This is a genomic window from Acidovorax sp. GW821-FHT10A04 (genome assembly GCF_059415825.1).
This window is the reverse complement of sequence record NZ_JBWKNZ010000001.1, coordinates 847246-900909: the sequence shown is the minus strand read 5'-3', so window position 1 is coordinate 900909 and position 53664 is coordinate 847246. Positions and strand designations below refer to the sequence as shown.

The 53664-nt window shown below is 69.4% G+C and carries 57 protein-coding genes and 1 pseudogene (2 of these 58 cut by a window edge); 38 read left to right on the top strand and 20 right to left on the bottom strand.

What is annotated here, in order from left to right:
- Positions 1-242, bottom strand: partial view of a ChaN family lipoprotein gene (locus tag AC07PF_RS04150; protein WP_494610972.1) — the 5' portion only. Its footprint begins 610 nt before the window's first position; the window shows 242 of its 852 coding nt (coding positions 1-242); its start codon is at positions 240-242; the stop codon falls past the left edge of the window.
- A gap of 164 nt (positions 243-406) precedes the next feature.
- Here AC07PF_RS04150 and AC07PF_RS04145 point away from each other — a divergent pair, with 164 nt between their 5' ends.
- Genes AC07PF_RS04145 through AC07PF_RS04135 form a run of 3 tightly spaced genes read left to right on the top strand, consistent with a single transcriptional unit; the run spans position 407 to position 5293 of the window.
- Complete coding sequence (locus AC07PF_RS04145; protein ID WP_494610971.1) at positions 407-3979, top strand: ribonucleotide reductase barrel domain-containing protein; 3573 nt, start codon at positions 407-409, stop codon at positions 3977-3979.
- 43 nt (positions 3980-4022) lie between these two features.
- Positions 4023-4706 (top strand): nitroreductase family protein, encoded by a 684-nt coding sequence (locus tag AC07PF_RS04140; RefSeq protein ID WP_007856014.1) that lies wholly within the window; start codon positions 4023-4025, stop codon positions 4704-4706.
- A gap of 53 nt (positions 4707-4759) precedes the next feature.
- Positions 4760-5293, top strand: coding sequence for a hemerythrin domain-containing protein (locus AC07PF_RS04135; RefSeq protein WP_494611003.1), 534 nt, complete (start codon positions 4760-4762; stop codon positions 5291-5293).
- Here AC07PF_RS04135 and AC07PF_RS04130 read toward each other — a convergent pair.
- A pseudogene (locus AC07PF_RS04130) lies at positions 5280-5981 on the bottom strand (GNAT family N-acetyltransferase); the annotation flags it as partial. The gene AC07PF_RS04135 and the pseudogene AC07PF_RS04130 overlap by 14 nt on opposite strands.
- A 112-nt stretch (positions 5982-6093) precedes the next feature.
- Between AC07PF_RS04130 and pdxR the strand changes: the two are divergent.
- A complete protein-coding gene (gene pdxR / locus AC07PF_RS04125) occupies positions 6094-7584 on the top strand; it encodes a MocR-like pyridoxine biosynthesis transcription factor PdxR (RefSeq protein WP_494610970.1) in 1491 nt (496 codons plus the stop codon).
- 112 nt (positions 7585-7696) lie between these two features.
- Positions 7697-8764: an AbrB family transcriptional regulator gene (locus AC07PF_RS04120; RefSeq protein ID WP_494610969.1), complete on the top strand. Its 1068-nt coding sequence runs from the start codon at positions 7697-7699 to the stop codon at positions 8762-8764.
- Positions 8765-8781: 17 nt separating this feature from the next.
- Here AC07PF_RS04120 and AC07PF_RS04115 read toward each other — a convergent pair whose 3' ends face one another.
- The 3 genes from AC07PF_RS04115 to AC07PF_RS04105 all read right to left on the bottom strand — a co-directional run bounded on the left by AC07PF_RS04115 (position 8782) and on the right by AC07PF_RS04105 (position 11260).
- On the bottom strand, positions 8782-9078 hold the full coding sequence (locus tag AC07PF_RS04115; RefSeq protein ID WP_494610968.1) for a BTH_I0359 family protein: 297 nt from the start codon (positions 9076-9078) through the stop codon (positions 8782-8784).
- A gap of 225 nt (positions 9079-9303) precedes the next feature.
- Positions 9304-10458, bottom strand: coding sequence for a DUF3108 domain-containing protein (locus tag AC07PF_RS04110; RefSeq protein ID WP_494610967.1), 1155 nt, complete (start codon positions 10456-10458; stop codon positions 9304-9306).
- A gap of 19 nt (positions 10459-10477) precedes the next feature.
- Entirely contained in the window at positions 10478-11260 is a 783-nt protein-coding gene (locus AC07PF_RS04105; RefSeq protein WP_007848775.1) for an IclR family transcriptional regulator, read from the bottom strand.
- 118 nt (positions 11261-11378) lie between these two features.
- Here AC07PF_RS04105 and AC07PF_RS04100 point away from each other — a divergent pair, with 118 nt between their 5' ends.
- The 8 genes from AC07PF_RS04100 to AC07PF_RS04065 all read left to right on the top strand — a co-directional run bounded on the left by AC07PF_RS04100 (position 11379) and on the right by AC07PF_RS04065 (position 17082).
- Entirely contained in the window at positions 11379-12386 is a 1008-nt protein-coding gene (locus tag AC07PF_RS04100; RefSeq protein WP_494610966.1) for a fumarylacetoacetate hydrolase family protein, read from the top strand.
- Positions 12386-13417 carry a TraB/GumN family protein gene (locus AC07PF_RS04095; RefSeq protein WP_494610965.1) on the top strand — a complete coding sequence of 344 codons (1032 nt, stop codon included), beginning with the start codon at positions 12386-12388 and terminating at the stop codon, positions 13415-13417. The genes AC07PF_RS04100 and AC07PF_RS04095 overlap by 1 nt, the downstream gene beginning before the upstream one ends.
- A 57-nt stretch (positions 13418-13474) precedes the next feature.
- A complete protein-coding gene (locus AC07PF_RS04090) occupies positions 13475-14452 on the top strand; it encodes a Bug family tripartite tricarboxylate transporter substrate binding protein (protein WP_494611002.1) in 978 nt (325 codons plus the stop codon).
- 103 nt (positions 14453-14555) lie between these two features.
- Entirely contained in the window at positions 14556-14894 is a 339-nt protein-coding gene (locus AC07PF_RS04085) for a DUF6176 family protein (RefSeq protein ID WP_007848781.1), read from the top strand.
- A gap of 95 nt (positions 14895-14989) precedes the next feature.
- Positions 14990-15448, top strand: a complete 459-nt coding sequence (locus AC07PF_RS04080) for an SRPBCC family protein (RefSeq protein ID WP_145694900.1) — start codon at positions 14990-14992, stop codon at positions 15446-15448.
- Between the two features lie 98 nt (positions 15449-15546).
- The gene (locus tag AC07PF_RS04075; protein WP_007848784.1) at positions 15547-16173 is read left to right on the top strand and encodes a LysE family translocator; all 627 of its coding nucleotides are present in this window, start codon (positions 15547-15549) and stop codon (positions 16171-16173) included.
- Positions 16174-16187: 14 nt separating this feature from the next.
- A complete protein-coding gene (locus AC07PF_RS04070; protein WP_494610964.1) occupies positions 16188-16700 on the top strand; it encodes a GNAT family N-acetyltransferase in 513 nt (170 codons plus the stop codon).
- 10 nt (positions 16701-16710) lie between these two features.
- Positions 16711-17082 carry a hypothetical protein gene (locus AC07PF_RS04065; RefSeq protein WP_494610963.1) on the top strand — a complete coding sequence of 124 codons (372 nt, stop codon included), beginning with the start codon at positions 16711-16713 and terminating at the stop codon, positions 17080-17082.
- A 26-nt stretch (positions 17083-17108) separates the two neighbouring features.
- On the opposite strand, the gene AC07PF_RS04060 is transcribed toward AC07PF_RS04065, so the two are convergent.
- A complete protein-coding gene (locus AC07PF_RS04060) occupies positions 17109-18155 on the bottom strand; it encodes a zinc-dependent alcohol dehydrogenase family protein (RefSeq protein ID WP_494609183.1) in 1047 nt (348 codons plus the stop codon).
- Positions 18156-18221: 66 nt separating this feature from the next.
- Here AC07PF_RS04060 and AC07PF_RS04055 point away from each other — a divergent pair, with 66 nt between their 5' ends.
- The 4 genes from AC07PF_RS04055 to AC07PF_RS04040 all read left to right on the top strand — a co-directional run bounded on the left by AC07PF_RS04055 (position 18222) and on the right by AC07PF_RS04040 (position 21937).
- The gene (locus tag AC07PF_RS04055) at positions 18222-19148 is read left to right on the top strand and encodes a LysR family transcriptional regulator (RefSeq protein ID WP_494610962.1); all 927 of its coding nucleotides are present in this window, start codon (positions 18222-18224) and stop codon (positions 19146-19148) included.
- 69 nt (positions 19149-19217) lie between these two features.
- A complete protein-coding gene (locus tag AC07PF_RS04050) occupies positions 19218-19946 on the top strand; it encodes a TetR/AcrR family transcriptional regulator (RefSeq protein WP_494610961.1) in 729 nt (242 codons plus the stop codon).
- Positions 19947-20048: 102 nt separating this feature from the next.
- Entirely contained in the window at positions 20049-21212 is a 1164-nt protein-coding gene (locus AC07PF_RS04045) for an iron-containing alcohol dehydrogenase (protein ID WP_494610960.1), read from the top strand.
- Positions 21213-21253: 41 nt separating this feature from the next.
- Positions 21254-21937, top strand: a complete 684-nt coding sequence (locus AC07PF_RS04040; protein ID WP_494610959.1) for a type 1 glutamine amidotransferase domain-containing protein — start codon at positions 21254-21256, stop codon at positions 21935-21937.
- Positions 21938-21970: 33 nt separating this feature from the next.
- Here AC07PF_RS04040 and AC07PF_RS04035 read toward each other — a convergent pair whose 3' ends face one another.
- Entirely contained in the window at positions 21971-22873 is a 903-nt protein-coding gene (locus tag AC07PF_RS04035) for a LysR family transcriptional regulator (protein WP_494609188.1), read from the bottom strand.
- Between the two features lie 184 nt (positions 22874-23057).
- Here AC07PF_RS04035 and AC07PF_RS04030 point away from each other — a divergent pair, with 184 nt between their 5' ends.
- The 5 genes from AC07PF_RS04030 to AC07PF_RS04010 all read left to right on the top strand — a co-directional run bounded on the left by AC07PF_RS04030 (position 23058) and on the right by AC07PF_RS04010 (position 28599).
- Complete coding sequence (locus AC07PF_RS04030) at positions 23058-23783, top strand: pirin family protein (protein WP_494609189.1); 726 nt, start codon at positions 23058-23060, stop codon at positions 23781-23783.
- Positions 23784-23829: 46 nt separating this feature from the next.
- Positions 23830-24483 carry a hydrolase gene (locus AC07PF_RS04025; protein ID WP_007848820.1) on the top strand — a complete coding sequence of 218 codons (654 nt, stop codon included), beginning with the start codon at positions 23830-23832 and terminating at the stop codon, positions 24481-24483.
- A gap of 186 nt (positions 24484-24669) precedes the next feature.
- Entirely contained in the window at positions 24670-26559 is a 1890-nt protein-coding gene (locus AC07PF_RS04020; RefSeq protein ID WP_494610958.1) for an amidohydrolase, read from the top strand.
- Positions 26559-26987, top strand: a complete 429-nt coding sequence (locus AC07PF_RS04015; protein WP_494610957.1) for a DoxX family protein — start codon at positions 26559-26561, stop codon at positions 26985-26987. The genes AC07PF_RS04020 and AC07PF_RS04015 overlap by 1 nt, the downstream gene beginning before the upstream one ends.
- Positions 26977-28599: an MFS transporter gene (locus AC07PF_RS04010; RefSeq protein ID WP_494610956.1), complete on the top strand. Its 1623-nt coding sequence runs from the start codon at positions 26977-26979 to the stop codon at positions 28597-28599. The genes AC07PF_RS04015 and AC07PF_RS04010 overlap by 11 nt, the downstream gene beginning before the upstream one ends.
- 4 nt (positions 28600-28603) lie before the next feature.
- Here the strand turns inward: AC07PF_RS04010 and AC07PF_RS04005 are convergent, their stop codons facing one another.
- Complete coding sequence (locus AC07PF_RS04005; RefSeq protein ID WP_494610955.1) at positions 28604-30685, bottom strand: molybdopterin-containing oxidoreductase family protein; 2082 nt, start codon at positions 30683-30685, stop codon at positions 28604-28606.
- A gap of 117 nt (positions 30686-30802) precedes the next feature.
- Between AC07PF_RS04005 and AC07PF_RS04000 the strand changes: the two genes are divergently transcribed.
- Positions 30803-31945, top strand: coding sequence for an ABC transporter substrate-binding protein (locus AC07PF_RS04000; protein WP_494610954.1), 1143 nt, complete (start codon positions 30803-30805; stop codon positions 31943-31945).
- A gap of 13 nt (positions 31946-31958) precedes the next feature.
- Here AC07PF_RS04000 and argE read toward each other — a convergent pair whose 3' ends face one another.
- The gene (gene argE, locus AC07PF_RS03995) at positions 31959-33116 is read right to left on the bottom strand and encodes an acetylornithine deacetylase (protein ID WP_494610953.1); all 1158 of its coding nucleotides are present in this window, start codon (positions 33114-33116) and stop codon (positions 31959-31961) included.
- A 351-nt stretch (positions 33117-33467) separates the two neighbouring features.
- Between argE and AC07PF_RS03990 the strand changes: the two genes are divergently transcribed.
- Together AC07PF_RS03990 and AC07PF_RS03985 are read left to right on the top strand one after the other, a co-directional pair.
- Positions 33468-34676 carry a M20 aminoacylase family protein gene (locus AC07PF_RS03990; RefSeq protein ID WP_007848842.1) on the top strand — a complete coding sequence of 403 codons (1209 nt, stop codon included), beginning with the start codon at positions 33468-33470 and terminating at the stop codon, positions 34674-34676.
- A 98-nt stretch (positions 34677-34774) separates the two neighbouring features.
- Positions 34775-35872 (top strand): M14 family metallopeptidase, encoded by a 1098-nt coding sequence (locus AC07PF_RS03985; RefSeq protein WP_007848844.1) that lies wholly within the window; start codon positions 34775-34777, stop codon positions 35870-35872.
- 1 nt (position 35873) lies between these two features.
- On the opposite strand, the gene AC07PF_RS03980 is transcribed toward AC07PF_RS03985, so the two are convergent.
- On the bottom strand, positions 35874-36341 hold the full coding sequence (locus AC07PF_RS03980) for a nuclear transport factor 2 family protein (protein WP_007848846.1): 468 nt from the start codon (positions 36339-36341) through the stop codon (positions 35874-35876).
- Positions 36342-36440: 99 nt separating this feature from the next.
- Here AC07PF_RS03980 and AC07PF_RS03975 point away from each other — a divergent pair, with 99 nt between their 5' ends.
- Positions 36441-37019: a TetR/AcrR family transcriptional regulator gene (locus AC07PF_RS03975; RefSeq protein WP_007848847.1), complete on the top strand. Its 579-nt coding sequence runs from the start codon at positions 36441-36443 to the stop codon at positions 37017-37019.
- Between the two features lies 1 nt (position 37020).
- On the opposite strand, the gene AC07PF_RS03970 is transcribed toward AC07PF_RS03975, so the two are convergent.
- Both AC07PF_RS03970 and AC07PF_RS03965 read right to left on the bottom strand, forming a co-directional pair.
- Positions 37021-37587 carry a DUF922 domain-containing Zn-dependent protease gene (locus tag AC07PF_RS03970; protein WP_494609198.1) on the bottom strand — a complete coding sequence of 189 codons (567 nt, stop codon included), beginning with the start codon at positions 37585-37587 and terminating at the stop codon, positions 37021-37023.
- Between the two features lie 4 nt (positions 37588-37591).
- A complete protein-coding gene (locus AC07PF_RS03965; protein WP_494609199.1) occupies positions 37592-39247 on the bottom strand; it encodes a wax ester/triacylglycerol synthase family O-acyltransferase in 1656 nt (551 codons plus the stop codon).
- A gap of 419 nt (positions 39248-39666) precedes the next feature.
- Between AC07PF_RS03965 and AC07PF_RS03960 the strand changes: the two genes are divergently transcribed.
- Positions 39667-39921, top strand: coding sequence for an acyl-CoA-binding protein (locus tag AC07PF_RS03960; RefSeq protein ID WP_007860945.1), 255 nt, complete (start codon positions 39667-39669; stop codon positions 39919-39921).
- Positions 39922-40032: 111 nt separating this feature from the next.
- The gene (locus AC07PF_RS03955; protein ID WP_494609200.1) at positions 40033-40764 is read left to right on the top strand and encodes an IclR family transcriptional regulator; all 732 of its coding nucleotides are present in this window, start codon (positions 40033-40035) and stop codon (positions 40762-40764) included.
- Positions 40765-40774: 10 nt separating this feature from the next.
- Here AC07PF_RS03955 and AC07PF_RS03950 read toward each other — a convergent pair whose 3' ends face one another.
- A complete protein-coding gene (locus AC07PF_RS03950; RefSeq protein ID WP_007860943.1) occupies positions 40775-41194 on the bottom strand; it encodes an Lrp/AsnC family transcriptional regulator in 420 nt (139 codons plus the stop codon).
- A gap of 129 nt (positions 41195-41323) precedes the next feature.
- Between AC07PF_RS03950 and ocd the strand changes: the two genes are divergently transcribed.
- On the top strand, positions 41324-42412 hold the full coding sequence (gene ocd, locus AC07PF_RS03945) for an ornithine cyclodeaminase (protein WP_007860942.1): 1089 nt from the start codon (positions 41324-41326) through the stop codon (positions 42410-42412).
- 3 nt (positions 42413-42415) lie between these two features.
- Here ocd and AC07PF_RS03940 read toward each other — a convergent pair whose 3' ends face one another.
- Genes AC07PF_RS03940 through AC07PF_RS03925 form a run of 4 tightly spaced genes read right to left on the bottom strand, consistent with a single transcriptional unit; the run spans position 42416 to position 44820 of the window.
- On the bottom strand, positions 42416-42694 hold the full coding sequence (locus AC07PF_RS03940; protein ID WP_494609201.1) for a hypothetical protein: 279 nt from the start codon (positions 42692-42694) through the stop codon (positions 42416-42418).
- Positions 42682-43359, bottom strand: coding sequence for a nitroreductase (locus AC07PF_RS03935; RefSeq protein WP_007860940.1), 678 nt, complete (start codon positions 43357-43359; stop codon positions 42682-42684). Before AC07PF_RS03935 ends, AC07PF_RS03940 begins: the two co-directional genes overlap by 13 nt.
- An 8-nt stretch (positions 43360-43367) precedes the next feature.
- Entirely contained in the window at positions 43368-43760 is a 393-nt protein-coding gene (locus tag AC07PF_RS03930) for a polyhydroxyalkanoic acid system family protein (protein ID WP_494610952.1), read from the bottom strand.
- Positions 43753-44820, bottom strand: a complete 1068-nt coding sequence (locus AC07PF_RS03925; RefSeq protein ID WP_007860936.1) for an aminopeptidase — start codon at positions 44818-44820, stop codon at positions 43753-43755. Before AC07PF_RS03925 ends, AC07PF_RS03930 begins: the two co-directional genes overlap by 8 nt.
- A gap of 125 nt (positions 44821-44945) precedes the next feature.
- Here AC07PF_RS03925 and AC07PF_RS03920 point away from each other — a divergent pair, with 125 nt between their 5' ends.
- On the top strand, positions 44946-45605 hold the full coding sequence (locus AC07PF_RS03920; protein ID WP_494610951.1) for a DNA-3-methyladenine glycosylase I: 660 nt from the start codon (positions 44946-44948) through the stop codon (positions 45603-45605).
- A gap of 6 nt (positions 45606-45611) precedes the next feature.
- Here AC07PF_RS03920 and phnN read toward each other — a convergent pair whose 3' ends face one another.
- The 3 genes from phnN to phnF are packed head-to-tail and all read right to left on the bottom strand — an operon-like array spanning position 45612 to position 47672.
- The gene (phnN, locus tag AC07PF_RS03915; protein ID WP_007860933.1) at positions 45612-46184 is read right to left on the bottom strand and encodes a phosphonate metabolism protein/1,5-bisphosphokinase (PRPP-forming) PhnN; all 573 of its coding nucleotides are present in this window, start codon (positions 46182-46184) and stop codon (positions 45612-45614) included.
- Positions 46181-46915, bottom strand: a complete 735-nt coding sequence (locus AC07PF_RS03910) for a DUF1045 domain-containing protein (protein WP_494610950.1) — start codon at positions 46913-46915, stop codon at positions 46181-46183. Before AC07PF_RS03910 ends, phnN begins: the two co-directional genes overlap by 4 nt.
- Positions 46902-47672 carry a phosphonate metabolism transcriptional regulator PhnF gene (gene phnF, locus AC07PF_RS03905; protein WP_494610949.1) on the bottom strand — a complete coding sequence of 257 codons (771 nt, stop codon included), beginning with the start codon at positions 47670-47672 and terminating at the stop codon, positions 46902-46904. Before phnF ends, AC07PF_RS03910 begins: the two co-directional genes overlap by 14 nt.
- Before the next feature lie 75 nt (positions 47673-47747).
- On the opposite strand from phnF, the gene phnG reads away from it, so the two are divergent.
- The 8 genes in view from phnG to AC07PF_RS03865 are tightly spaced (at most 5 nt apart) and all read left to right on the top strand, a layout consistent with a single transcriptional unit that may run on beyond the window.
- Complete coding sequence (gene phnG, locus AC07PF_RS03900; RefSeq protein ID WP_494610948.1) at positions 47748-48275, top strand: phosphonate C-P lyase system protein PhnG; 528 nt, start codon at positions 47748-47750, stop codon at positions 48273-48275.
- Positions 48272-48913, top strand: a complete 642-nt coding sequence (gene phnH, locus AC07PF_RS03895) for a phosphonate C-P lyase system protein PhnH (protein WP_494610947.1) — start codon at positions 48272-48274, stop codon at positions 48911-48913. The genes phnG and phnH overlap by 4 nt, the downstream gene beginning before the upstream one ends.
- A gap of 5 nt (positions 48914-48918) precedes the next feature.
- Positions 48919-50034 carry a carbon-phosphorus lyase complex subunit gene (locus tag AC07PF_RS03890; protein ID WP_494610946.1) on the top strand — a complete coding sequence of 372 codons (1116 nt, stop codon included), beginning with the start codon at positions 48919-48921 and terminating at the stop codon, positions 50032-50034.
- On the top strand, positions 50031-50945 hold the full coding sequence (locus AC07PF_RS03885) for an alpha-D-ribose 1-methylphosphonate 5-phosphate C-P-lyase PhnJ (RefSeq protein ID WP_007862058.1): 915 nt from the start codon (positions 50031-50033) through the stop codon (positions 50943-50945). The genes AC07PF_RS03890 and AC07PF_RS03885 overlap by 4 nt, the downstream gene beginning before the upstream one ends.
- Positions 50942-51400: a GNAT family N-acetyltransferase gene (locus AC07PF_RS03880; RefSeq protein ID WP_007862057.1), complete on the top strand. Its 459-nt coding sequence runs from the start codon at positions 50942-50944 to the stop codon at positions 51398-51400. The genes AC07PF_RS03885 and AC07PF_RS03880 overlap by 4 nt, the downstream gene beginning before the upstream one ends.
- Positions 51401-51405: 5 nt before the next feature.
- Entirely contained in the window at positions 51406-52197 is a 792-nt protein-coding gene (gene phnK / locus AC07PF_RS03875) for a phosphonate C-P lyase system protein PhnK (RefSeq protein ID WP_145694866.1), read from the top strand.
- Positions 52194-52925, top strand: coding sequence for a phosphonate C-P lyase system protein PhnL (phnL, locus tag AC07PF_RS03870; protein ID WP_494610945.1), 732 nt, complete (start codon positions 52194-52196; stop codon positions 52923-52925). The genes phnK and phnL overlap by 4 nt, the downstream gene beginning before the upstream one ends.
- Positions 52922-53664, top strand: partial view of an alpha-D-ribose 1-methylphosphonate 5-triphosphate diphosphatase gene (locus AC07PF_RS03865; protein WP_145694864.1) — the 5' portion only. 415 nt of this gene lie beyond the right edge of the window; only the first 743 of its 1158 coding nucleotides appear in the window; it begins with the start codon at positions 52922-52924; its stop codon lies off the right edge, out of view. Before phnL ends, AC07PF_RS03865 begins: the two co-directional genes overlap by 4 nt.

Sequence of the window (53664 nt, the reverse complement as noted above, 5' to 3'; positions counted from 1 at the left end):
GCCGCGAGCGTGCCGCGCGCGGCCAGCCACTGCGCGGCCTCGCGCTGCAGGCCCTGGTGCTCGGTGGCATCGTGCTGCTCGCCCAGCAGCAGCACGTCGGCGGGCAGCACCTGCTGCAGGCGGGCGGGCCAGACAGGGGGCGTCGGGGCGGGCGGGTGCGCGCAACCGGCCAGCGCCAGCGCCGCCAGCAGGGGCAGGGCCCGGCGGGCCATGGGAGGGGTGGAGGGCGTAATGATTCGCATGCCGCCATGCTAACGGCCCGCCGTGTGCCACCCCCGACGGGGCTGAGGCCACGGTGGCAGTGTGGCTATACGGCCGATGTATGGTGCTGGCTTCGCCTCCCCGGCCGGGTTGCAGTGAGCGGGGAATCCCTGTCTTGTTTGATGGAGCGCAAGGACCTTCAGCCATGAAACGCGAAACATCCAGTGCTTTGACCGGCGCCACCTCCATGCAACCCATCAGCCTCGACGTCCTGCGCGAGAAGTACCTCAAGAACGGCGAAACCAGCGCCGACGACCTGTACCGGCGCGTGGCCCGCGCCCTGGCCTCGGTCGAGGCGCCCGCCCTGCGCGACAAGTACGAGGCGCTGTTCCTCGGCAACCTGCAGGCCGGCGCCATCGGTGCCGGGCGCATCATGAGCGCGGCGGGCACCGACATCCAGGCCACGCTGATCAACTGCTTCGTGCAGCCCGTGGGCGACTGCATCCAGGGGGTGGACGAGGGCGGCTACCCCGGTATCTACGAGGCCTTGCGCGAAGCGGCCGAGACCATGCGCCGCGGCGGCGGCGTGGGCTACGACTTCTCGCGCATCCGCCCCAAGGGCGCGCGCGTGGTGGGCACGGCGTCCACGGCCTCGGGGCCGTGCAGCTACATGAACGTGTTCGACCAGTCCTGCTCCACGGTGGAGAGCGCGGGCGCGCGGCGCGGCGCGCAGATGGGCGTGCTGCGCATCGACCACCCCGACGTGCAGGAGTTCATCACCGCCAAGCGCACGCCCGGGCGCTGGAACAACTTCAACGTCTCTGTCGGCGTGCCCGATGCCTTCATCCATGCCGTGGAGAACGATGCCCCGTGGGAGCTGGTGCACAAGGCCCGCCCCGGCGAGCCGCTGATCGCCCAGGGCGCGCACCAGCGCGCCGACGGCCAGTGGGTCTACGCCACGGTGCCGGCGCGTACGCTGTGGGACAGCATCATGCAATCGGCCTACGACTTCGCCGAGCCGGGCATCCTGTTTCTCGACCACATCAACGAGGACAACAACCTGCACTACTGCGAGGACATCGCCGCCACCAACCCCTGCGTGACGGCCGATACCTGGGTGCTCACCACCGACGGGCCGCGTCAGGTGGCCGAGTTGGTCGGCCGGCGCTTTGGCGCCGTGGTCGACGGGCGCGCCTACCGCGTGGAAAGCCAGGGCTTCTTCCAGACGGGCACACGTGCCGTGCTGCGCCTGCAGACGCGCGAGGGCCATGCACTGCGCCTTACAGCCGACCACCGCGTGCGCCGCGTGGCGCGCAAGACGCGCTATTGCCTGGAGGTCGAGTGGACCGAGGCGGCGCAACTGTCGCCCGGCGACGAGATCGTGCTGCATGACCACCGCGCTCTGCAGGGCTGGGCCGGTGCGGGCAGCGAGGCCGAGGGCTACCTGCTCGGCCTGCTTGTCGGCGATGGCACGCTCAAGGCCGACAAGGCGGTGCTCTCGGTCTGGGCACCCGAACTCAAGGTCGTGGGGCAGGGCGCGGTGGCCTATGCCGCCACCGGTGCCGCGGGCATCGTGCAGGCCGCCGAGGCCGCGGCCGCCACGCTGGAGCACCGCGCCGATTTCGGCGGCTTCCAGCGCCCGGTGGCCGGGCGCGGCGAGGCGCGCATGGCCAGCGGCGCCTTGCGCAATCTGGCCCTCGGGCTGGGCATGGCCCCGGGCCACAAGACCATCACCCCGGCCATGGAGCGCCAATCGTCGGACTTCGCGCGCGGCCTGCTGCGCGGCCTGTTCGATGCCGATGGCTCTGTGCAGGGCACGCAGGACAAGGGCGTCAGCGTGCGCCTTTCGCAAAGCGACGAGCACCTGCTGCAGACCGCGCAGCGCATGCTGCTGCGCCTGGGCATCGCCTCCACCCTCTACCGCGACCGGCGCCCTGCGGCCGAGCGTGCCCTGCCCGATGGCCACGGCGGCCAGCGCCTGTACGGCACGCGGGCCCAGCACGAACTGGTGGTCAGCGGCGACAACATCGCGGTGTTCGCCGAAGGCATCGGCTTTGCGGACACGGACAAGGCCGAACGCCTCGCCAGGGCCCTTGCCGGCTACCGCCGCGCACTGCACCGCGAGCGCTTCACGGCCACCGTGCAGGCGCTGGTGGACGATGGCGTGGAGGACGTCTACGACGTGACCGTGGCCGACGTGCATGCCTTCGATGCCAACGGCATCGTGGCGCACAACTGCGGTGAACAGCCACTTCCTTCCTATGGCTGCTGCGACCTGGGCCCCATCATCCTGACGCGTTTCGTGCGCAACCCCTTCGGCTTCGGCGGAGTGGCCTCGTTCGACTTCGAGGCTTTTGCGCAGACCGTGGCGCTGCAAGTGCGAGCGCTTGACAACGTGCTCGACGTGACCTTCTGGCCGCTGCCGCAGCAGCGCGACGAGGCCATGGCCAAGCGGCGCATCGGCGTGGGCTTCACGGGCATGGGCAATACGCTGGCCATGCTGTGCCTGCGCTACGACCTGCCCGAGGGCCGCGAGATGGCGGTGCGCATCGCCCAGGCCATGCGCGATGCCGCCTACCTGGCCTCGGTGGACCTGGCGCGCGAGAAGGGCGCCTTCCCGAAGTTCGAGGCCGGGCCCTACCTGTCGCAGGGCACCTTCGCGAGCCGGCTGCCCGAACCGATCCAGGACGCCATCCGCACGCATGGCATCCGCAACAGCCACCTGCTGTCCATCGCGCCCACGGGCACGGTGAGCCTGGCCTTTGCCGACAACGCCTCCAACGGCATCGAGCCGCCGTTCTCCTGGACCTACAAGCGCAAAAAGCGCGAGGCCGACGGCAGCACCAGCGAGTACGCAGTGGAAGACCATGCCTGGCGCCTGTACCGCGAGCTCGGCGGCAACGTGCTGCAGCTGCCCGAGTTCTTCGTCTCGGCCCTGGCCATGCCGGCCGAAGGCCACATCGCGATGATGGAGGCCGTGCAGCCGTTTGTGGACACGGCGATCTCCAAGACCGTGAACATCCCGGCCGACTACCCGTACGAGGGCTTCAAGGACCTGTACCTGCACGCCTGGCGCGCACGCCTGAAGGGGCTGGCGACCTACCGGCCCAACAGCATCCTGGGATCGGTGCTCGAAACGCACAGCGCACCGGTGACGGCGGCCCCGGCACCGGCCGCGCCGCCGGTGGACCCGATGCGCACCGTGATCGAGAGCCGGCCCAAGGGCGGCCTGTCGGCCGTGGCCGAGAAGGTCGAGTACTGGACGCAGGAGGGCCGCAAAACCCTGTACCTGCTGGTCTCCTTCCTGCCCGTGCCCACGGGCGTGGGCAACACCACGGTGGACCGGGCCATCGAATTCTTCATGCCCGTGGGGCAGAGCGGCGAGTCCCAGCAATGGATCACCTCCAGCATGCGCATGCTGTCGCTGGCGGCGCGCGGCGGCTTCCTGGAGCGCGCGCTCAGCGACATGCGCAAGGTGGCCTGGGACCGGGGACCCGTGCGCCTGGGCACGCACCGCAAGGAAGACGGCACGCAGGTGCCCATGTGGCACGACTCCGAGGTGGCGGCCATGGCCTATGCCATCCAGAACATCCTGGCGCGCCGCGTGGCCGATCCGGTGCAGCAGCAGCTGCCGCTGGAAGAGCCTGCGGCACCGCCCGTGGCCGTGCCCCAGGCCATGGCGGGCAAGAAGTGCGTCGAATGCGGTGCGCATGCCGTGATCCGCAAGGATGGCTGCGACTACTGCACGCAGTGCGGGCACACGGGGGCCTGCGGCTGATGCGCGGCCTCTGCCTGCCTGTTTCCGGCCCGGAAAGCCTCGCATGGCGGTGATCCCCTGGCCGCTGCGGCCCGTACCCCATGGCGCGCCGCCGGCGGTGGACGCCACGGCGGCCGGCGCCTGGGCGCTCATGCGCACCCGCCGCACGGTACTGCCCAAGCGGCTGGTGGCGCCCGGCCCCAGCGCCGCCGAGCTCTCGGCGATCCTGGACGCGGCGGCCCATGCGCCCGACCACGGGCAGTTGCTGCCCTGGCGCTTCGTGCTGGTGCCCGAGGCCGCGCGCGTGGCCCTGGCCGAGGTGTTTGCCCAGGCGCTGGCCGAGCGCGACGCTGCCGCCACGCCGGAGCAACTGGCGCTGGCGCGCGAGAAGGCCTACCGCGCGCCGGTGCTGCTGCTGGCCGTGGTGGACGCTGGCCGGGGCGACCCGCGCATCGACCTGCCCGAACGCCTGGTGTCCGCCGGCTGCGCGCTGCAGAACATGCTGCTCATGGCCACGGCGCAGGGCTACGGCTCGGCGCTGACCAGTGGCCGGGCCCTGAAGTCGGCGGGCCTGCGCGCCCTCTTCGGGCTGGGCCCGGACGAACTGGCCCTGTGCTTCCTAAGCATGGGCAGCGTGCAGTCGCGCAAGGCCGCGGCGCGCACACGGCCAGGGGTGGGCTCCTATGTGAGCACCCTGGGCGCCGATGGCGTGGTGCTGCCTTTCGATCCGGCCGAGGGACGCGGTTGAAGCACCTGCCTGGATTCAACACCCCGGCCGTGGGTTTCGAGGAGCCTTTCGCGATGCTCGAGGCCTGCCACGAGCGGGTGCAGCGCACGCTGGCGCTGCTGGACCGGCTGCGCGCACATCTAGGGCAGCAAGGCAGCGACGAATCCGCCCGGCAGGCCGCGCGCGACGTGCTGCGCTACTTCGACATCGCGGCGCCTCTGCACCACCAAGACGAAGAACTGCATGTGTTCCCGCCGCTGCTGGCCCAGGGGACTTCCGCGGTGGTGGCTTTGGTACAGCGCCTGCTGCAGGACCACCAGCACATGGTGGCCGACTGGGCCGCAGCGCGGCGGCCCCTGCAGGCCGTGGCGGATGGGCAGGCCAGCGCCTTCAGCGCGGCGGACGAGGCCGTGCTGGAGCGCTTTGCACTGCGCTATGCGCGCCACATCGAGGACGAGGAAGGCGTGGCCTACCCGGCCGTGCAGGGGTTGTGGGCGCCCGAAGCCCTGACCCCGATGGGGCGCGAGATGGCTGCCAGGCGGCATTCCCCGCGTGCCGAGGCGGTCAGGCCAGCACAGCCTCCGGCCAAGTCGCGCGCAGCGCCGTGAGCGAGGCGCGCTGCACGCCCTGGGCATCGAAATTGGCGGCGGCCAGCCAGCGCTCGAAGCCGGCCTTGATGGTGGGCCATTCGCTGTCGACGATGGAGAACCAGGCCGTGTCGCGGTTGCGGCCCTTGTAGACGATGGCCTGGCGGAAGATGCCCTCGAAGGTGAAGCCCAGGCGCGCAGCGGCCTGGCGCGAGGGGCCGTTCAGGCTGTCGCACTTCCATTCATAGCGCCGGTAGCCCAGGTCGGCGAACACGTACTTCATCAGCAGGTACTGCGCCTCGGTGGAGATCGGCGTGCGCTGGAGCAGCGGCGAGAACGTCACATGCCCGACCTCGACCACGCCGTTGGCCGGGTCGATGCGCATCAGTGCCAGCGTGCCCACGGCCTTGTCGGTGCGCTGGTCGATCACGGTGTAGTGCAGCGGGTCGGTGCTGGCGGCCGCCTGCTCGCAGTGGGCGCGGTAGCCGGCCTCGTCGGCAAACGGGCCCACGGTCATGTAGGTCCAGTTGCGGCCATCGGAGTCCTTCACATAGGCGGCATGCAGCTGCGCGGCATGGCGTGCGGCGTCCAGGGGTTCGAGGCGGCAGTAGCGGCCTTCGATCGTGTCGCGTGCGGGGCGCGGGCGGGCGCTCCAGCCGGGCAGGGCGGAGCCGACGGGTTGCTGGAAGGCGTTCAGGGTGGAAGCCATGCGGGGTGTCCTCGGTTGCAAGAGAAAAGGAAAGAAGAAAGCAGGCTCCCACGGTAAACTCGCCGTGGCATTGTGAAAAGTGCCAGAAGACGATGACTTTCAGGTGCCACGCATGACCGACGCTCTCGCCGAACCCCTGGTTCCCCAGACCCTGCTGGAGCAGGCGCTGGACCACAGCCCGGGCGCCGAGCCCCTGCGGCGCCAGCTGTTCCAGCGGCTGCGGCAGGCCATCCTGGACGGGCGGCTGGCCGCGGGCAGCCCGCTGCCCGGTTCGCGTGCATTGGCCGAGGCCCTGGCCCTCTCGCGCAACACGGTGACGGCCGCCTACGAGCACCTGTTGGCCGAAGGCTATGTGCTGTCGGACCGGCAGGGCACGCGGGTCGCCGCCTTGGCGCCCTCGGCCGCCGCAGCGGCGTGTGGCCAAGGGGTGGCAGCACCGGACCCCCGTACGGCGGCGCGCCTGGCGCGCATCCAGCCCAAGGCGCCGCGCCCGGGGGCGGCCCACTGGCTGAGCCCGGGCATGCCCGCCCTGTCGCAGTTTCCGCTGGCCGCCTGGCGCCGTGCGCTCGACCGGGCGTTGCGCGATGGCGGCCCTGCGGCCCTGGGCTATGGCGACCCGCTGGGCGAGAGGGCACTGCGCACCGCCATTGCGCGCCACCTGGCGCTGGCCCGGGGCGTGCGCTGCAGCGCAGAGCAGGTGGTGATCACCGAAGGCGCGCAGGAGGCCCTGGTGCTGTGCGTGCGCCTGCTCACCAACCCCGGCGACACGGCCTGGGTGGAAGACCCCGGCTACCGGGGCGCCCAATCGGCCCTGCATGGTGGCGATCTGCACACGCTGCCGCTGCGCGTGGATGCGCAGGGCCTGGTGGCCGGCGAAGCCGACTGGCGCGAGCGCACGCCGCGCCTGGTCTACACCTCGCCCTCGCACCAGTACCCGGGCGGGGCGGTGCTTTCGGTGGCACGGCGCCTGGCGCTGATGGAGCAGGCGCGCCGCCATGGCGCCTGGATCATCGAGGACGACTACGACAGCGAATTCCGCCACACGGGCGAGCCCATCGCCGCGATGCAGGGGCTGGCCGATGGGGCGCCGGTGCTCTACGTGGGCACCTTCAGCAAGACCATGTTCCCCGCGCTGCGCATCGGCTTTCTGGTGCTGCCCGAAGCCTTGCTGGCTGCCGTGCGCCAGCCGTTGGCCGAAATGCTGCGCGGCGGCCAGCGGCATGCCCAGCTGGCGCTGGCGGACTTCATCGACAGCGGCCAGTTCAGCCGCCACCTGGGCCGCATGCGCCGCCTGTACCGCGAGCGCCAGCAGCAGCTGCGTGCCGCGCTGGCGCAGCATTTCGTGGTGCCGCATGGCATCGAGGGCGGGCACTGCGGCATGCACCTGCTGGTGCGCCTGCCGCCCGCTTACCCGGACCAGGCCATCGCCACCGCCGCGCGCGGGCACGGCATGGCGCCCGCGCCGCTGTCGGCCTTCGCCCTGCAGCCCCGGCCCGAGGACAACGGGCTGGTGCTGGGTTATGGCCACACGCCCGTGGAATTGTTCGCGCCGCTGGTGCAGCGGCTGTCGCTGCTGGCGAAGGCAGCCCAGCGGGATGGTTGAGGCGGCCGCCCCGCCCGCGTGGCTGGCGATGCCTGCCATGCCCTACGGGCAGTGCAGGGCTTTCGGGCACCTCTGTGGGCGCAAGCGATACTCGCGGGTCCCCGCCTTTCGTATGCGTACTTATTTCCAATTCGCCACCCGCGTGGTGCTGACCCTTGCCGTGGCATGGGCGGCAGCCGCTGCCTGCGTGGCCCTCAAGACCCCGCTGCCCTGGATGATAGGGCCGCTGCTGGCCACCTCGCTGCTGTCCATCGCCGGCGCGCCCACCGAGAGCTGGGGCCCGCTGCGCAATGGGGGGCAGTGGACCATCGGCGCGGCCCTGGGCCTGTATTTCACGCCCCAGGTCATGGGCCTGGTGGCGGGGCTGTGGTGGGCGATCGCGCTGGGCATCGTCTGGGCGCTGGTGCTCGGCTGGCTGTTCGGTGCCTGGCTGTACCGGGTGCATGCGCCGCGCATGCACGGCGTACCGGCCAGCATGATGCGTGCGACCAGCTATTTCTCGGGCGCCATCGGCGCCGCGTCGGAGATGACCCTGCTGGCCGAGCGTGAGAACGCGCGCACCGACCTTGTGGCCGCCAGCCACAGCCTGCGCCTGCTGATCGTCACCGTGACCATTCCCTTCGCCCTGCAGTGGAGCGGGCTGCATGGCATCGACATCCTGCCGCCCGCCACGCGCCTGGTGGATTGGCCCGGCCTCGCCCTCATGGCGTTGCTCACCGGCGCGGGGGCCTTGGCCATGGACCGGCTGGGCCGCGCCAACCCCTGGTTCATGGGCGCGCTGGTGGTGTCCATGGGCTTTGCCATGGCGGGCATCACCTTCTCGGCCGTACCGCAGTGGCTGGTGAATGCCGCGCAGCTGGTGATCGGGGTCAGCCTGGGGGTGCGCTTTCGGGCGGATTTTCTGCGCACTGCGCCGCGCTGGCTGGCCAGCGTGGCCGTGGGAACCCTGGGGCTCATGGGCATCTGTGCGCTGTTCGCCGCCGTGCTGGCATGGGGCACGGGCCTGCCCTGGGTGACGCTGCTGCTGGGCACGTCGCCGGGTGGCATCACCGAGATGGCCATCACGGCCAAGGTGCTGCAGCTGGGCGTGCCGGTGGTCACGGCCTTCCAGGTGTGCCGGCTGATTGCGGTGTTGATCCTGGTGGAGCCGCTGTTCCGGCGGATCTACCCGGTGGAGTGAGCGCTGGCGTAGAGCGCTCAGTGCACCACGACGGGGTTCTGCGCCAGACCCGCATAGCGGTCCAGGGCATCTTCCACTTCTTCCTGCGTCGGGGTGTCGCGCTGCCAGGCCAGGATCTGCTGCTGGAACATCTCTGCCCACGACCCGTCCAGATAGACCTCCTTGCCGGAGCGCTTGTCCACGATCTCGAAGCCATGGCGCGCCAGCTGGGGCTTGGGCGGTGCCGTGTCATTGAGCGCCTGGCCAACGGACTCCCGGGCGTCGGGCAGCATGTGGACCACCACAAAGGATTCGGAGTCGTAGAGCATGCGCATCGTGTTCCCTTTGTCGATATGAATGTCAGATGACAGCGGGTCGGCAGAGTTCAAGGCTTGTGGGCTGGCCCTGCGTGGTAACAGTATTTCACGAATTGTGCGAAGCAGTGGCGTCGCAGGGGTATTTCGCCGGGGGTGGGGGAGAACACAACACCTGTCGGGCCACTCTCCTACAACGCATCCGGCGATCAAGCGGTGCACGGCCGCGCCCGTGCTTACGGAGGCTCAGGGTTTGTCGCTACCGCGCAGCAGCAGGTCGGCGAAGTCGCCGTTGGACTGGGTGAGCTTGATGCGCGCCGGCAGGTAGCCCAGGCCCGGCGCCAGCCACAGCTCGGCCTTCTGGTCGTAGTCGCGCCGCGGCAGGCGCAGCAGCTTCAAGGTGGGGGTGGCGCCCACGGGCAGGTGCAGGGTTTCGGGGGCCTCGATGCTGAAGGTCCAGCGGTCGGCATTGCGCGCGCTCACGGTGGTCAACGTGATCTGCGTGCCCGGCGTGTAGCGGGCCGGGTCGGCCGCCACCATGGCTGCGAGCTGGATGAACATGCTCAGCCGGTCCTGCGCGCCGGGGCCGATGGCAGCCTGCGGCGTGTTGGCGCTGAAGGTCACGCGGCCTTGCGCATAGTCGAAATGTGCGGCCTGCTCGCTGCGTGAGCGGTCCCCGAAACGCTCGGGCTGCAGTCCCTGGGCGCTCACCAGGCCGGTGCTGCGCTGGGTGCGCGAGCCAACGAGGAAGGCGCTCACTTCCTGGCGCGCCTCGTAGCGGCTGCCGTCGTGCTGCCACAGCAGCTCGGCCCGGGCCGTGTAGTCGAATTTCTTGGCCTGGCCCTTGACCTCGTAGGTCAGGCGCACGGGGGCCGGAATCTGCACCGGCGGCGCTGCGGCGCTGGCGTTCTGGCCCGTGCCGCTGCCGGGCGGAGCGATGTCGATGCCGGCCGCCGTGGGGTTCACCTCCGCAGGGGGGGGCGCGGGTGCGGCCGGTGCAGATGCGGCAGCCACGGCGGCAGAGGCTGCGGGCTCGGGCGGGGCAGGGGGTTCGGCCGTTGCGGGCGCTGCCGCCACCTCCATGGCCGGTTCGGAGGAGGTCACGGCTTCTGGCGTCGTCGCGGGCGGCTCGGCGGGGGCCGCCTCGACCGGGGTGGGGCGTGGCGGTCGCTTGCGTGGTGCGGGTGCCGGTGCGGCGGGCGGCGGGGCCGGGGCGGCCGACGGTGCGGGTGCGGGTGCCGGTGCCGCCATGGGCGCAGGCGCCGCCGCGATGGTGCGCGTGCTGAACACCTGGCCCGAGGGTGCCGCCGGGCTGTCCCACACCAGGGGCACGCCCCTGAGCAGCAGCCAGTGCAGCGCCAGCACCAGCGCGGTGAGGGCAATCAGCGTGCGCCGTGGCATCAGCGCGGCAGCCCCGGCATCAGACCGCGCCCGCGCCCAGGTCGCGCGAAAGCTGGGCCGCCGCCGCGCGCAGCGGGGCGTCGATGGCGCCGCCCCACTCGGGGTCGAAGGTGGCGACCGAGCCCAGCGTGGTGATGCCCAGCTCCAGGTGGCCGTCGGCATCGAACACCGGGGCGCAGAAGCCCACGATGCCGGGCAGCAGGGTGTCCACCACGCGCGCCGCGCCGCGCTCGCGCACCTCGGCCAGCACGGCCTGCACCTCGGCCATGGTGGTGGGCAGGTCGGTGCGGCGCATCTTGCTGGCGCGGGCGAGTTCTTCCTTGAGCAGGGGGGCGGCGACCTCCGGCGGCAGGTGGGCGGCGAAGCAGCGGCCAGTGGCTGAGGCCAGCAAGGGCATCACGTCGCCCAGCCGCAGGTTGGCGGTGACGGCCTGGGCCGACTCCTCCCAGTGCACGATGGTGGGGCCATGGTTGCCCCAGACGGCCAGGGCCAGCGTGTGGTTGATGCTCTCCATCAGCGCGGGCATGCGCTCGCGCGCCAGGCGCACCGCGTCCAGGCGTGCCAGCGACGCCAGGCCGAGCTTGAGCGCCGCGGGCCCCAGGTCGTAGCGCGCGGTGCGGCTGTCCTGGGTCACCAGGCCCAGGCGCTGAAAGCTCACGAGGTAGCGGTGGGCCTTGGCGGCGCTCATGCCGGCAGACGCGGCCAGGTCCTTGAGCATGAGCGGCCCGCGGGCGCGCGTGAGGCCCTCCAGCAGCGCAAAACCGACCTCCACGGACTGGATACCTGCACGTTCTTTGTCCATGTGCACTAAAATTCTCTGGTTTTGTTTAGTTAAATCAATTTACCCAAGCGTAATTCATGCCCGGCGTGTACTGTGCCGTCGGCACCACCGCTGTTCCAGAGACAAGAGGCCTTCACCCATGAAACTTGCTACCTACAAAGACGGCTCGCGCGACGGCCAACTGGTCGTCGTCTCGCGCGACCTGGGCACGGCCCATTATGCGACCGGCATCGCCAGCAAGCTGCAGCAGGTGCTGGACGACTGGGGCTTCCTTTCGCCCCAGCTGCAGGACCTGTACGACCAGCTCAACGCCGGCCGTGCGCGCCATGCCTTCCCGTTCGACCCGGCCCAGTGCATGGCCCCGCTGCCGCGCGCCTACCAATGGGCCGACGGCTCGGCCTACATCAACCACGTGGAGCTGGTGCGCAAGGCGCGCAACGCCGAGGTGCCCGAGAGCTTCTACACCGACCCGCTGATGTACCAGGGCGGCAGCGACGACTTCATCGGCCCCTGCGATGACGTGGTGGTGCCCAGCGAAGCCATGGGCATCGACTTCGAGGCCGAGATCGCCGTCATCACCGGCGACGTGAAGATGGGCACCACGCCCGAGCAGGCCCTGGACGGCATCCGCCTGGTGATGGTCGCCAACGACGTGAGCCTGCGCAACCTGATCCCGGCCGAACTGGCCAAGGGCTTCGGCTTCTTCCAGAGCAAGCCGGCCACCGCCTTCGGCCCCGTGGCGGTGACGCTCGACGAGCTGGGCGACGCCTGGAACCAGGGCCGCCTGGACCTGGTGGTGCAGTCCACCTGGAACGGCCGCAAGGTCGGCATGTGCGATGCCGGCCCCGAGATGACCTTCCACTTCGGCCAGTTGATCGCCCACGTGGCCAAGACGCGCAACGTGCGCGCCGGCTCCATCATCGGCAGCGGCACCGTGAGCAACAAGGGCGTGGAGCAGAACGGCCGCACCGAGTGGCCCAAGGGCTACAGCTGCATCGCCGAAAAGCGCTGCATCGAGACCATCCAGGACGGCAAGCCCAGCACCGAGTTCATGAAGTTCGGCGACACCATCCGCATCGAGGTCAAGGGCAAGGACGGCGCCAGCATTTTCGGCGCCATCGACCAGGCGATCACGGAGCCGGTCTGATGCCTGAGGCCACCTGGCGAGCCCTTGCGCGGCAGCTGCGTGCAGGCACGGCGTGCGTGGCCCTGGCCATTCCGGCGCTGGCTGCGCAGGCACAGGGCAAGGCCGATCCGGCCCCCGCCTGCCCACCCGCCGCCACCCCCATCGGCCCTGCCGATGCCGAGGCCGCCCGACGCGACGACCGCGACCGCGGCCTGCTCTGGCGCATCGAGAAGGATGGCCGCACCAGTTGGCTCTACGGCACGATCCATGCCGCCGAGCGCGGCTGGGTGCTGCCCGGCCCTGCGGTGCGCGAGGCCTTGCGCCGCGCCGACCGCATTGCGCTGGAGGTGGACTTGATGGACCCGGCGATCGCCGGTGGGCTGGCCGCCGCCGTCATGCCTGGCCCCAACACGCCCCCCTTGCCCGAACCCCTGGCCAGGCGCTTGCGCGTGCAGAGCGAAGCGCTGTGCGCCGATGCCTCCCTGGCGCGCCTGCGGCCCGAGATCCAGCTCGTGTCGCTGGTCGGCCTGGCCGCGCGCACCACGGGCATCGACCCGGCCTATGGCATCGATCTGTTCCTCGCGGGTTTGGCGCGCGCCATGGACAAGAAGGTCGTCTCGCTGGAGTCGGCCGAGGCGCAGATCGCGCTGCTGGTTTCGGACGATCCGGCCAAGGTGGCCCGCACGCTGGACGAGGGCCTCCGGCAACTCGAAGGCGGGCAGGCCCGCAAGATCATCGCCACGCTTACGCGCGCCTGGGCCGAGGGCCGACTCGAGACCCTGCGCGACTATGGCGACTGGTGCGATTGCCTGAAGACGGCCGAGGACCGCGCCGACTTCGCGCGCATCGTGGACGGGCGCAACCCCGCCCTGGCCAGCGGTATCGCCGCCCAGCATGCGGCGGGCCATTCGGTGTTCGCGGCCGTGGGCGTGCTGCACATGGTGGGCGTCCAGGGCCTGCCCGCACTGATGGAGTCCAGGGGCTTTCGCGTGACGCGCGTACCCCATGCCCTGCCCGGGGCCAGGGCCGACAGGCCATCGACGGCGCGCTAGCGAGCCGCCGCGTTCCCCTCTTTCTTTTTTCTATCCATCATGGAGACAAGCATGACCCTGCAACGCCGCACCGTTCTTTCCGCCCTGGCTGCCGCCGGAGCGTCCGCCGCAGCCCCTTGGGCCCAGGCCCAGGCCGCCTGGCCCGACCAGCCGCTGCGCTGGGTCGTGCCCTACCCGGCCGGCGGCGGCACCGACGTGCTGGCGCGCACCGTGGCCGAGGCCATGCGCCAGACCCTGGGCCAGCAGATCGTGGTGGACAACCGCCCCGGCGCGGCCACCAACATCGGCGCGCAGATGGTGGCCACGGCCAAGCCGGACGGCAACACCTTCATGTCGGCCGACAACGCCGTGCTGGCCTTCAACGAGCACCTGTTCACCAAGCTGCCGTTCAACCCCGAGAAGGACTTCACCTACGTGGGCGGCATCAGCCGCTTTCCGCTGGCGCTGGTGGTGCACCCGTCCTTCGAGGCCAAGACGCTCAAGGAATTCCTGGCCTACGCGCGGGCCAATCCCGGCAAGCTCAACTACGCATCGCCCGGCAACGGCTCGCCGCACCACCTGGCGATGGAGATGTTCAAGAACCGCACCAAGACCTTCCTCACGCACATCCCCTACCGCGGCGCAGCCCCCGCGCTGCAGGACGTGATGGGCGGCCAGGTGCCGTGCATGTTCCTGGACCTGGCCGCCGGCCTGCCCGTGATCACCTCGGGCAAGGTGCGCGCCCTGGCCATCGGCTCGGCCAAGCGCGTCTCGGCACTGCCCGACGTGCCCACCTTGGCGGAAGCCGGCGTGCCCAACACCGAGGTCTATGCCTTCCAGGGCATCCTCGGCCCAGCGGCCCTGCCGGCCGCGATCACCGCGCGCCTGAACGGCGACCTCAACAAGGCGCTGGCCAACCCCGCCGTGCTCAAGCGCATGACCGACTTCGGCATGGAGCCGCTGCCCGGCACGCCCGAGCAGTTCCGCGCCATGGCCCGCGCCGAATCCAAGCGCTGGGGCGAGATCATCAAGGCCGCGGGCGTGAAACTCGACTGAGTGGTCTTCACCGGGGCTCTCTGCCCCTGTGCCAAAGGGTTGCCATCGCCGGGTGCACCGGCGATAGTGGCCCTTTTTTCATGGCGCCAGCCGCCCAACACCCATGACCCCGACCGAAGACGTCGTCTGTGCCCGCATCCAGCTCCAGCCGGATTCCCTGCCCAGGGTGCGCGCGTGGGCGGAGCACCTGCGCACCCACCGGGACGAGGCCTTGCAGACCCTGGCGGCCGAGGGCGTGACGGTGGAGTCGGTGTTCCTCGACTCGGGGGGCGAGGGCGACTTCCTCGTCTACTACATGCGCTCGGGCTCGCAGCAGCGGGCGCAGGAGGTGGCCGCGCGCTCCGTGGCGGCCATCGATGCCTACCACCGCGCCTTCAAGCGGGACACCTGGGCACAGGTGCGGCGGCTGGATTTGCTGCTGGACCTCGCACGCACACCATGACCTCGGGTTTCCCCTGGTCTGAGCCGTGTCGATATCCGCCATGGTCGAACGTCGTAGGTTCTAGAGGGCCGTCCTCTGCTTCATAGGCACCAACCATGACCACCACCACCGGCACCGTTCGTCTCCACCGCGTCATCCGTTCCACGCCCGACCGCATCTACCGCGCCTTCCTCACGCCGCAGGCCCTGGTCAAGTGGCTGCCGCCGCACGGCTTCACGGCCGAGGTGCACGCGCTCGACGCCCGCGTGGGTGGTGCATATCGCATGTCGTTCACCAACCACGGGGCGGGCGGCAGCCATTCGTTCGGTGGCACCTACCTGGAGCTGGTGCCGGGCGAGCGCCTGCGCTACAACGCCCGCTTCGACGATGCCAACCTGCCCGGCGAGATGACCACCACGGTCACGCTGACGCCGGTGTCCTGCGGCACCGAGATGAGCGTGGTGCAGGAAGGCATTCCCGCCGTGATCCCCGCAGAGTCGTGCTACCTGGGCTGGCAGGAGTCGCTGACCCTGCTGCTCCAGCTGGTGGAGCCCGATATCCCGGCTGGGTACTGAGCGGCCGCTTGCTGCCGTCCAGGCGGGCGGCAGGCTTTTTGACATACTTGCGCTTTGCGTGGCCCGTGATGGGGCATGCGTCCCAAGGAGCCAACCCCATGTCCCTCGAAGTCTGGTTCGCCTTCGTCGCCGCCTGTGCGGTGATGCTCATCATTCCCGGTCCCACCATCCTCACGGTGATCAGCTATTCCATGGCCCACGGGCGCCGTGCCAATGTGCCGCTGGTCGCGGCCGTGGCGCTCGGTGACTCGACGGCGCTCGCCGTGTCGCTGCTGGGCCTGGGCACGCTGTTGGCCACCTCGGCCTTCTGGTTCACGGTCATCAAGTGGGCCGGCGGCCTGTACCTGCTGTACCTGGCCTTCAAGATGCTGCGCGCCGGCGTGGGCGTGGCCGAACTGGCCGCGCCCAAGGCCCCAGGCTCGCGCTGGAAACTGTTCGCCAACACCTACCTGGTCACGGCGCTCAACCCCAAGGGCATTGTGTTCTTCGTGGCGTTCTTGCCGCAGTTCATCCGCCCCGGTGCACCCATCGCCCAGCAGCTGTGGATTCTGGCCGCGACCTTCGTCACGCTGGCGGCGCTCAATGCCACGGCCTACGCCGTGTTCGCCGGTTCGGCCAGCCGGCTGCTGGCCTCGCCGCGTGCGCAGCGCCGTTTCAACCTCGCCGGGGGCTCTCTGCTGGGGGCTGCGGGCCTGTGGGCACTGATGGCGCGCCGCCCGGCCTGAGCGCGGGGAGTGCAGTGACCGGCTTTCGCTTTGACCTGCTGCGCGCGCAGGACCTGCCTCTGCTGCATGGCTGGCTGCTGCAGCCCCATGTCGCGCAGTGGTGGGAGCCGCCCGATAGCATCGATGAGCTGCACGAAGACCTGGTGGCGGAGCAGGGCGCCCCTGGCGCCACGCTGGCCTATATTGCTTCGCTCGACGGAGCCCCCATCGGCTTCATCCAGTCCTATGTCGCCATGGGCTCGGGCGATGGCTGGTGGGAGGACGTCACCGACCCCGGCGTGCGCGGCATCGACCAGTTCCTCGCGCATGCCGATCAGTTGAACCGAGGCATCGGCCGCGCGATGGTACGGGCCTTCGTCCAGCAACTGCTGGCCGACCCGACGGTGACCCTGGTGCAGACCGACCCACGCCCGGACAATGCGCGCGCCATCCGCTGCTACACCCATGCGGGCTTTTGGCCGGTGGGGGAGGTCGTCACCCCGGATGGTGCAGCGTTGCTGATGCATTGCAATGCGCTATCGCTGTAAGGCTGTGCGAATGCCGCCTGATACGCATTGCCCCGAACCTCCTCCTTCCTCCTCTTCGGCGCCCAAGGCGTCAGGAGGCACTGCGCTGCTGTTCTTGCGAACTATCGCCTTTTTCGCTGGCATCGTGGGCTTGATGATTGCCTTGATGTACTACTCCGCAGTATGTCTGTATCCAAGTGATCAGAGATTTGATGTCTGGCGCTTTGTGGCGATGTGGCTTCGAGAGCTTTTGATCGTTGGTTTCGCTGGGGCGGCGCTCATCGCGTGTGTAGTTGTCAGCATCATTTCCGGGGTGCGCAGGTTGCGGAAGACAGATTCCGATCTCAAGAGCGCGCAGGAAGCCGGCCTAGCAGCGCAACCCGAAAGCCCGCCAAGCAACTGACCTCGGATTGACTGCTTCTGTGTGCGTCAGAACCGTACCACCACCTTGCCAAAGGCGCCGCGCTCCAGGTGCGCAAAGGCTTCGGGCACCTGGTCGGAGCCGTACTCGGCCGCCACCACGGGCTGCAGCGCGTTCGCGTCGATGGCGCGCACCATGTCCTCCAGCGCGCGCCGGTGGCCCACGCTCAGGCCCTGGATGGTCGCGCGGCTGCGGATCGCGTGGTAGGCCGAACCGCTGATTTCGCCCCCCGCCAGCACGCCGATCACCGACAGCCGGCCGCCCTGTGCCAGCGCCTCCAGCGAGCGGCCCAGGTTGGCGCCGCCCACGGTTTCCAGCACCTGGTCGGCACCGCGACCGCCCGTGAGTTCGCGCACGGCAGCGGGCCAGTCCGCGTCGCGCGCCAGCACATGGCTGGCGCCCAGCGCCAGGGCCTTGTCGCGCTTGTCCTTGGCACCCGAGACGACGATGGCCTGCGCCCCATGCATGCGGGCGAACTGCAGGCCGAACAGCGCAACGCCACCCGTGCCGTGGATCAGCACCGTCTGGCCGGCGCGCAGCGACCCCTGTTCGACCAGTGCGAACCAGGCCGTGAGCGCGGCGCAGGGCAGGGTGCTGGCCTGTGCCGCGCTGAGGGTGCGGGGCGCGGCCACGGCCCACTGGGCATCGAGCAGCACGTGCGAGGCCAGCGTGCCGGGGCCCGGGCCTCCCAGGGCAAACGCCTCGGGCGGCATGGCGCCATCGAGCCAGCCGGCCATGAAGGTGCTGATCACGCGCTCTCCGCCACGCCAGCGTGTGACGCCGTCGCCCACGGACAGCACCGTGCCGGCGAGGTCGGACCCCGGCACGAAGGGCAGCGGCGGCGTCCAGCCGTAGGCGTTGTCGGTGACCATCAGGTCGCGGTAGTTCAGCGAGGCGGCTTCCACGCGCACCAGGATCTGGCCCGGGCCGGGTTGGGGCACGGGCGCCTCGGCCCGCTGCAGGTGCTGGCGGCCGAAGTCGGTGATCTGCCAGCGGTGGGGAAGGGTGGTGTCTGCCATGTCGGATGCCTTGCGGTTCATGAAGAGATGGGTCATGCTATTGGCTATCTTCATTCCGTAGTGAAGCCGTTTATTCCGATAAATAGCGACTGAAAAGAACCAATGAGCGAACGCCTAGCAGGCATCGAAGCCTTCGTCGCGGCCGTCGAGGCTGGCAATTTCGCGCTGGCCGCGCAGCGCCTGCAGCTCACGCGATCGGCCGTGGGCAAGGCGGTGGCGCGGCTGGAAGAGCGCCTGGGCACGCGCCTGTTCCATCGCACCACGCGCAGCCAGAGCCTCACCGAGAATGGCCAGGCCTACTACGAGCGCTGCCGCCGCGCGCTCGACGAACTCGATGCGGCCGATGCTGCGCTCGAAGCCGGGCGGCTCGTGCCCAGTGGCCGCGTGCGCATCACGGCGCCCGAGCTGATCGGCCGCGTGCGCCTGGCACCGCTGCTCATGGAGCTCGGTCAGCGCCATCCCCAGCTGGCGTTCGAGCTGGCCTTCAGCGACCGGCGCATCGACCTGGTCGAGGAGGGCATCGACCTGGCCGTGCGCAGCGGCCCGCTGGGCGACAGCGCGGCGCTGGTTGCGCGACCGCTCGGCCACCAGTGGATGGGTGTGTATGCTTCGCCGGCCTACCTGGCGGCCCATGGCCGGCCGGCGGACATGCAGGCACTGGTTGCCGAGCCGGCGGCGCACAGCTTTGTCGGCTATGCACGCGAGACCGGGCCGCACCCCTGGCAATTCAACGACGCTGCGGGGCGTGTGATCGACTTCATCGCGCCTTCGCGTTTTCACTTCAGCTGCAACAGCCTGGAGGTCGCGGCCATGGCCGCCATGCAGGGCGTGGGCCTGGCACGCCTGCCTGCCTGGCTGGTGGCCGATGCCGTGGCCGAGGGCCGGCTGCAGAAGGTGCTGCAGGAGCCGCAGCCCTTTGGCTACGCGCTCAGCGCGGTATGGCCGCAGGCGCGGGCGCTGCCGCTGAAGACGCGCGTGGTCATCGACATGCTGGTCGAACGCCTGCCGCCGTTGCTCGATGCACGGTGACCCTGCTGCCGGCAGGGTCGGTGCGCCAGAGTCCTAGACGACCGGTCTAATCGGCGCAAAATAGCCCCCGTGACCACCGGCCAACCCTCCGCCAAGACCCACATCCTTCGCTGTGGTGAGCGCCTCATCGCCACCAAGGGCTTTGTGGGCGTGGGGCTGGCCGAGATCCTGGCGGCGGCCGGCGTGCCCAAGGGCTCGTTCTACCATTACTTCAGCTCCAAGGAGCGCTTTGGCGAGGCCCTGCTGGCCAGCTACATGGAGCGCTACCTGGCGCACCTCGAGCAGATGCTGGCACCTGATGGGCAGCCTGCCCGCGTGCGGCTGATGCGCTACTGGGCCTACTGGAACGTATCGCAGTGCGGGGTGGACGGCCCGGCCTGCGATGCCGGTGCCGGCGAAGGCAGCAAGTGCCTGGTCGTCAAGCTCAGCGCCGAGGTGGCCGACATGTCGGACACCATGCGCATCGCCCTGCGCGATGGCACCACGCAGATCGTCGCGCGGCTCGCCCGCTGCCTGGGCGAGGCCGTGCAGGACGGCTCGGTGCCGGCCGCCACGGACCCCGAGGCCATGGCGCTCACGCTCTACGAAATGTGGCTGGGCGCCAGCCTGCTGGCCAAGCTGCGGCGCGATGGCTCATCGTTCGAGCATGCGCTGCGCGCCACGGAGGCCTTGCTGGGCGGCGCGGATGCCGGGCCCGGTGCTCCACGGGCACCCGCCAGGCCGCAAGTCGCACATGCGCAGGGAGGCCGGGCGGCGCCTCGCGCGGGCAAAGGCAAGGCGCCGCGCCTGTCCGCCTGAAAGCAGTCGTTTCAGTACCTTGCCATGCCCATTTGAATCACTAGCCGACCGGTCTACTCGAGTTCCTTTCCACCCTTCACCACCACAACCCACGGAACCCCCATGCTCAACTTCGACTTCCACAACCCGACCCACATCGCCTTCGGCAAGGACCGCATTGCCGACCTCGCCACCCTGGTGCCCGCCGCGGCCAAGGTGCTCATCCTGGTGGGCGGCGCCAGCGCCGAGAAGACCGGCACGCTGGCCGAGGTGCGCACGGCACTCGGCGCACGCCAGCACGCCACCTTCAGCGGCATCGAGCCCAACCCGAGCTACGAGACCTCGATGAAGGCCGTGGCGCAGATCAAGGGCGGCGGCTTCGATTTCCTGCTCGCCGTGGGCGGCGGCTCGGTGATCGACGCGGTGAAGTTCATCGCCGCGGCCGTGCAGTTCGACGGCGGCGATCCCTGGGCCATCCTGGAGCAGCATGGCCGCAACGTCACCGGCGCGCTGCCCTTCGGCTCGGTGCTCACCTTGCCGGCCACGGGCTCGGAGATGAACAACGGCGGCGTCATCACGCACCGTGCCAAGGGCGCCAAGCTGGCCTTCGGCAGCAAGCACACCTACCCGGTGTTCTCGGTGCTGGACCCGACCAAGACCTATACCCTGCCGCCGCAGCAGCTGGCCAATGGCGTGGTCGATGCCTTCGTGCACACGGTGGAGCAGTACCTGACCTACCCGGTGGACGGCGCGGTGCAGGACCGGTTCGCCGAAGGCATTTTGCAGACGCTGATCGAGGTGGGCCCGCGCATCCTGGCCGCGCCCGAGCCGGTGTACGCCGATCGCGCCAACCTGATGTGGACGGCCACCCTGGCGCTCAACGGCCTGATCGGTGCCGGCGTGCCGCAGGACTGGGCCACACACATGATCGGCCACGAACTGACCGCCCTGCACGGCATCGACCATGCGCGCACGCTGGCGGTGGTGCTGCCCTCGCTGCTCGATGCGCAGCGCGCGACCAAGGCTGCCAAGCTGCTGCAGTACGGCGAGCGGGTCTGGGGCATCCGCAGCGGCACCGACGACGAGCGCATCGACGCCACGATTGCCGCCACGCGCGACTTCTTCGAGCGCATGGGCATTCCCACACGCCTGTCGGCCTACGGCGTGGGCGCGGACAGCGTGGCCAAGCTGGTGGCGCAGCTCGAAGCGCACGGCATGGTCACGCTGGGTGAACACCGCGACGTGACGCCCGAGGTGAGCCGCCGCGTGCTGGAAGCGGCGCTCTGAGCACTGCCTCCATTTCCTTCACCAACCTTGAAAGCCACACCATGACGAAAAAAATCCTGATGGTCCTGACCTCGCACGACCAGCTGGGCGACACCGGCAAGAAGACGGGCTTCTGGCTCGAGGAGTTCGCCGCGCCGTACTACGTGTTCAAGGACGCGGGCGTGCAGATCACGCTGGCATCGCCCCAGGGCGGCCAGCCGCCGCTGGACCCCAAGAGCGATGACCCGGGCGCACAGACCGACGCCACGCGCCGCTTCAAGGCCGACACCGACGCACAGCGCGTGCTGGCGAACACCGTGCCGTTGGCCAGCGTGCGCGCCGAGGACTTCGACGCCGTGTTCTACCCCGGCGGCCACGGCCCGCTGTGGGACCTGGCCGAGGATGCGCTGTCGATCGCGCTCATCGAGAAGACCTTTGCCGCAGGCAAGCCCCTGGCCCTGGTCTGCCATGCCCCGGGCGTGCTGCGCCACGCCAAGGCACCGGACGGCAAGCACCTGGTCGACGGCAAGAAGGTCACCGGCTTCACCAACACCGAGGAAGAGGCCGTGCAACTGACCAAAGTGGTCCCCTTCCTCGTGGAAGACATGCTCAAGGCCGCGGGCGGCCAGTACGCCAAGGGGGCCGACTGGGCGCCCTACGTGCTGACCGATGGCAACCTGATCACCGGGCAGAACCCGGCCTCCTCGGAGCAGGGCGCGCACGCCGTGCTGCAGCAACTGGGCTGAAGCCAGGCCCCCGGGGCCTGGGCCCCGGCCAGATCAGTGCGGCAGGATTCCCGGCAGCAGCGGCCGGGCCAGCCGCTGGCGCCACCACTTGAGCGCCTCGCCCATATGCTCGGGCTTCCAGGCCAGCCAGAAGGTCTCGTCGGCCCGGGGCTCCTGCACCACCAGCTCCACCAGGATGCCGGTCTGGAGCTCGTGGAGCACGCAGGCGCGCGGCACGAAGCCGTGGCCCAGGCCCGCGCTCTGACAGGCGATCTTGGCCGCCATGGAGGGCACGGTGATGCGCCGCTGCCCTGCCAGCAGGCCCACCGTGCGGTCCGACAGCGAGCGCGCGCCATCGCCCACCACCACGGCGGTGTGCTCCAGCAGGTCGTTGCGGGCCAGCGGGCGCTGCAGCTGCGCCAGCGGGTGCGTGGCCGTCACGCAGAAGGCGAATTCCAGGCTGCCCACGGCCACCGCCTTGTAACCCCCGCCAGCCGGGCCTTCGCCCGCCGCCACGATGATGTCGGCGCGGCCTTCGCGCAGCGCCTCCCAGGTGCCGGTGAGGGCCTCGCAGCCAATGCGCAGGCGCGTGCCGCAGTTCAGGTCTTCGAAGGCGCAGATGTCGTCGTTGAAGGCGCTGGTGGGGATCAGCGAGTCGTGCACCAGGCGCAGTTCCGACTCGAAGCCCGTGGCGATCTGGCGCATGCGCGATTCCAGGTGGCCGGCCGCCACCAGCAGCCAACGCCCTTCCTTGAGCATCTCCTGCCCCGCAGGCGTGAGCGTGACGCGCGGGCCGTTGCGCGTGAACAGGGCAAAGCCCAGCTGTTCCTCCAGCTTGCCCACGGCATAGGAGATGGTGGACGGCACCTTGTGCAGTTGCTCGGACGCACCCGCGAAGGAGCCGTGCCGGGCAATGGCATCCACGAGTTCGATGGCGTCGAGGGTCAGTTTCAGCATGGCGAAGCGGGCAGAATTTCCATCATCGAAATTATCGATCATGGAGCCGTTGATGTTTCAACCTATGGCCCCCTCTGCGGCGAGATACTTTCTTCACCCGAGCACTGCAGCTCTCTGACAACTGCCAGATGGCAGACCAGGAATTCAGTGTGAACCCCATCGAATCTGAAGAAAGGACACCACCATGCTCGACATCCGCAAAGCCCACCAACGCGGCAACGCCAACCACGGCTGGCTGCATTCGCGCCACACCTTTTCGTTCGGCCACTACCGCGACCTCAAGCAGCAAGGCTTTTCGGACCTGCTGGTGATCAACGACGACCGCGTCGCCCCCTCCAAGGGCTTCGGCACCCACGGCCACCGCGACATGGAAATCTTCTCCTACGTGCTTGAAGGCGCGCTGGAGCACAAGGACTCCATGGGCACGGGCTCGGTCATCCGCCCCGGCGACGTGCAGATGATGAGCGCCGGCACCGGCGTGGAGCACAGCGAGTTCAACCACTCGGGTGACGAAGCCGTGCACTTCCTGCAGATCTGGCTCGTGCCCGGTGTGCGCGGTGCCGCACCGCGCTACCAGCAGGTGCACTTCAGCGAGGCCGACAAGCGTGGCCGCCTGCGCCAGATCATCTCGCCCGAAGGCGCGGACGGCTCCCTGGCCGTGAACCAGGACGCCCGGGTCTATGCCGGTCTGTTCGATGGCGATGAATGGGCCACGCTGGACGTGGCTGCCGACCGCCATGTGTATGTGCACGTGGCCCGCGGCAGCCTCACGGTCAACGGCGAGCGCCTGTCCGAAGGCGACGGGGCCCGCATCCGCGAGCCCAGGGAGCTGCGTTTTGCCGATGGCGAGCAGGCCGAGGTGCTTGTGTTCGACCTGCGCCCCAACGAGCTGCCAGTGATGCCCCGCTGAGTTCGCCCCCTTTTTTCAAAGCCTTTTCACTTTTCAGGAGATTCCCATGACGCCCATCGCCAAGCCCACCGCCGGTTCCACGCTGCTGACCCCGAACGACCACACCCTGGTGATGATCGACTTCCAGTCGCAGATGGCCTTTGCCACGCATTCCATCGATGCGATCACGCTGCGCTCCAACGCCGGCCTGGTGGCCAGCGCGGCGGCCGGCTTCCAGGTGCCGACCATCCTCACCACCGTGGCCGAAAAGAGCTTTTCGGGCCCCATGTTCGAGGAAGTCACCGCCCCGTTCCCCGGCCAGGCGCTGCTGGACCGCACTTCCATGAACACCTGGGAGGATGCCGGCGTGATCGATCGCATCAACGCCATCGGCAAGCCACGCATCGTGCTGGCCGGCCTGTGGACCAGCGTCTGCATCGTCGGGCCGGCCCTGTCGGCACTGGACCAGGGCTTCGAGGTCTACGTGATCGCCGACGCCAGCGGCGACATCTCCACCGAGGCCCACAACCGCGCCATGGAGCGCATGGTGCAGGCCGGTGCACGGCCCATCACCGCGCTGCAGTACCTGCTGGAGCTGCAACGCGACTGGGCCCGCACGGAGACCTATGACATGACGACGGGCATCGCCAAGAAGTTCGGCGGCGGCTACGGTCTTGGCATCACCTACGCCAAGACCATGTTCAACGCCCACGAAGGCTGAGCGCGGCTGATAAAACTCTTCTGGCGTCGTTGCTGCGTCTTGTCGTACTCGCGTACTGCCTGCGACGCAGCGCCTAGCCAGAACCGCTTCGCTGAGTTTTCTCAGCCGCGCCGGGGGTAACCTCCAGGCGCCGTTGTGGCCGCAAGTGCCATCCGCTCAATTCCCGCTTCTGAAAGAATCCTTCCCATGGCCCAGACCAGCACGCCCGACCTGATCCTGCACCACGGCCGCTTCACCACGCTCAACCGGGCCCAGCCCACGGCCAGCGCCGTGGCCATCGCGGGTGGCCGCTTCATCCAGGTCGGCACGGACCGCGAGATCCTGCCGCTGGCCGGCCCCGGCACCCGCGTCATCGACCTGCAGGGCCGTTCGGTCCTGCCCGGCCTCATCGACAACCACCTGCACATCATCCGCGGCGGCCTGAACTTCAACATGGAACTGCGCTGGGACGGCGTGCGCAGCCTGGCCGACGCCATGGCCATGCTGCGCCGCCAGGTGGCGGTGACGCCCGCGCCGCAGTGGGTGCGCGTGGTGGGCGGCTTCACCGAACACCAGTTTGCCGAGAAGCGCCTGCCCACCATCGCCGAGCTCAATGCCGTGGCGCCCGACACGCCGGTGTTCATCCTGCACCTGTACGACCGCGCCCTGCTCAACGCCGCCGCGCTGCGCGCCGTGGGCTACACGCGCGAGACCCCCGCGCCCCCGGGCGGCGAGATCGTGCGCGACAGCGCGGGCAACCCCACAGGCCTGCTGCTGGCCAAGCCCAATGCCGCCATCCTCTACGCCACGCTGGCCAAGGGCCCGAAGCTGCCGCACGACTACCAGGTCAATTCCACGCGCCACTTTATGCGCGAGCTCAACCGCCTCGGTGTCACGGGCGCCATCGACGCGGGCGGGGGCTTCCAGGCCTACCCTGACGACTACGCCGTGATCCAGGAGCTGGCCGACGCCGACCAGCTCACCATCCGCCTGGCCTACAACCTGTTCACGCAAAAGCCCAAGCAGGAGAAAGAGGACTTCCTGCACTGGACAGCCACCTCGCAGTACAAGCAGGGCACGGACTACTTTCGCCACAACGGCGCGGGCGAGATGCTGGTGTTCTCGGCTGCCGACTTCGAGGACTTCCGCCAGCCCCGGCCCGACATGGGCCCGGAGATGGAGGACGACCTGGAAGACGTGGTGCGTATCCTGGCGCAGAACCGCTGGCCCTGGCGCATGCACGCCACCTACGACGAGACCATCACCCGCGCGCTCGACGTGTTCGAGAAGGTGAACCGCGACACGCCGCTGGCCGGCCTGAACTGGTTCTTCGACCATGCCGAGACCATCTCCGAGCGGTCCATCGACCGCATCGCGGCGCTGGGCGGCGGCGTGGCCGTGCAGCACCGCATGGCCTACCAGGGTGAGTACTTCGTCGAACGCTACGGCGCCGGCGCGGCCGAGGCCACGCCGCCCGTCAAGCGCATGCTCGAAAAAGGCGTCAAGGTCTCCGCAGGCACCGACGCCACGCGTGTGGCTTCGTACAACCCCTGGGTATCCCTGTCCTGGCTGGTCACCGGCAAGACGGTGGGCGGCCTGCAGCTGACCCCGCAGCGCAACTGCCTGGACCGCGAGGCCGCGCTGCGCATGTGGACCGAGAACGTGACCTGGTTTTCCAACGAAGAGGGCAAGAAGGGCCGCATAGAGGTGGGCCAGCTCGCCGACCTGGTGGTGCCCGACCGCGACTTCTTCGCCTGCCCCGAATCCGACATCGCCGACACCACGGCCCTGCTCACCGTGGTGGGTGGCAAGGTGGTCTACGGCGTGGGCGAATTCGCCGCGCACGACGGTGCCGCGCCGCCGCCCGCCATGCCCGACTGGTCGCCGGTGCGCACCTTCGGCGGCTACGCCGGCTGGGGCGACCAGGAAGGCAAGCCCCTGCAGGCGGCCCTGCGCCAGGCGGCTGCCGCCTGTGCCTGCGCCAATGACTGCAATGTGCACGGCCACCAGCACGCCACGGCCTGGAGCAGCCAGCTGCCGATTGCCGACCTCAAGGGCTTCTGGGGCGCGCTGGGCTGCGCCTGCTGGGCGGTGTGATGTCGGAAGTCCTTCACTCCGCAGCGACCGCGCCCTGGGTGCAGTCGCTGGCCCTGCTGTGCCTGTGTGCGGCCTACCTGCAGGGCGGCCTGGCCAAGGCGCGCGACTTCGCTGGTGCCGTGGCCGAGATGCGGCACTTCGGCCTGGCGCCGGCCGCGCCGCTGGCGCCGGCCGCGCCGCTGGCGCTGGCCACGATTGCCTTGCAGCTGGGCGCTTCGGCCCTGGTGGTCTCGGGCTGGCACCGGTGGCTGGGGGCGCTGGCCCTGGCGGGCTTCACGGTGCTGGCGGCCTTCGTGGCCGACCGCTTCTGGCAGGCCGCACCGGCAGAGCGCCGGGCCACGGCCAACGCATTCTTTGAACACTGGGGTCTGGCGGGCGGTTTCGTGCTCGTGGCCTGGCACGACCTGGGAGGCCTTTATGGCGCATGAACACCAACACCCCTCCGCGCAACCTGCCGCTGCAGCCAGCGGCGGCGCCTTCGCCCCGCTGCGCCTGCCGGTGTTCGCGGTGCTGTGGGCCGCCACCATCCTGGGCAACATCGGCAGCTTCATGCGCGACGTGGCCAGCGCCTGGATGGTGACCGAGCTGTCCACCAGCCCCACGGCCGTGGCCCTGGTGCAGACGGCGGCCACGCTGCCGATCTTCCTTCTCGCGTTGCCGGCCGGCGTGCTGTCGGACATCCTTGACCGGCGGCGCTTCCTGATCGGCGTGCAGATCCTGCTGGCCGGCGTGAGCGGTGCCCTGCTGCTGCTGGCGCACACCCACACCCTCACGGTGGAGTACCTGATCGCGCTGACCTTCCTGGGCGGCGTGGGCGCAGCCCTGATGGGCCCGACCTGGCAGTCCATCGTGCCCGAGCTGGTGCCGCGCAGCGAGCTGCGCAATGCCGTGGCGCTCAACTCGCTGGGCATCAACATCGCCCGTGCCGTGGGCCCGGCGGTGGGCGGCCTGCTGCTGGCCAGCTTCGGCGCGGCAGCGGCCTATGGCCTCGACGTGCTGAGCTACGTGTTTGTGGTCGCGGCCCTGCTGTGGTGGCGCCGGCCGCCGGCCGTGGACACGGGGCGCAATGAGCAGTTCTTCGGCGCCTTCCGGGCTGGCGTGCGCTATGCCCGCGCCAGCCGCGAGCTGCACGTGGTGCTGCTGCGCGCGGCGGTGTTCTTCCTGTTCGCAAGCTCGGTGTGGGCACTGTTGCCGCTGGTGGCCCGGCGCATGCTGGGCGGCTCGGCCGGGTTCTATGGCGTGCTGCTGGGCGCGGTGGGTGCGGGCGCCATCTTGGGCGCCGTGCTGCTGCCCCGGCTGCGCCGCCGGCTCGACACCGATGGCCTGGTGCTCACCGCCTCGCTGCTCACCGCGGTGGTGATGGCGGTGCTCACGCTGGCGCCGCCGCAATGGGCCGCCGTGGCACTGATGCTGGTGCTGGGCCTGGGCTGGATCATCGCGCTGACCACCCTCAACGGCGTGGCCCAGGCGGTGCTGCCCAACTGGGTGCGCGGGCGCGGCCTGGCCATCTACCTCATGGTGTTCAACGGTGCCATGGCGGCCGGCAGCCTGGGCTGGGGCCTGGTGGCGGGGCAAATGGGGTTGGCGACCACGCTGCTCATCGGCGCGGCCGGGCTGGTGCTGGTGGCCTTCGTGTTCCACCGCGTGAAGCTGCCCACGGGCGAGGCGGACCTGCAGCCCTCGCGCCACTGGCCCGAGCCCCTGCTGGCCGAACCCGTGGCGCACGACCGCGGCCCGGTCATGGTGCAGGTGGAGTACCGCATCCGCAAGGAGGACCAGCCGGCCTTCCTGCAGGCCATGCAACGGGTGGCCGCGGAGCGCCGGCGCGACGGCGCCTATGCCTGGGGCGTGGCCGAGCACACGGGCGAGCCCGAGCGCGTGATCGAATGGTTCCTGGTCGAATCCTGGGCCGAGCACCTGCGCCAGCACGACCGCGTCTCCCAGGCCGATGCCGACCTGCAGGCCCAGGCGCTGCGCTTTCACCAGGGGCCTGGCAAGCCCGTGGTGCACCACTACCTGGCGCTGGCGCCAGGGGCTTGAGGGCTCAGGCGGCCTGCTCGTCCACGGCCTCCACCTCCACCAGACAGTCGTAGAAGGTGGGGGCGCGGCCCAGGTCGGTCAGGGCCTGGCTGGTGATCTCGTTGACGTTGGTGCCGTCGAGCCCCAGCTTGCGCCACCAGATGCCCATGCCGTTGACCACGCCGGGCCGGGCCCGGCGCGACACGCTGGCGTGGCAGCGGTAGCTGCCCCGGGCGTTGAACACGCGCACGATGCTGTCGTTGGCGATGCCGCGCGCCTCGGCGTCGTCGGGGTGGATCTCCAGCAGCGGCCGGCCTTCGATGTCGCGCAAGGTCTTCACGTTGACGAAGCTGGAGTTCAGGAAGTTGCGCGCGGGCGGCGAGATCATCGCCAAGGGGTAGGCAGCCGAGCTGCCCTGCAGCTCGTAGTTGGGCAGGTGGTCGGGCAGGCCGTCCAGGCCCTGGGTGGCCAGGCGTGCGCTGTAGAACTCGCATTTGCCCGAGGGCGAGGGGAACTGGCCCTCGGCAAACGGCGCGTCGGGCATGGCCAGCGTGGCAAAGCCCTGCGATTCGAGCAGCGCATAGTCCACCGCATCGCCGAAGGCCTGGCGGCACAGGGTGGCGTCGTCGTCGGCAAAGCACGGGTCGGTGTAGCCCATGCGCGCGGCTAGGTCGCGGAAGATCTGGGCGTTGGAGCGCGCCTCGCCCAGCGGGGCGATGGCCGGGCGGTTGAGCACCACGTCGGTGTGGCCGTAAGAGAGGTGCACGTCCCAGTGCTCGAGCTGCGTGGTGGCCGGCAGGATGTAGTCGGCGTAGTCGGCCGTATCGGTGTGAAAGTGCTCCAGCACCACGGTGAACAGGTCTTCACGCGCAAAGCCCTGCACCACCTTGCCCGACTCGGGGGCCACGGCCACGGGGTTGCTGTTGTACACCACCACGGCCTGCACCTGGGGGCCGAAGCCGGGCGAGGCCGGGCGCAGCAGGTCGTCGCCGATGGTGGACATGTTGATGGTGCGCGGCTGGCGGCCCGCCAGCAGGTCGGGGCGCTGCAGCACGGCGCGCTGCACCGGGTACTGGCCCGAGCTGGACAGCAGCATGCCGCCCGCACGGTGGCGCCAGGCGCCCGTGAGCGCCGGCAGGCAGGTGACGGCGCGCACGGCATTGCCGCCGCCGCGCACGCGCTGCATGCCGTAGTTCAGACGGATGGCGGCGGGCTTTGTGGTGCCGTATTCGCGGGCCAACTGGCGGATCTGCTCCACGGGGATGCCGCAGACTTCGGCCGCGCGCTCGGGTGGCCACTGCAGGGCGCGCTCGCGCAGGCCTTCCCAGCCCAGGGTGTGGCGTGCGATGTAGTCGTGGTCCAGCCAGTCGTGGGCGATCAGCTCGTGCATCAGCGCCAGGGCCAGCGCGGCATCGGTGCCGGGGCGCAGGGCGATGTGCTCGTGGCACTTGTCGGCTGTCTCGGTCTTGCGCGGGTCGATGCAGACCAGCTTCGCACCGTTGCGCTTGGCCTGCTGGGCATAGCGCCAGAAATGCAGGTTGCTGCCGATGGAGTTGCTGCCCCAGATCAGGATGAGCTGTGCCTCGGCGAAGAACTCCACCTTCATGCCGACCTTGCCGCCCAGGGTCTGCACCAGGGCCTCGGCGCCGGCCGAGGCGCAGATGGTGCGGTCCAGCAGCGAGGCGCCGAGCTGGTGGAAGAAGCGCCGGTCCATGCTCTCGCCCTGCACCATGCCCATGGTGCCGGCGTAGCTGTAGGGCAGGATGGCCTCGGGGTCGTGCGCGGCGATGGTGGAAAGGCGCTGTGCGATGTCGCCCAGGGCCTCGTCCCAGCTGACGGGCGTGAACTGCCCGCTGCCCTTGGGGCCGCTGCGTTTGAGCGGTGTGAGCACCCGCTCCGGGTGGTAGCTGCGCTCGGTATAGCGCGAGACCTTGGCGCACAGCACGCCATCGGTGTGCGCATGCGCGGGGTTGCCCTGCACCCGGGTGGCCACGCCATCGACCACGGTGGTCAGCAGCGCGCAGGTGTCGGGGCAGTCGTGGGGGCAGGCGCCACGTACCATCAGGGACACGGATTCAGGGGAAACAGGGGCCGAAATCGTAGGCATGGGTGGGGCTGGTCGTTAAACTGGCATGCAGGGCTGGTGGCGCGCTTGTGGCGCGGCCCGTCCGGGCGTATCGCGGACGCACCGCTCTTGGGATTTTCTTAGAACCGGGATTTCACCATGAACCACGTTGTATTGGGGCGCAGGCAGTTTTCCGTGGGCTTGGGTGCCGTGGCACTCGCCGGCTTTCAGACCGCCCGGGCGCAGAGCGAAGGGCGCATCGTGCTGGGCCAGTCGGCCCCGTTCACGGGGCCGGCGGCGCAGCTCGGTATCCAGTTCCACCAGGGGGCCAAGCTGTTCTTCGACCAGCTCAATGCCCAGGGCGGCGTGGGCAAGCGGCAGATCGAGATCCGCACGCTCGACGATGGCTACGAGCCGGACCGCTGCGCCGAAAACACCCGAAAACTCATAGCCGACGACGTGTTCGCGCTGTTCGGCTATATCGGCACCCCCACCAGCCTGGCGGCGCTGCCACTGTTCACCAAGGAGAAGGTGCCGTTCTTCGGCCCGTTCACCGGGGCCGAGGCCTTGCGCCAGCCGTTCAACCGGCTGGTGTTCCATGTGCGCGCCTCGTACTACGACGAAACCGCGCTCATCGTGCGCCAGCTCACCAACCTGGGGCTCAAGAAGATCGCGGTCTTCCACCAGAACGATGCCTATGGCAAGGCCGGGCTCGATGGCGTGGTGCGTGCGCTGACCGAGCAGAAACTGGCGCCCGTGGCCACGGCGACGGTGGAGCGCAATTCGGTGGATGTGAAGGCCGCCGTCGAGAAGCTGGTGGCCGCCAAGCCCGACGCCGTGGTGCAGATCGCCGCGTACGCGGGCAGCGCCGCCTTCGTGCGGGCCGCGCGCAAGGCGGGCTTTGGCGGCACGTTCTACAACGTGTCCTTCGTGGGCACGCAGGCCCTGGCCGACGAGCTGGGCAAGGACGGCGCCGGCGTGGTGGTCTCGCAGGTCATGCCTTCGCCCTACCAGCCCTCGCGCCAGATCACGCGCGAGTTCCTGGAGGCCATCAAGAAGGGCGGCGACAAGGTGCAGGCCAACTACTCCAGCATGGAGGGGTTCGTGGCGGCCCGCGTTTTTGCCGAGGGCCTGCGCCAGGCCAACGGCAAGATCACCCGCGACGGCCTGATCGCCGGGCTCGAAGGCCTGGGCAGCCAGGCCATCTCGGGCTTCCAGGTGTCCTACAGCGCCACCGACCATGCGGCCTCGAACTTCGTCGAGATGTCGATGCTGACCGGTGATGGGCGCGTGAGGACCTGACGCCCCTTGCGCGTCAGCCGAAGGCCTTGGTCGATGCCAGGCCCTGCATGAAGGCCTCGCAGCGGCCCAGTTGTTCCAGGCTCACGTACTCGTCGGGCTGGTGCGCCTGCTGGATGCTGCCGGGGCCGCAGACCACGGTGGGGATGCCGGCGTTCTTGAACAGCCCGGCCTCGGTGCCGAAGGCCACCAGGGTGGTGCCCTGCTCGCCGCTCAGTTCCTGCGCCAGGCGGGTCACGGCGTCGTCCTTGCTGCCCAGGAAGCTCGGGATCTCGCAGATGGTCTCGAAACTGAAACCGGTCTGTGGCGCCACCTTCTGCATCGCAGGTTCGAGCGAGCGCGCGTAGGCCAGCACCTCGGACTGCATCTGGGCCGCGTTGGCCGTCGGCAGGTCGCGGAATTCGTAGCGGAATTCGGCGTCGCGCGGCACCACGTTGTCGGCAATGCCGCCGTGGAACTGACCCACGCTGGCGGTGGAGAATGGCACGTCGAAACCCTCGAAGCGCGGCTCGCTGCGCTCGAAGCCCTCGGCCATGTCGCGCACCCGGCCCACCACGCGCGCCGCCATCTCGATGGCGTTCACCGAATGCGGCGTGAGCGAGGAATGCGCTTCCTTGCCGCGCACGCAGCACTTGTAGCGGTACACGCCCTTGTGGGCGATGGCCGGCACCATGCTCGTGGGCTCGCCCACGATGCAGGCCAGCGGACGGATGTTGGCGTCGCGCAGGTCGGCGATCAGCTCCTTCACGCCGAAGCAGCCCACCTCCTCGTCGTAGCTGAAGGCGAAGTGCATGGCAAACGGGGCGTCGCTGGCCAGGAACTGCGCGGCGTGCGAGAGCGCGATGCCGATGAAGGCCTTCATGTCGGCACTGCCGCGGCCGTACAGGTTGCCGTCCTTGACGAGTGCACTCAGCGGGTCCATCGTCCAGTCCTGGCCGTCCCAGGGCACGGTGTCGGTGTGGCCCGAGAGGATGATGCCGTTCTGTTTGCCCTCGCCCAGCGTGGCGAACAGGTTGGCCTTGGTCTTGTCGGCGTTGTAGGTCAGGCGGCTTTTCACGCCCAGCTTTGCCAAGTGGTCGCGGATGAAGTGGATCAGCTCCAGATTGGAGTTCTGGCTCACCGTGTTCATGCGCACCAGGGTCTGCGCAAGGTCAAGGGCGGGGGAGGAAATCATGGGCATGGACTGGTGATTAACCCGGGTTGGCACATAGGTTGCTGTGAGAACGTATTTACGGCTTTTCCGGGGTCGCGTTGAGGTGCAATCGGGATGAGTGCGGTGCCAATGTTGCGCCGCATGGGCTCGTGCCCATGCAAGCGGCTTGGCCCCGCAATCGCCCGATTTCACCTCAACCCGAAGGGCAAGTGCCTTGTCGGGTGGTCTGCAGCGTTGCGGCGCTCGCCAATAGCTGGGCTATTGGCAGCGCACCGCGCCTAGCATCTCATCCCGACAAGGAACTTGCGCGATCCCCGGAAAAGCCATAAATACGTTCTCGCGCTAGACTGTGAAATCGTAAGGACACATATCATGAACGTTATTGACTCCATCGTCACCCAGGCGGCCAGTATTGCAGCGGTGCGCCGGGACATTCACGCCCACCCCGAGCTGTGCTTCGAAGAGGTGCGCACGGCCGACGTGGTGGCCAACAAGCTCACCGAATGGGGCATTCCCATCCACCGCGGCCTGGGCACCACGGGCGTGGTCGGCATCGTCAAGGGGCGTGACGGGGGGGCCAGCGGCCGGGCCATCGGCCTGCGCGCCGACATGGACGCCCTGCCCATGCAGGAGTTCAACACCTTTGCCCATGCCAGCAAGCACACCGGCAAGATGCACGCCTGCGGGCATGACGGCCACACGGCCATGCTGCTTGCTGCAGCGCAGCATTTCGCCAAGCACCGCAATTTCGACGGCACCGTGTACCTGATCTTCCAGCCGGCCGAAGAGGGCGGTGGCGGTGCGCGCGAGATGATCACCGACGGCCTGTTCGAGCAGTTCCCCATGCAGGCCGTCTACGGCATGCACAACTGGCCCGGCATGCCCGTGGGCCAGTTCGCGGTGAGCCCGGGGCCGGTGATGGCGTCGAGCAACGAGTTCAAGATCACCATCCGCGGCAAGGGCAGCCACGCCGCGTTGCCGCACAACGGCATCGACCCGGTGCCGATCGCCTGCCAGATGGTGCAGGCCTTCCAGACCATCATCAGCCGCAACAAGAAGCCGGTGGACGCGGGCGTGATCTCGGTGACCATGGTGCACGCGGGCGAAGCCACCAACGTGGTGCCCGACAGCTGCGAGCTGCAGGGCACGGTGCGCACTTTCTCCATCGAGGTGCTGGACCTGATCGAAAAGCGCATGAAGCAGGTGGCCGAGCACACCTGCGCCGCGCACGACGCCACCTGCGAATTCCACTTCCACCGCAACTACCCGCCGACCGTGAACTCGCCGGCCGAGGCCGAGTTCGCGCGCAAGGTCATGGCCGGCATCGTCGGCGAGGCCAATGTGATGGTGCAGGAGCCCACCATGGGCGCCGAGGACTTCGCCTTCATGCTGCAGGCCAAGCCCGGTGCCTACTGCTTCATCGCCAACGGCGACGGCGCCCACCGCGAGATGGGCCATGGCGGCGGCCCCTGCACGCTGCACAACCCGAGCTACGACTTCAACGACGACCTGATCCCGCTGGGCGCGACCTACTGGGTCAAGCTGGCCGAAGAGTGGCTGGCCCAGCCCACGGCGGCCTGACTGACACCGGTTGTCGTTTCTGTCCTGAAACCCTGGGCACCCCTGCGTGCCCCGGGTTTTCTTTTGTTCCCAACCCCACCCACGAAAGCAACCGCCCCATGATCGGCATCGTCGACGCCTTTTCGCCCAGCTACGCCCAGGCCCGCAAGAAGTTTCTGGAGGGCGCGGCGGCGGCCGGCCTGCCCATCGAGTCGCATGCCCATCCGCTCAAGGGCCGCGATGGCGAGGACCTGGCCATGGACGTGGTGCGCGATGGTCCGGCCGACGCGAAGAAGCTGCTCATCGTGAGCAGCGCCTGCCACGGGGTGGAAGGCTACTGCGGCACAGGCGTGCAGGTGTTCTCGCTGCACGACCAGGAGTGGCGCGACAAGGCGCACGCGGCCGGTGTGGCCACGCTCTATATCCATGCGCTCAACCCCTATGGTTTCTCGCACGTGCGCCGCTTCACGCACGAGAACGTGGACCTGAACCGCAACTTCCAGGATTTCAGCCAGCCCCTGCCCGTGAACGAGGCCTACCGCGAGGTGCAGCCCCTGCTGCTGCCCGAGCAATGGCCACCCGGTGCCGACAACTTGGCTGCCGTGCAGCAGTACATCGACACGCATGGCGAGGGTGCCTGGCAGGCCGCAATATCGCGCGGCCAGCACGAGTTTCCGCAGGGCCTGTTCTTCGGCGGCACCGAGCCCAGCTGGAGCAACCGCACGCTGCGCCAGGTGCTGCGCCAGCATGGCGCCGGCGCCTCGCAGATCGCCTGGATCGACCTGCACACCGGCCTGGGCCCGAACGGCCATGGCGAGCGCATCTACGCGGGCAAGGACGACGCTGCCTCGGTGGCCCGTGCCCGCGCCTGGTGGGATGGCGGCGGTGCCACGCCGGTGACCTCGATCTACGACGGCTCCTCGACCTCGGCCTTCCTCACCGGGCTGATGTGGAACGCGATCTACGACGAATGCCCGCACGCCGAGAGCACGGGCATCGCCATGGAGTACGGCACCGTGCCGGTGCTTGACGTGATGAATGCGATCCGCGCCGAACAGTGGCTCAACCTGCACCCGGATGCACCGGCCGAACAGGCGAAACAGATCAAGGCGCAGATGCTGGAAGCCTTCTACACCGACACCGACGCCTGGAAGGGTCAGATCGTAAGCCAGGCCCGCCAGTCGATGTTCCAAGCCGTGGACGGCTTGAGCAACTGACTTACAGGCCCAGTTCGGTCAACCCTGGATGGTCATCCGGGCGCCGGCCCTGGGGCCAGTGGAACAGCCGGTCGGCCGCTTTGATCGGCTGGTCGTTGATGCTGGCATGGCGCACGGCCATGAGCCCGGCGTCGTTGAATTCCCAGTTCTCGTTGCCGTGGCTGCGAAACCAGTTGCCTGCATCGTCGTGCCATTCGTAGGCGAAGCGCACCCCGATGCGGTGCGAGCTGAACGCCCAGATTTCCTTGATGAGCCGGTAGTCGAGCTCGCGCGCCCACTTGCGCTCGAGGAACTGCTGCGCTGCCGCGCGCCCGACCGGGAACTCGGCGCGGTTGCGCCAGCGTGTGTCCTCGGTGTAGGCCAGCGCTACGCGCGCCGGATCGCGCGAGTTCCAGCCGTCTTCGGCCAGGCGGACTTTCTGGATCGCGGTTTCCAGCGAAAAGGGGGGCAGGGGCGGGCGGGATTCCATGGGCGGCACCTCGGTATGGGCAGAGTCGATAAGGTGTAGACAAGTCTGTCTACGTCGTCATCATAAACGCATGTAGACAGACTTGTCTACAATGGCCCCATGCTGCTTGCTCCCCCCATCGACGTCCAGGACCTGCCCGCGCGCGAGCGCCTGCTGCACACGGCGCACCGGCTGTTCTACCGCGAGGGCATCCGCGCCACGGGCATCGACAAGGTGATCGCCGAATCGGGCGTGACCAAGGTGACCTTCTACCGGCACTTTCCGAGCAAGAACGACCTCGTCTGCGCCTACCTGGAGATGCGCCACGCCCTGTGGATGGCCTGGTTCGCCGATGCGCTGGCGCGCCATGGCAAGGCCGGCACCGGATTGGCCGCCCTGGCGCCCGCGCTGGGCGAGTGGTTCACCCGCGAGGACTTCCGCGGCTGCGCCTTCATCAACAGCGTGAGCGAGTTGGGCGACACGGTGCCCGAAGTGAATGCCATTGCCCGCCGCCACAAGCAGGACATGACAGACCTGCTGGCCATGCTGTTGCCGCCATCGGCCACGCAAGCGCAGGATGCGCAGGCATTGGCCCTGGTGGTGGAGGGTGCCATCGTGCGGGCGCAACTGGGTGAGCCGGTGCCTGCGGTGCTGGCCAGCGTGTCGCACCTCTTGCCCGCATTGCTGCCCCGGCGCTGACCTACTCCAGCCGTGCGCCCTGCGTGGCGCCGTGGCCGGTGTCCCGGTCGTACTGCTTCTCGCGTTCCACGTGCTCCTGCAGCAGGCGGCGCCCCAGCGCGTCGGCTTCGCGCTCCAGGGTGGCGCAATCGGCGGCTGCCGGCAGCCGGGCAATGCCCTGGTCGATGGCCTGGGCCGCATCCCGCCCGAACTGCGCATGCCCCTGCTCATGCTGCGCCAAGGCGCGCAGGTAGCGGTCAAAGGCGGCCTGCTGTTGCGGCGAGGCGTTGTGCAGTTCGGGCAACTGCACCTCGGTGGAAAGGCGCGTGGTGACCTCCGTGATCGCGCAGCGCCCCGAGGCCTCGCGCCACCAGCGGTAGCTCCAGCGCACATGCCAGCGCGTGTAGCCATGGAAGCGCCGGCCATCCACCACGATGGGCGTGGCCGCCTGCAGCGCCTGGCGCAATGTCTGCCCGGTTTGCAGGTGAACGGTGTAGGGCCGATGCACATGCTCCTGCACCACGGCGGCGCGGGCGGGCAGCAGCGGCAGCACCGCTGCTGCTGCCGCCAGAACGGCAAGCCTGCGCAAGGTCTCAGTCTCCCCAGGGCAGCATCAGCGTGAGCAGCGAGAGCTGGTCGAACTCGGGCGCGAAGGCGTCGATGATGAGCTGGGGCTCGGGGCACAGCGTGGTGTCGGTGATCACTCCGAACTGCACGCCGCCGCCATAGCTCAGGATCGAGACACCGAGGCCGATGTCGCCCGACTGCGGCACCCAGAACATGCACTGCGTGACGCGCGCGCCGCACAGCGTGAGCTGCTCCTTGGGGCCGGGCACGTTGGTCATCACGGCCGTGGTCTTGCGGCCGAACAGGTTGAGCAGCGCATCCTGCGCGGGCTTGATCATCAGGCCGGCCACGGCCAGCATGGCGAACGCCAGGATGGGCTGGGTGCTGCCTTTCAAGGCATTCATGCGCCGACGCACCTCGTACACCCGCTCCACCGGGTTGGCGACGCCGATGGGCAGCACCAGCGGCACCAGGCCGAAGCGGTTGCCCAGCTTCCAGGCCTCTTCCATGGGGCGCAGGTTCACGGGGATCATGGCGCGGATCTCCTGGCCCGTGGGGTCGTCACCCTGGCTGCGCAGGTAGCCGCCGATGGCGCCGGCCACGCAGGACAGCAGCACGTCGTTGATCGAGCAGTTGAGCGCCTTGCCGATGGCCTTGACCTCCTCCAGCGGGATCGGCGGGCACCAGGCCACGCGCTTGGCCTGGCCGGGCTGGCCCTTCAGGCGTGTGGGCGAGTCATCGGGCATCAGCGCCAGGGCCGCCGCGTCGCTCACCAGCTGGTAGGCCACGCGCGCCATGTCCATGGTGCCGGCCAGGCCGTGCTGCATGGCCTTCTCGGGATCGCCCAGCACCTTGAACGAGCGCGCCGCGCCGTCACCCGCCAGGTCCAGCGCCTTGACGGTGAGGCCGGCCAGGGGCTTGATCAACGCGTCGGCGATCCAGTCCTCGGCCGTGGCCGCAGCCTCGCGCTCCTTGCGGCTGCGCTTGGGCGGCTCGGAACCACCGTCCACCAGCGACATGGTGACCGAGATCAGCGCGATGCCGTCGGCAATGCAGTGGTGGATGCGCACGATCAGTGCGCTACCCTGCTGGCCGTCGTCGCCCCGGAAGTTCTCGACCAGGTGCATCTGCCACAGCGGGCGGCGCGGGTCCAGCGGCTCCATGGCGAGTTCGCCCACGCGGTCCTGCAGGGCGCGCTGCATGCTCTGGCCGGGCTCTTGCGGCAGGGTCTCGCGCAGCACGTGGGCGGCGATGTCGAACTGCCGGTCTTCGACCCAGGTGGCACCGGCCGCGTCTTCCACCACGCGCTGGCGAAAACGCGGGTACTGCAGCAGGCGCTGCTGCACGCGCTCGCACAGCGCCTCCCAGCCGATGCCGGGGGCCAGCGTCCACACGCCGTTGATCATCATCAGGTTGCTGTCCGAGTCCATGCGCAGCCAGGCCGTGTCGACCTTGCTCATGCGCTCGCCCGACAGGCCGAGCATGCCGGTGGCGGCGCGGCGCACGTTCTTCTGCACCACGCCGGCGGCCTTGCGCGCCGCAGGGGGCAGGGCCTGGGCGCCGCGGCGGGCCGCCGCCGCCGTGGTGTCCCGGGCCTTGCGAGCGACCTGGGAGGCCGTGTTCAGCGGGTTGGCCAGGCCCTCGGAGCGGGTGGCGTTGGGAGCAGCAATGCGGGTCACCATCGGATGTACACCTGTTGTGGTTGTTTTGGGGGCTTGCCTCTATGGATTGCACGGCCTCTCACCATGCACAGACAAAGAGCCTGTTCCATGCCTTTTTGAAGCCGCGCAAGTCCTTTTTCGGGATGGAATGCAAGGCGCGGGGTGCAGCCAATAGCTCGGCTATTGGCAAGCGCCGCAACGCCGCAGACCGCCCGAAAAGGCACTTGCCCTTCGGGTTGGAGTGAAATCGGGCGATTGCACGCCCCGGCTGCTTGCATGGGCATGAGCCCATGCGGCGCACCCGAAGCATCCACTCATCCCGATTGCACTCCAACGCGGCTGCAAAAAGGCATGGAACAGGCTCTAAGATACAACGCCGCAAACAATTGCCGACACCGTTCTTTCCCTCCCCCATTTTTCGATATCCAAGGAGCAACCCCATGGCCGACCTGAATGCCGCCTTCGAAGCCGCCAAAGCCAATTCCGAGAACCTGAGCGAGCGTCCCAACAATGCCACGCTGCTCAAGATCTACGCGCTGTACAAGCAGGCCACCGTGGGCGACAACACCGAAAAGAAGCCCAGCTTCTCCGACATGGTGGGCCGCGCCAAGTGGGATGCCTGGAACGCGCTCAAGGGCACCGAGGCGGATGCGGCCAAGCAGCAGTACATCGACCTGATCACCGAGCTCAGCTGAGCCCCGGGATTCCCCTGCAGAAAAAGCGGCTCCGGCCGCTTTTTTCATGGACGGGGCAAAGCGCCGATGTTCCAATGGACGGAACTGCATTCTCTTTTGCGTCTGTCTCCGATGCCCCGCAAAGCCGTTTCCGAATCCGTCGCCGATGCCGATGCCGCCCCAGGCGGCGCGGCTGCCGTGGACCGCGCCCTGACCCTGATGGCCGCCTTCCGCCAGGGCGACGGGCCCCTGGCCCTGACCGAGCTGGCCACGCGGACCCGGCTGTACAAGAGCACGGCGCTGCGCCTGCTGGCCTCGCTCGAACATGCGCGCTGGGTGCAGCGGCTGGACGATGGTCGCTATGCCATCGGGCCCGAGGTGGGGCGGCTGCATGCGCTGTATGCGGCCTCGTTCTCGCTCGACCGGGTGGTCATGCCCGTGCTGCGCGAACTGGTGGCCGCCACGGGCGAGAGCGCGGCCTACCACGTGCGCCAGGGCGATGCGCGACTGTGCCAGTTCCGCGTGGATTCGCCGCACCCGATCCGCGACCACATCCGCGCGGGCGACCTGCTGCCGCTGGACCGGGGCACGGGCGGGCGGGTGCTGGTGGCCTTCGATGCCGCGCTGTCCAATTCACTGGGCCGGCACGACCGCGCGCTGTACGCGCGCATCCGCGCCGACGGCTACCTCGCCAGCGTGGGCGACCGGCTCAGCGAGGTGGCGGGCATCTCGGCACCGGTGTTTGCGGCCGATGGCGCGGTGGCCGCCGCCGTCACACTGACCATGCCGGCCCACCGCTACGACGAGCGCTATGTGAAGAGCGTGCTCGAGGCAGCGCGCAGCCTCAGCGGTCAGGTAGGCTGAAGCCTTTTCTTCAACGGTATGTGGTGAGGTGGATATTGGTCTCGGTGCTGCGGATGCCCGCGATCAGGCGGATGCGTTCGAGCACCTGGGCCAGTTCGGCCATGCTGCGTGCCTCCAGCTCGGCCAGCAGGTCCCAGCGGCCGTTGGTGTCGTGCAGGGTGGCCACGCCGGGCTCGCCCAGCAGGCTGGCCACCACCTGCCGCGACTGGTTGCCCTCCACCAGCACCCCCATCCAGGCGCGGATGCGGTCGGGCTCGGCCTCGGGCCGCAGCTTGACGGTGTAGCCCACGATCACCTGGCTGTCTTCGAGCTTGCGGATGCGGTTGGTCACCGTGCCGCGGGAGACGCCGAGCTTGTGCGCCAGGTCGGCGACGTTCATGCGCGCATTGCCACGCAGCAGGGCAATCAGGGAGCGGTCGAGTTCATCCATGGTGTCATGCCATAAAGTGAGCGATGACTGTCATTTTGACAATCAATCCTGCATTTCGGTATATTTTTGACGATTCACATTGCCTCGTGCCCGCCGGACACTGGATGCCACCGAACCGGAGACACCACCATGCGACACGACGCCAGCCCCCAACACACCAGCGTATCCACCCTCTACCTGAGTGCGCCCGAAGCGGTGGAGCTGATCCGGCGCAAGGGCCTTGCGGCCTGCCTGTCCGGCATTGCCGCCCACATCACCGAAGACTTCCTGCGCTGGGAGAGCTTCGACAAGTCCGCCCGGGTGGCCAGCTACTCGCGCGACGGCGCGATCGAGCTCATGCCGATCGCCGACGACGTGACCTACACCTTCAAGTACGTCAACGGTCACCCCAGGAACACGCGCCTGGGCCTGTCCACCGTGATGGCCTTTGGCGTGCTGGCCGACGTGGCCACGGGCACGCCGCAACTGCTCAGCGAACTGACCCTGACCACCGCCCTGCGCACGGCCGCCATGTCGGCCGTGGCCGCCAAGGCCCTGGCGCGGCCGGACAGCCGGGTGATGGCGCTGATCGGCAACGGTGCGCAAAGCGAGTTCCAGGCGCTGGCCTTCCAGCACTTGGTGGGCATCACCGCAGTGCGCCTGTACGACACCGACCCCGCCGCCACCGCCAAGCTGCAGGCCAACCTGCAGACCTCGGGCCTGGTGGTGACGGTGTGCGCCAGCACGGCCGAGGCGGTGCGCGGTGCCGACATCGTCACCACCATCACGGCGGACAAGGCGCGTGCCACGATCATCACCGCCGACATGGTGGAGCCGGGCATGCACATCAACGCCGTGGGCGGCGACTGCCCCGGCAAGACCGAGCTGCAGGCCGAGGTGCTCACGCGCGGCCGGGTCTTCGTCGAATACCCACCCCAGACCCGCATCGAGGGCGAGATCCAGCAGATGCCGGCCGACTTCGCCGTGACCGAGTTGTGGCAGGTGCTGGCCGGCCGCCAGGCCGGGCGCCGCAGCGATGACGAGGTGACGGTGTTCGACTCCGTGGGCTTTGCGCTGGAGGATTTCTCGGCCCTGCGCTTCATGCGCGATGCGGCGCTGGAATTGGGTGTGGGTGAGCGCATCCAGCTGATCCCCGACCTGGCCGACCCCAAGGACCTGTTCGGCATCCTGCGGCAGGCCGTGGCGGTTGCGGCTCCGCGCCTGCAGGCCGTGGCCTGAGGTTCAGGCCGCCGGGGCGAGGTCGGATAAGGCGATCAGCAGGCTGTTGGGCTCGGGGTTGTGGCAGGCCAGGCCCCGTGCCGCCACGTCCTCATCGAAGCGAACGAGCATACGGCCTTGCGCATTGGCGGGGCCGAGCACCGTGCCGCTGCTGCCGATCAGCCGCCAGTAGTCGTCCGCGGGCTTGCCATCCGGCGGGCCTTCGGCCGTGCCGTTGAAGCGCTGCAGCACCACGCGGGTGCCGGGCGCATGCAGGGGGCTGCCGCCGCTCAATCGCGCCACACCACGCTGCTGGCCGGGTCGGCGCGCGTGGTACGGAACTGGTTGGCAGGGTGCGCCGGATCGGCCAGGCCGAACGAGATGCCGCAGACGATGCTGCGGTCTGTGCCGATGCCCAGCACCTCGCGCAGCACGCCCGGGTAGGAGGCCAGCGCCGCCTGCGGCACCGCGGCCACGCCCAGGCTGTGCGCGGCGATCAGGAAATTGCCCACGTAGGCGCCGCAGTCCACCGCGCCGTACACGCCCAGGGCCTCGTCGCTGCTCACGATGGCCACGTGCGGTGCGCCGAACATGCTGAAGTTCTCGGCCGCCTGGCGCGCCGACGCAGCCCGGTCGCCCTTGGCGATGCCCAGCGCCTCGTACAGGCCGTAGCCGCATTCGCGCCGGCGCTCCTGGTAGACGCCGCGGTACTCGCGTGGCCAGGGCAGGTCGGGCGAGGGTTGCGCACGGGTGATGGCGTCCTCAAAGGCGGCACGCAGCCGGTCCAGGGTCTCGCCGCTGGCGATGTGCACCTGCCAGGGTTGGGCGTTGCACCACGAGGCCGTGCGCTGTGCCGTGGCCAGGATGCGCTCGATGGTCGCGCGGGGCAGGGCTTCGGGCAGGAAGGACCGGCAGCTGTAGCGCGTGTGCAGCAGCTCGGAGAGGGTGTCGTGCGCAGGCGTGGTCATGGCCCGCCTCAGGCCTTCCTGGCCTTGGCCGGTGCCTTGGCGGCCGGTTTGGCCGGAGCCTCTTCGGTGGCCTTTTTCTTGGGCGCGGCCTTCTTGGCGGCGGCGGGTGCGGGTGCGTTGAGCAGCGCATCGAGCTGCTCGCCGATCTCGCTCTCGATGCGGTCCTTGAACGCTCCGAACAGGAAGCCGAGCTGGGCATTCATCTCGAAGCGCGTTGCATCGACCAGCAGCGTGCCCTTCACACCCGAGCGGCTGAAGTGCAGCGTGTCCTCGGTGTCGCCTTCTTCGTAGGTGCATTCCATGTCGAACTTCTTCTCGGCCTTTTCGGCCCAGGAAAAAGCGACTTTGCGGGCCTGCTTGAAGCCCAGTTGGTGTTCGCGGTGGATATAGATGTCAGGCACCGGGGGTCTCCTGGTTGGGTAGCAATTGGCGCAGCACTTCGTGGCGCTGCGCCTGGGGTTGTTCACTCAGCACACGCACCGCATCATAAAACCGGCGCCAGTCGCGTCCCTCGCGCTCGAAGATCGCCACGAAGGCGGGCACGAACTCGTTGTAGGCCGCCTGGGCACCAAAGCTGGCGTTGTTGGCGCTGGCCACCCAGCGGTCGTAGCCTGCCGTCTGGGCCGGCGTGGCCTGCCAGCGCTCGCGCAGGGCCGCATAGTCGGCGCGAAAGGACTGCATGGCTGCGGCCTTCAGCGCCTCCCTGTCCGGCACGCTGTCCTGGGCGTAGAGCTTGGCGAGACGCTCGCGCGTGGCCTGGGTCAGCGCGCGGAAATCGCGCCGGCGCACCTCGCTGGCCGCGAAGGCCGTACTGGCCTGGGGCGTGGCCTGCTGGGCCAGCCAGCGTGCGCTGCCCAGCCGTTCCACCGCGGTGGCAAAGGATTCGTTGAACAGGGTGTCGCCCTTGGCGTAGACCACCTGGTGGGCCAGCTCATGGAACAGCAGGCGCACGAACTCCCCCTCCGGCCAGCCGATGAAGGTGCTCAGCAGCGGGTCGCCTCCGGCCCAGTTCATGTAGCCCAGCGTGGAATAGGCGGGCACGCCATAGACCTCGACCTCCAGCCCCGCCTTGGCGAGCCGATCGGCCTCGGCGCGCGCATCGGCTTCGTCGAAGTAGCCGCGGTAGCCGATGCAGCCCGTGACCGGAAAGCACCAGGTGTGCAGCGTGAGCGAGTAGGGCGGCGCGGCCACCACGTTCCACACGGCGGCCGTGCGTTTCAGGTCCGCATAGCGGCGGTAGCTGGCGTTGTCGGGCAGGCCGAGTTCCGCCACGGCAAAGGCGCGGGCGCGCTGGGCCAGTTGCAGGCGCTCGCGCAGGGGCACGGGGATGTCGGTGCGCGCGATCCAGTCCTCCAGTGGCTCGGCCGAGCGCATCAGCTGCACATGGCCGCGCACCGATTGCCAGTAGTAGCCGAGGGCATTGCCATTGCTGGCGCAGCCGGCCAGGGCCAGGCTGGCCATGAGGACCGGCAGGGCGGCCCGCAGGCCGGGCAGAGCGGAACGTGATGCGAATGGCGTTGGCATATCCTGCGGTCAGTTTAGGGCCTGTCAGCAGCATGGCGGATGGAATTCCTAGAATCAACCTCATGACCGAAGCTACCGCCATCTCCGAGATACCCGACGGCCTGTTCGCCGACGACGCTGGCTGCCCGCGCTGCAGCTGGTGCCAGGCCACGCCGCTGTACCGCCACTACCATGACAGCGAATGGGGCTTCCCGGTGGCGGACGACCGGCGCCTGTTCGAGAAGCTGTGCCTGGAAGGCTTCCAGTCCGGCCTGAGCTGGCTCACCATCCTCAACAAGCGCGAGGGCTTTCGGGCTGCGTTCGCGCAGTTCGATGCAGTGCAGGTCGCAGAGTTCACCGAGGCCGATGTGGAGCGCCTGGTGGCGGACGCGGCCATCGTGCGCCACCGGGGCAAGATCGTCTCGACCATCAACAACGCCCAGCGTGTGCTGGAGCTGCGCGAGGAGTTCGGCTCGCTCGCGCACTACGCCTGGCGCTACGAGCCGCCGGCCGGCGAGCGGCCCGAGCGCATCACGCGCGACGTGGCGCGCACCTTCATCACATCGCCCGGGTCGATCGCGATGTCCAAGGACCTCAAGAAACGCGGCTGGAGCTTCGTCGGCCCGACCACGGTGTATGCCTTCATGCAGGCCATGGGCCTGGTCAACGACCACCTCGAAGGCTGCCATGCGCGCGAGAAGGCGCTCAAGGCGCGGGCGGACTTCGCCGTGCCCGGGCGCTGACCCGGTTCAGCCCGGCCAGCCGGGCAGCCTTTGAAGGGCCTGCAGCAATTGCCGGCCCGCCTCGTCCAGGCTGGTGTCGTTGCGCACCTCGATGCCGGCCGTGCCCGGCGGCGCCAGAAAGCGCAGCGCGCGCTGCACGCGCTGTTCCACTTCGTCGGAGTTTTCCCGGCCCCGGGATTGCAGGCGCTGGCGCAGCACCTCGGGGCTGGCCGTGATGTGCACGGCCACCAGGGCCGGGTAGCGCTGCAGCGCCTCGGGCAGGTAGGCGCGCGAGCCGTTGACCAGCAGCCAGCGGCCCCGGGCCAACGGGTCCAGCTCGCCGTGGCGCACGCCGTAGGCCAGTCCATTGGCTTCCCAGTGCAGGGCAAACGCGTTGGCGGCGCGCAGCGTGGCATGCTCTTCGGGCGTGGTGCTTTCGTGGGCCTCGCCTCCGGAGGCCGCGGGGCGGCTGATGGTGCGCCGTGCCCATTGCATGGGCAGTGCGGGCGGCAGGTGCTGGCGCAGCCAGTCGAGCAGGCTGTCCTTGCCGGCGCCCGAGGGGCCCATGAAATACAGCAATTTCGCCGCGGTGCTGCTCATGCGCCCAGCTCCAGGTGGTCCAGCAGCACGAAGTCGGCGCCCGGCGTGGGCTCGGCGAAAAGTGCCAGGCTGTTGAAGCGCAGGGGCGGCAGGTCGGCGAAGAACTGGTCGGCAGCGTCCTGTACCAGCTCCACGGTCTCGTCATCCGCACCCGCGAGCGATCCGGTCAGCGACATGTGGAAGCGGAACTCCTCCAGCACGAAGGGATAGCCCCACTGCTGCAGCAGTTCATCCTGCCGGGGCGTGAGCCCGGCGGCGCGGCGGCGCGCCAGGTCAGCGGCCGACAGGGGCGCGGCCAGGGGCTGCAGCTGCTTCACGCAGGCAGCGGCTGCGGCCTGGATCTCGGCGTTGGCCGGGTGCGATCGCGTGGGCACCAGCGCGAGGAAGTCGTCGATGCGCTCGACCTGCATGGGCGGCAGGGCGAAGGGGCGCAGGCTGCCGGCCAGGGTCTGCACGGCATGGTGCAGCGTGAGCCAGTCCACGCCCGGCGCCAGTGCAAACGGGGCCTTGAGCGTGGCGTGCCAGCCATAGCGGCGCGGGGCGGCGGTCAGGCGTTCCAGCGCGTCCTTGGCGACGCCGTGGATGTCCAGTTGCTGCATAGGCTGCAGCAGCGCGGCGCAGCGTCCCAGCCAGTGGCTGCCGGCCAGCCAGGCCAGCGTGCCGGGGTTGGGCGCGAAGTACACCGCATAGCGGCGTGCGGTAGCGGGGGAGGGGGTGTTACTCGTCGTCATGGGTGATGGTGAGTTTGACGCGGTCGCCCGCGAACCAGGCGCGTGCCAATTCAATGGGCGTGCCGGCCAGGTCGACGTTCAGGCTCTCGACCAGCAGCACCGGGCGCGCGGCGGGCTGGCGCAGCTCGGCGGCCACGGCGGCGTCGGGCAGCTCGGCGGTGATGCGGCTCTCGCGCCGGGTGTAGTCGGCCACGCCGTGTGCGGTGAAGCCGGCGGTGATGGAGCCGGTCTCGCGCACCACGGCGGCCAGGCCCTCGAAGCGGGGCAGGGGAAAGTAGCGCTCGCTCACGTGCAGCGGCTGGCCCTCTGCCTGGCCGATCACGCGCAATTGCAGCAGCGGGCTGCGGGCCGGCACCTGCAGGGCCTTGGCCAGGGCGGCCGTGGCGCGCACCGTCTGTTCCTGCAGCACCACCAGGCTGCCGCGCAGGCCCGTCTGGGCCAGGCCCTGCTGGTGGCGCACCCGCTTGCCCAGGGCCAGGTCCACTGCGAAGTCCTCCACGTAGGTGCCGCTGCCCTGGGTGATGCGGACCAGCCCCTGGCTGCACAGGCTGGCCAGCGAGCGGCGGATGGTGTGGCGGTTCACCCCGAACTGCTCGGCCAATGCATGTTCCGAGGGCAGGCGCTGGCCCGGGGGGTAGATGCCGCTGCCGATGGCCTCGGCCAGTTCGGCGGCAATGCGGGTCCAGAAGCTGTCGCGTGCCGGGCGTGCGGCAGGGGCGGGGTGGGCAAGAACTTGTGTGCTGGTGGTGGCTGTCATGAAACCTACATGCGCGCTGTCTAAGCTGGCGCCAGTTGTTCAATTTGTCTATACAACTTCAAGAGTACCACCTCCATGTTTCAAGCCTTTGACAACCCCGGTCCGGGCCGCCCGCTGGCGCGGGCGCACTGGATGTCGCTGCTCGCCCGGGCACCCATCGACATCCTGGAGCCTGCGCTGCACGGACATGCCGCGCTGCCCGCACGCTGGCTGCGTGCCCCCGAAACCGGGCTGATGATGGTGCAGGGCCGCGCCGGCGGCACCGGCGAGCGCTTCAACCTGGGCGAGGTCACGGTCACCCGCTGCGCACTGCGCGTGGAGGCGGATGCTGCCGAGGGTGGTGAACCCACCGTGGGCGTGGCCTACGTGCTCGGCCGCTCGCACCGCCAGGTGCAGTTGGCCGCGCTGGCCGATGCGCTGCTGCAGGACCCTGCGCGCCAGGCCGCGCTCGACGCCAGCCTGCTCGACCCCATCCGCCGCCACCTGGCCCAGGCGCAGTCCGAGCGCCAGGCCCGGGCGGCCAGCACGCGGGTGGACTTCTTCACCGTGGCGCGCGAGAGCGGCAGCATCAACGACGACGGCAGCGAGGAGGACCAGGCATGAGCACCACCCCGACGACCTCTCTGTCCGCATTGGGTGCGGGCTTTTCCAGCGAGGCCCTGGGCAGCCAGGCCGTGTTCCGCTCGGTGCTCAAGGCGCTGTCCCAGCCTGGTGACCCGGTGGCGCTGGAGCACGATGCCGAGGTGCCCGCCACGGGCCACGCCGCATCGGCCGCCGTGCTGCTGGCCCTGCTCGACAGCGAATGCACGCTGTGGCTCTCGCCCACGCTCGCTGCCAGCCAGGCCGGCACCTGGCTGCGCTTTCACACCGGCTGCGTGCTGGTGGACGCCCCCGGGCAGGCCCGGTTTGCCTGGGTGGCCGCAGGGGACGCCCTGCCCGCGCTGGCCAGCCTGCAGCGCGGCAGCGACGAGTACCCCGACCAGTCTGCCACCTGCGTGATCGACGTCGCGGTGCTGGCGCCCGCGCTGGCCGGCACGGACAGCTGGCGCCTGTCGGGCCCCGGCATCCAGGCGGTGCAGCACCTGCGCGTGGCCGGCCTGCCCGAGGACTTTGTACCGCAGTGGGCCGGCAACCACGGCGCCTTCCCGCGCGGGGTGGACGTGGTGCTGGCCACGGCCACGCACATCGCCGGCCTGCCGCGCACCACCCGCATCGAATCACCATCCACCGTGGAGGCCTGAGCCGCATGTACGTTGCCGTCAAGGGCGGGGAAACCGCCATCCTCAACAGCTACCGCCTGCTGGCCGAGCAGCGCCGGGGCGACACGGCCGAGCCGGAACTCTCGGTGGCGCAGATCCGCGCGCAGCTCAAGCTGGCCGTGGACCGCGTGATGACCGAAGGCTCGGTCTACGATCCCGAGCTGGCGGCCCTGGCCATCAAGCAGGCGGCGGGCGACCTGGTGGAAGCCATCTTCCTGCTGCGCGCCTACCGCGCCACCTTGCCGCGCCTGGGCACCACCTTGCCGCTGGATACCGCGCGCATGGCACTCACCCGGCGCATCTCGGCCACCTTCAAGGACCTGCCCGGGGGCCAGGTGCTCGGCCCCACCTACGACTACACCCAGCGCCTGCTGGACTTCACGCTGCTGGCCCAGGGCGATGCACCGGCGGCAACGGCCGCCCCCGCACCGCTGGCCGATGCACCAGCGACCACGCCGCGCGTGGTCGACCTGCTCAACCAGGAAGGACTGATCGAGACCCGCCCCATTCCCGAAGGCGACCCGGCCCCGGCCGACCTCACGCGCGAGCCGCTGCGCTTTCCAGCCAACCGGGCCACGCGCCTGCAGAACCTGGCGCGCGGCGACGAGGGCTTCCTGTTGGCCATGGCGTATTCCACGCAGCGCGGCTACGCGCACTCGCACCCCTTCGTCGGCGAGCTGCGCCTGGGCACGGTGGCGGTGGAAGTCGTGCCCGAGGAACTGGGCTTTGCCATCTCCATCGGCGACATGGAGCTCACCGAGTGCGAGATGGTCAACCAGTTCGCGGGCAGCAAGCAGCAGCCGCCGCAGTTCACGCGCGGCTACGGCCTGGCCTTCGGCCACAGCGAGCGCAAGGCCATGGCCATGAGCCTGGTGGACCGCGCCCTGCGCGCCGACGAGCTGGGCGAGCCGGTGGAGTCGCCCGCGCAGATGCAGGAGTTCGTGCTCTCGCACAGCGACAGCCTGGAAGCCTCGGGCTTCGTGCAGCACCTGAAGCTGCCGCACTACGTGGACTTCCAGTCCGAGCTGGAGCTGGTGCGCCGCATGCGTGCCACCGCGGCCACAGCCCCTGCCGACGACACCCCCGAAGGAGACGACGCATGAACGCGCCCCACGAGCCCGCACTGATGGGCCTGCCGGCCGATGCCGCAGCCACGGACGGCCACTTCAACTTCGCTTACCTGGATGAGCGCACCAAGCGCATGATCCGCCGGGCCATCCTCAAGGCCGTGGCCATTCCGGGCTACCAGGTGCCCTTCGGTTCGCGCGAGATGCCGCTGCCCTATGGCTGGGGCACGGGCGGCATCCAGGTCACGGCGGCCATCATCGGGCCTGACGACTGCCTCAAGGTCATCGACCAGGGCTCGGACGACACGGTCAACGCCGTCAACATCCGCCGCTTCTTCGAGCGCACCACGGGCGTGGCCACCACCACGCGCACCACCGAGGCCACGCTGATCCAGACGCGACACCGCATCCCCGAGACGCCGCTGGCGGAGGGTCAGGTCCTCGTCTACCAAGTGCCGGTGCCCGAACCCATGCAGCGCCTGGAGCCGCGCGAGACCGAGACACGCACCCTGCACGGCCTGGCCGAGTACGGGCTCATGCACGTCAAGCTCTACGAGGACATCGCGCGCTATGGCCACATCGCCACCACCTACGACTACCCGGTGCTGGTCAATGGCCGCTATGTGATGGCGCCGTCGCCCATCCCCAAGTTCGACAACCCCAAGATGCACATGAACCCGGCGCTGCAGCTCTTCGGCGCGGGCCGCGAAAAGCGCATCTACGCCGTGCCGCCCTACACGCCGGTGGAAAGCCTGGGCTTCGAGGACCACCCCTTCGAGGTGCAGCGCTGGGACTGCGGCTGCGCCCTGTGCGGCGCCACGGACAGCTTCCTCGACGAGGTCATCACCGACGACCAGGGCACGCGCATGCATGTGTGCTCCGACTCCGACTACTGCCAGGAGCGCCAGGCCGCGGCGGTAGCCGCGTCCGAAGGGGAGCCCGCATGAGCACCGTGATCCTGCGCGAAGCCACCGAGGCCGATCTCGACGAGGTGCTGGCCCTGTACCAGGGCATCGAGGACAGCCCCGAGCACGTGCTCACGCTGGAGGACGCCCGGGCCATGCTGGTGCAGTTCAGCACCTACCCGAGCTACCGGCTGTGGGTGGCCTGCGAGAGCACCGGGTCGGGCGCCGACGTGGTCGGCACCTACACCCTGCTGGTCATGCACAACCTGGCCCACCGGGGCGCGCCTTCGGCCGTCGTCGAGGACGTGGTGGTGGCCGCCGACCGCAAGGGCCAGGGCATCGGTCGCCAGATGATGGCCCACGCCGTGCAGCTGGCGCGCGAGGCCGGTTGCTACAAGCTGGCCCTGTCGTCCCACCGCAAGCGCACCGATGCGCATGCCTTCTATGAATCCCTGGGCTTTGCGCAGCATGGCCTGAGCTTCTCCATCGAACCCTGATCGCCATGGACGCCACCCTTTCATCCCCCACCCCCCTGCTCAGCGTGCGCGGCATCGGCAAGCGCTATGGCCAGCGCGTCGCGCTGCAGGATGCCTCGTTCGACCTGTGGCCCGGCGAGGTGCTGGCCGTGGTCGGCGAGTCCGGCTCGGGCAAGTCCACCCTGCTCAACGCCGTGGCCGCACGCAGCCGGCCCGATGCGGGCAGCGTGCACTTCCAGGACCGCAGCGGCACGCTGCAGGACGTGCTGGCCATGGGCGAGGCACAGCAGCGCCTGCTGGCGCGCACCGACTGGGGCTTTGTGCACCAGAACGCGGCCGACGGCCTGCGCATGGACGTTTCGGCCGGCGCCAATGTGGGCGAGCGCCTCATGGGCCTGGGCGAGCGCCACTACGGCCGGCTGCGCGCCACCGCCACCGAATGGCTGCAGCGCGTGGAGATCGATGCCAGCCGCATCGACGACGCGCCGCGCGCCTTCTCGGGCGGGATGCGCCAGCGCCTGCAGATCGCCCGCAACCTGGTCACCCAGCCGCGCCTGGTGTTCATGGACGAGCCCACCTCGGGCCTCGATGTCTCGGTGCAGGCGCGCCTGCTGGACCTGTTGCGCCAGCTCACGCGGCAGATGCAGCTGGCGGCCATCGTCGTCACCCATGACCTGGCCGTGGCCCGCCTGCTGGCCCACCGCATGGTGGTGATGCAGCGCGGCCGGGTGGTCGAGTCGGGCCTCACCGACCAGGTGCTCGACGACCCCCAACACCCCTACACCCAGCTCCTCGTTTCCTCGGTACTGCAACCATGATGATGAACACCCACCCACCCATCCTGGAGCTCAAGGGCGTGGCAAAGCGCTTCACCCTGCACCACCAGAACGGCATCGAGCTGCCCGTGCTCGGCAACGTGGACCTGAGCGTGGGCCCCGGCGAATGCGTGGTGCTCGACGGCCCGTCGGGCATGGGCAAGAGCACGCTGCTCAAGATGGTCTATGCCAACTACCGCGCCAACGCCGGCAGCATCACCGTGCAGCCGGCCACCGGCCCCGCGGTGGACGTGACCCGGGCCACGCCGCGCGAGCTGGTGCAGCTGCGCCGCGACACCATCGGCTACGTGAGCCAGTTCCTGCGCGTGATCCCCCGCGTGAGCGCGCTCGACGTGGTGGCCGAGCCGCTGGCCGAAGACGCCGGCAGCGACGAGGCGGCCCTGGCGGCCGCGCGCGACACCGCCCGCACCTGGCTCGACCGTCTGCGCATTCCCGAACGCCTGTGGCACCTGCCGCCCGCCACCTTCTCGGGCGGGGAGCAGCAGCGCATCAACATCGCCCGCAACATGATCAAGCCCAAGCCCCTCTTGCTGCTCGACGAGCCCACCGCATCGCTCGACGCCGCCAACACCGACACGGTGATCGCCATGGTCCGCGAGGCCGTGGCGCGCGGCGCCGCGCTGGTCGGCATCTTCCACGACGCGCATGTGGGCGCCGCCGTGGCCACGCGCCGCGTGAACGTGGCGGACTTCTGCGGGGTGGCCGCATGAGCGCAGCAGCTGTATTTCACAACGCCCGCATGGTGCTGCCCGGCGAGGTGGTGCAAGGCTCGCTGTCGGTGCGGGACGGACGCATCGACGCCCTGGCTTCGGGCGGCACGGCCGCGCTGCAGGGCATCGACCTGGGCGGCGACTACCTGCTGCCCGGCCTGGTGGAGGTGCATACCGACAACTTCGAGCGCCACCTGATGCCGCGCCCCAAGGTGCAGTGGGCCGAGATGCCGGCGCTGCTGGCGCACGACGCCGAGATTGCCGCGGCCGGCATCACCACCGTGCTCGACGCGCTGGGCGTGGGCGAGGCCGACGTGGACAGCCTGCGCGGCAGCGCCTGGAACCGCGTGCTCGACACCATCGACACCTGCACCGAGCGCAACCTGCTGCGCGCCGACCACCACCTGCACGTGCGCTGCGAGCTGCCCGCGCCCAACACCATCGACCTGTTCGGCCCCTTCCACGGGCATCCGCGCCTGTCGCTGATCTCGCTGATGGACCACACCCCCGGGCAGCGCCAGTGGGAGAACCTGGAGCAGGCGCGCACCTACTACACCGGCAAGAAGGGCTGGAGCAGCGAGAAGTTCGAGCGCCAGGTGCAGCATGCCGCCACCCTGCAGGCGCAGTACGCCGAGCCGCACCGTGCCTATTTCGTGGACTACTGCCGCACCCATGGCATCGCGCTGGCCAGCCACGACGACACCACGGTGGCGCATGTGGAGCAGGCCCATGCCGAGGG

What these genes read in the sequence shown, in the direction of transcription:
- AC07PF_RS04145 (WP_494610971.1), top strand. Translation starts at nt 407, where the DNA reads ATGAAACGCGAAACATCCAGTGCTTTGACCGGCGCCACCTCCATGCAA.
- AC07PF_RS04140 (WP_007856014.1), top strand. Translation starts at nt 4,023, where the DNA reads ATGGCGGTGATCCCCTGGCCGCTGCGGCCCGTACCCCATGGCGCGCCG.
- AC07PF_RS04135 (WP_494611003.1), top strand. Translation starts at nt 4,760, where the DNA reads ATGCTCGAGGCCTGCCACGAGCGGGTGCAGCGCACGCTGGCGCTGCTG.
- pdxR (WP_494610970.1), top strand. Translation starts at nt 6,094, where the DNA reads ATGACCGACGCTCTCGCCGAACCCCTGGTTCCCCAGACCCTGCTGGAG.
- AC07PF_RS04120 (WP_494610969.1), top strand. Translation starts at nt 7,697, where the DNA reads ATGCGTACTTATTTCCAATTCGCCACCCGCGTGGTGCTGACCCTTGCC.
- AC07PF_RS04115 (WP_494610968.1), bottom strand. Translation starts at nt 9,078, where the DNA reads ATGCGCATGCTCTACGACTCCGAATCCTTTGTGGTGGTCCACATGCTG.
- AC07PF_RS04110 (WP_494610967.1), bottom strand. Translation starts at nt 10,458, where the DNA reads ATGCCACGGCGCACGCTGATTGCCCTCACCGCGCTGGTGCTGGCGCTG.
- AC07PF_RS04105 (WP_007848775.1), bottom strand. Translation starts at nt 11,260, where the DNA reads ATGGACAAAGAACGTGCAGGTATCCAGTCCGTGGAGGTCGGTTTTGCG.
- AC07PF_RS04100 (WP_494610966.1), top strand. Translation starts at nt 11,379, where the DNA reads ATGAAACTTGCTACCTACAAAGACGGCTCGCGCGACGGCCAACTGGTC.
- AC07PF_RS04095 (WP_494610965.1), top strand. Translation starts at nt 12,386, where the DNA reads ATGCCTGAGGCCACCTGGCGAGCCCTTGCGCGGCAGCTGCGTGCAGGC.
- AC07PF_RS04085 (WP_007848781.1), top strand. Translation starts at nt 14,556, where the DNA reads ATGACCCCGACCGAAGACGTCGTCTGTGCCCGCATCCAGCTCCAGCCG.
- AC07PF_RS04080 (WP_145694900.1), top strand. Translation starts at nt 14,990, where the DNA reads ATGACCACCACCACCGGCACCGTTCGTCTCCACCGCGTCATCCGTTCC.
- AC07PF_RS04075 (WP_007848784.1), top strand. Translation starts at nt 15,547, where the DNA reads ATGTCCCTCGAAGTCTGGTTCGCCTTCGTCGCCGCCTGTGCGGTGATG.
- AC07PF_RS04065 (WP_494610963.1), top strand. Translation starts at nt 16,711, where the DNA reads ATGCCGCCTGATACGCATTGCCCCGAACCTCCTCCTTCCTCCTCTTCG.
- AC07PF_RS04060 (WP_494609183.1), bottom strand. Translation starts at nt 18,155, where the DNA reads ATGACCCATCTCTTCATGAACCGCAAGGCATCCGACATGGCAGACACC.
- AC07PF_RS04055 (WP_494610962.1), top strand. Translation starts at nt 18,222, where the DNA reads ATGAGCGAACGCCTAGCAGGCATCGAAGCCTTCGTCGCGGCCGTCGAG.
- AC07PF_RS04045 (WP_494610960.1), top strand. Translation starts at nt 20,049, where the DNA reads ATGCTCAACTTCGACTTCCACAACCCGACCCACATCGCCTTCGGCAAG.
- AC07PF_RS04040 (WP_494610959.1), top strand. Translation starts at nt 21,254, where the DNA reads ATGACGAAAAAAATCCTGATGGTCCTGACCTCGCACGACCAGCTGGGC.
- AC07PF_RS04035 (WP_494609188.1), bottom strand. Translation starts at nt 22,873, where the DNA reads ATGCTGAAACTGACCCTCGACGCCATCGAACTCGTGGATGCCATTGCC.
- AC07PF_RS04030 (WP_494609189.1), top strand. Translation starts at nt 23,058, where the DNA reads ATGCTCGACATCCGCAAAGCCCACCAACGCGGCAACGCCAACCACGGC.
- AC07PF_RS04025 (WP_007848820.1), top strand. Translation starts at nt 23,830, where the DNA reads ATGACGCCCATCGCCAAGCCCACCGCCGGTTCCACGCTGCTGACCCCG.
- AC07PF_RS04020 (WP_494610958.1), top strand. Translation starts at nt 24,670, where the DNA reads ATGGCCCAGACCAGCACGCCCGACCTGATCCTGCACCACGGCCGCTTC.
- AC07PF_RS04015 (WP_494610957.1), top strand. Translation starts at nt 26,559, where the DNA reads ATGTCGGAAGTCCTTCACTCCGCAGCGACCGCGCCCTGGGTGCAGTCG.
- AC07PF_RS04010 (WP_494610956.1), top strand. Translation starts at nt 26,977, where the DNA reads ATGGCGCATGAACACCAACACCCCTCCGCGCAACCTGCCGCTGCAGCC.
- AC07PF_RS04005 (WP_494610955.1), bottom strand. Translation starts at nt 30,685, where the DNA reads ATGCCTACGATTTCGGCCCCTGTTTCCCCTGAATCCGTGTCCCTGATG.
- AC07PF_RS04000 (WP_494610954.1), top strand. Translation starts at nt 30,803, where the DNA reads ATGAACCACGTTGTATTGGGGCGCAGGCAGTTTTCCGTGGGCTTGGGT.
- argE (WP_494610953.1), bottom strand. Translation starts at nt 33,116, where the DNA reads ATGATTTCCTCCCCCGCCCTTGACCTTGCGCAGACCCTGGTGCGCATG.
- AC07PF_RS03990 (WP_007848842.1), top strand. Translation starts at nt 33,468, where the DNA reads ATGAACGTTATTGACTCCATCGTCACCCAGGCGGCCAGTATTGCAGCG.
- AC07PF_RS03985 (WP_007848844.1), top strand. Translation starts at nt 34,775, where the DNA reads ATGATCGGCATCGTCGACGCCTTTTCGCCCAGCTACGCCCAGGCCCGC.
- AC07PF_RS03980 (WP_007848846.1), bottom strand. Translation starts at nt 36,341, where the DNA reads ATGGAATCCCGCCCGCCCCTGCCCCCCTTTTCGCTGGAAACCGCGATC.
- AC07PF_RS03975 (WP_007848847.1), top strand. Translation starts at nt 36,441, where the DNA reads ATGCTGCTTGCTCCCCCCATCGACGTCCAGGACCTGCCCGCGCGCGAG.
- AC07PF_RS03965 (WP_494609199.1), bottom strand. Translation starts at nt 39,247, where the DNA reads ATGGTGACCCGCATTGCTGCTCCCAACGCCACCCGCTCCGAGGGCCTG.
- AC07PF_RS03960 (WP_007860945.1), top strand. Translation starts at nt 39,667, where the DNA reads ATGGCCGACCTGAATGCCGCCTTCGAAGCCGCCAAAGCCAATTCCGAG.
- AC07PF_RS03955 (WP_494609200.1), top strand. Translation starts at nt 40,033, where the DNA reads ATGCCCCGCAAAGCCGTTTCCGAATCCGTCGCCGATGCCGATGCCGCC.
- AC07PF_RS03950 (WP_007860943.1), bottom strand. Translation starts at nt 41,194, where the DNA reads ATGGATGAACTCGACCGCTCCCTGATTGCCCTGCTGCGTGGCAATGCG.
- ocd (WP_007860942.1), top strand. Translation starts at nt 41,324, where the DNA reads ATGCGACACGACGCCAGCCCCCAACACACCAGCGTATCCACCCTCTAC.
- AC07PF_RS03935 (WP_007860940.1), bottom strand. Translation starts at nt 43,359, where the DNA reads ATGACCACGCCTGCGCACGACACCCTCTCCGAGCTGCTGCACACGCGC.
- AC07PF_RS03925 (WP_007860936.1), bottom strand. Translation starts at nt 44,820, where the DNA reads ATGGCCAGCCTGGCCCTGGCCGGCTGCGCCAGCAATGGCAATGCCCTC.
- AC07PF_RS03920 (WP_494610951.1), top strand. Translation starts at nt 44,946, where the DNA reads ATGACCGAAGCTACCGCCATCTCCGAGATACCCGACGGCCTGTTCGCC.
- phnN (WP_007860933.1), bottom strand. Translation starts at nt 46,184, where the DNA reads ATGAGCAGCACCGCGGCGAAATTGCTGTATTTCATGGGCCCCTCGGGC.
- AC07PF_RS03910 (WP_494610950.1), bottom strand. Translation starts at nt 46,915, where the DNA reads ATGACGACGAGTAACACCCCCTCCCCCGCTACCGCACGCCGCTATGCG.
- phnF (WP_494610949.1), bottom strand. Translation starts at nt 47,672, where the DNA reads ATGACAGCCACCACCAGCACACAAGTTCTTGCCCACCCCGCCCCTGCC.
- phnG (WP_494610948.1), top strand. Translation starts at nt 47,748, where the DNA reads ATGTTTCAAGCCTTTGACAACCCCGGTCCGGGCCGCCCGCTGGCGCGG.
- phnH (WP_494610947.1), top strand. Translation starts at nt 48,272, where the DNA reads ATGAGCACCACCCCGACGACCTCTCTGTCCGCATTGGGTGCGGGCTTT.
- AC07PF_RS03890 (WP_494610946.1), top strand. Translation starts at nt 48,919, where the DNA reads ATGTACGTTGCCGTCAAGGGCGGGGAAACCGCCATCCTCAACAGCTAC.
- AC07PF_RS03885 (WP_007862058.1), top strand. Translation starts at nt 50,031, where the DNA reads ATGAACGCGCCCCACGAGCCCGCACTGATGGGCCTGCCGGCCGATGCC.
- AC07PF_RS03880 (WP_007862057.1), top strand. Translation starts at nt 50,942, where the DNA reads ATGAGCACCGTGATCCTGCGCGAAGCCACCGAGGCCGATCTCGACGAG.
- phnK (WP_145694866.1), top strand. Translation starts at nt 51,406, where the DNA reads ATGGACGCCACCCTTTCATCCCCCACCCCCCTGCTCAGCGTGCGCGGC.
- phnL (WP_494610945.1), top strand. Translation starts at nt 52,194, where the DNA reads ATGATGATGAACACCCACCCACCCATCCTGGAGCTCAAGGGCGTGGCA.